Below are 57671 nucleotides of genomic sequence, written 5' to 3' on the forward strand. Positions count from 1 at the left end.
GCATTTTTCAATAACTGAATGCATTCATTCAGTTCATTAATTGGGAAATCAAGCATTTTCCTTTTCGCTTTTTCAATGCTTCCAATGCCTAAAAATAAACGATATTCTAAAAAATTAACGATATCGATCATTGTAATTTGAATATTTTGTACCATTGAGCCCTGGTTTTTAAAATGTTTAACGAAACCAGTTGTTTCCAATTTGACAAGCGCCCTTCGAATAGGAGTTCTACTCATGTTCAAATCATTTACAAGTGATGCTTCAGTTATATATGTTCCAGGAGAATATTTACCTTGTATTATAAATTTTTTGATTTCTTCATATGCTTTTTGTTCTAGTGTGATATTATTTGGCAAGTATTTCACCGTCCTACTTTCTAGTGTTATTTTAATGCGTAGCTAACCAAGAGTGGGATTTTTTATAAATTCACTCATTATACTAACAAATTAATAGAACCAATATTATACACAAAGTATACAATGAAATTGACTAAATAGTATAGAGAAATAATTGATTCAATTATGGTAATAAAGGGAATTATCTTATCGGATTAATCAAAGAGATAAATGAAGTAAGAGGATGTTTAAAGAATGCTGAAGTAAAATTTTAATAATATTGTATACAAAAAAAATATTAATTAATTCTCGATAATCAATAAAAAAACATCTAAAGCCTTAAAAGGTTTAGATGTTTTTTATTGAATTTGCATTAAAAGATTAAATCCATAAATGCTTCTTCTTTCAGTTGAGTTAATATTTCAGTCGCTTTATCAAATTCAGATTTTTCCACACAATCAACAAGAGAAGTATATAATTCTATTGTCTTTGGAATTCTATTTTTTCTTACATTAAATACATTAGATGACGTTGCTTCTTCAGTAAATCTCTTCCATAGTTGATCAAGCATTTCGATGATTAAATTGTTTTGAGAATTTAGTAAGAATGTTTTATAAAACTCTGTCAATGCTCGGTGATAATTGTGGGCATCATCTTGATTATATGCTTTTTCCATAGACGCAGTAATTTCTCTAAGTAGTTTGACATTAAATGGAGTATGCTTCCTTTGAGATTTTTCTATGCAAAATACAGCAAAGCACCATTGAATTTCAATCATATTAATAATTTCATTTAATGTGAAATGAGTATATGTAACAGTCGTTCCATGAAAGTTGTTGTGTGATAACAACCCTTCGGATACAAGTCTTCCAAGTGCTCTTCTAATCGGTGTTCTACTCATTTGTAATTCAGATACAAGTGCAGTTTCCTTCAAATGCATACCAGTTTGATACTCACCTGAATGAATCAAACTTTTTAATTTTTCATATGCAATTTGTTCTAACGTTTTCTCTTTTGCCATTTTATTCTCCTACTATAAATGTATTAACTGTTTCATAAAAGATCTTCTTATTTAATCCTTAATAGTATACATTAAAAATCCAATTGATAAGCTATAGAAAAAAATAATTCAATTTTTGATAAAGGAATATAGGTGGATTTTAGTATTAGTAGGTTGATTATTATCTGAATTTAAAAATGTTTAATTAATTAAACGATGTATTTTCTTCCATATATTAGAATAATTTCCATCTCGAATTCAAATGATAAAATAAAATCAAAATAGGGGAACGGTATGAGAACTTATAAAGATGGTATGAAAAAAGATTCCTCAAATGAAAATTGGATTGATGAATTATCGAAATCAAATGATTTTATAAAATTTAAAACTTCAAGTGATCTTGAGAATGATAGTTACTATAGTATTTATTTTTACCGAACGTTAATTAGGTCTGAGGTCATGCATGAACAAATACTTCCATATTTGACAAAGAATTATACGCTTGAAGATTTGATGTCTCAACTTCCAGTTCAACAACTTACGATTACTTCAGATAGTTCTAAAATCAAAAGTAAACTGCTAAAGGGCTATATGGCAATTCAGTATGGTGAGAATAAAACTGATAGTTTACTTGTAAATATATCGAATAATGTTTCAAGAACGATAGGTCCTCCTATAATGGAAGCTACTACTTTAGGTCCACAAGTTGGATTTGTAGAAGATATGGATGTAAACATCAATTTAATTCGAAATAAACTACCAATTTCTGATCTTCATGTCGAGGAATTGGTAGTTGGGAAGTTATCAAAAACGAGTGTTGCTGTTATCTATATAAGTGGTATTGCTGATGATGAAAATGTTAATACAGTTACTCAGAGGATAAAAGATATCCAATATGATCATATTCCGGATAGTTCATTTATATCGTCTATGATTGGTGATAACACGCATTCTATTTTTCCACAATCGATTCCAACTGAAAGACTTGATCGTACAGTCGGAGGTTTAACTGAAGGGAAAATCGCCATTGTTGTGGACGGTTCTCCAAATGTTCTTTTAACACCAGCTTTAATAGATGAGACTTTTATTTCGATGGAAGACTATTATGTCAATTGGGTTCTCGCTACATTTTTCCGTTTTCTTAGAATGTTTGGTTTTGCCCTTTCGATTTTCATAACGCCATTTTATGTTGCTGTTTTGACCTATCATTATGAGCTAATTCCACCTCGCTTACTTGAATCATTAGTCATATCTAGAGCATCTGTACCATTTCCTCCAATTTTTGAGGTGTTATTTTTAGAACTTACGATCGAGCTAGTAAAGGAAGCTGGACTTCGATTACCATCAAAAATTGGACAAACGCTTGGTATTGTTGGTGGTATTGTAATTGGGCAAGCTGTTGTAGAAGCTAAGCTTACGAGTAATATTCTATTAATCTTAGTAGGACTTGGTACACTTGCATCCTACACATCTGCAATCTATAAATTTAACAATACGATTCGATTTATAAAGTTTCCGGTAATCATAATGGCTCAGCTAATTGGGCTTTTAGGGATTTTTATGGGCTTTATCTATTTAATGACGCACTTGCTTCGATTAACCTCTTTAGGAAGACCATATATTGGATCATATCCATTTAGGAAAACGGCATTTAATGATTTGTGGATCAGATTACCATTTGCAAAGCAGAAAAAAAGACCTACGAATTTAAGACCGGCTACACTTTTTCGTGCAACAAATGATATAAAACGTCCAGGTCCACCGAGTGATTTTGATGAATAAAAAGGGGAGATTTATTAATGGCATCGTATAGAAGACAACAAGTTTCACCGTATCTCCTATTTTTTATTATTACAAGCTCTCAAATAGGCGTAGGTGTTTTAGGGTTTCAACGACTCATCGCACAAGATGCTGGTTATGATGCATGGATTAGTGTCATAATTGCTGGGTTTATTGTTAATGCAGTTGTATGGATTATGTATAAAATGTTAACAAAGGCACAAGGGGATATTATTGATGCGCATAAGCAATTTTTTGGTAATATTATCGGATCAATCTTAAGTTTAGTTATTCTAATCTATTATCTAATTTTAGCAATATCTGTTTTAAGATTATATATTGAAATCGTTCAAGTTTGGATGTTTCCGTCTATATCAACGTGGCTATTATCGAGTATCATTTTATTATTATGCTACTATATTGTATCAGGTGGGTTTCGTGTAGTAGTTGGGATTGCATTTCTATCTGGAATCTTTACGGCATTGCTTTGGGCTTTGCTATTTCATTTGCCACATAAATATATTCATATGGATAATATTTTACCTATTCTTGATCATTCGTTTAAAGATTTGTTATTGTCTGCAAAAAAATCAATCTATACAATGGCGGGGTTTGAAATATTACTAATGGTTTTTCCATTTATTCGTAATGGAAATTCTTCTCAAAAGTTTGCTCAATGGGGAATCGCTTTTTCAACTTTAATCTTCACTTTATCGGCTTTTACAACATTTTTACTTTTAAGTGAAAAACAAATTGGACATGTAATCTGGGCGAGACTCTATATCGCTAAATTAATTCATTTTCCATTTTTAGAAAGATTTGAATATATACTAATTTCCAGTTTTTTAATTAAAATTATTTCAATTTTAGCTCTATTATTATGGAGCTCAAGCAGAGGCTTAAAATTAATTTTTAAATGGAAGCAAAAGTATACATTAATATTGATTAGTGTAATTAGTTTTATCGTTTGTCAATTACTTGAAACTCGATATGAAATTAATGCATTTACAGATTATACAAGTAGAATTTCTCTATACATTTTTTATATTTATATACCACTTTTTTCAATCATATTTATGATAAAGAAGTCTGGGAAAGTAAAATGAAAAAATATCTTCTATTTTTTATTATTTGTATTGCATTAACTTTAAATGGCTGTGCACTTGTACCGTCTGCGAATGTTAATGAACTTAATATTATTGAAGCAGCTGGTTTCGACCTTCCAAAACCAGAACAACTGAAAGGGACTGTTGTTTTCCCTGTGTTTCGACCATCTGGACAGATCGAATATAAAGTGTCTTCTGCAAATGGAGAAACAATAAAAAAAGTAAGGGAAAGATTAGATAGTCAAATGAGGTATCGGTTAATGTCAGGTCAGATGCGAGTTGTTACATTCAGTCTGGACTTAGCCAAAAAAGGTTTTTTTCCAATTGTTGATACGTTTAATCGGGACCCGGCCGTAGGGAATATCATACAATTAGCGATTGTTGATGGTGAAACAAGTGATTTACTTTCATTAAAACAGTATAAAGATGAAAACATAGCTTTATATCTTTACGATCTCCTTGTACACAATTCAGAGACTGGACCTTTTCCCTATACTGATTTCTCAACGTTTGTCTATCAATATTTTGAAGTAGGGCAGGATCCGTATTTACCGGTGTTAAAAATAGTGAATGACAAGATTAAAATAAATGGCATTGCAACTTTCAAAAGAGATAAACTCATAACAATTATTCCTTGGAAATATGCTTTCATTTTTAAAGGGATGAAAGAAAATTATAAACAAGGATTACATCAGTTCAAAATTGATGGAGATTATGTAGCAATTGATAATATAAAATCTAAAAGTAAATATGACATCAAAATCAAAAAAGGAAAACCAGAGTTTACAATTCATTTAAAAATGAATGCCAGAATTCAAGAATATACTGGTGATAAACCAATAGTACTTCCTAAACATATTAAACAAATAAGTAAAGCAATTGAAAGGGATATTGAAAAAAATGCAAAGGAGCTTATGTCACTCCTTCAAAAAAATAATGTTGATCCAATTGGTTTCGGCTCAAAATTAGAAGCACATTACAGGGAATTTGATGGAAAAAAATGGAGGAAACAGTATTCGAGTGCAAAAATTAAAGTAAAGGTTAATTTAGATATACTTCATACAGGAATTGTTGAATAGATCATGTTTCGAATGAATAGAAGAACTATTAAAACGTGAATGGAACTAAAAAAGGACGTCTTAAGGTCATTGTTAGACAGATAGACGTCTTTTTTAATTAAGAACATTGTATAAAAATTGTATACAAACGATTGAATAAGTATGTTAAAATAATATTACGGAAAAGTTAAGTATAAGATAATTTAATCCATAGATCAGTTTCTTTAATAAATTAAAAATAATTGTATTTATTTTAAGGTAATTCCTGGAGGGGATTATGCTTTTTAAAAATATTTTCATAACCCATACAATCATCATTAGTTTTTTTTATCTAACTTCTTCCATCTTATGGGGAGAAGCAAGACAAAGGTTTGCAGGGAAATCAAAATTTCAAGAATTTTTTATCGGGATTCTATTGAGTATATTAACGATTGTATTAATAAATTTCCCGATTTTCACAGATCATGGAACAAATATTCAAATTAGAGCTCTTGGAATGGAAATTGCAGCGATCTTTTTTGGGAATATTACCTTAGTGACAATGTTTTTCTTCGATATTATTGCTTTTTATTTTATTAAAGGATTTAACTATGTTTACCTAATTGATTCACTTTTGTTATTAATTGTTTTATTTATTGGTTTTTATATGAATTATCAAAAATGGGATGAAAAGAAAAGAATTCTTATTTTGACTCCTATTATCATTTTGTTTAGATGTATCGGTTTTTATCTAATCGATAAATGGATGCTAAAACCAATTGGTGCGATTGTATCAGAAAGATTACTTCAAACGATTGGGTTTTGGATTTTAATGTTTGTTCCAGCATTATTATTAAGTTATTTTATAGCCTATCAAACACGTAATACAGAAATAAAATTAAAGAAAATGGAAAATATCGCAAATGTGGATAGTCTAACAGGACTTTATAACCGTAGATACTTTGAAAAACAACTTTTAAATGGATGTTCCAAATCCTATGATACATCCATACCAATGACATTATTAATGATTGATGTGGACTATTTTAAAAAATATAACGATCTTTATGGTCACCCAAAAGGTGATGAATGCTTAAGAAAAGTAGCAACTAGTTTGCAATTAGAGACGACAAGCGCATCAGGCATTGTTGCACGGTATGGTGGAGAAGAATTCTCAATCTTGTTACCGAAATCAGATCTGAATGATGCAATTAAAATAGGTAATCGATTATGTAAAAATATAAAAAAATTAAAGATTGAACATGAGCAATCAGAGAAAAAATTAGTTACATTAAGTATTGGTGTAGCTTCATTGATTGCTGAAACTGAACAAGATTACTTAAAGTTAGTAAAGCAAGCTGATCAGGCATTATACAAATCAAAGCATAATGGAAGAGATCAAGTGAGTTGCTAAAATATGGAATATGGTTAAATGAAAAAAACATCTATTAATCACTTCAGAAAAGGTGATTTAAGATGTTTTTTTATTTATTTAATTAATGGATTTAAATTAAAGTGGTTCAATGCTTCGTTGACTAAATCGATATCATAAATGTTTTTCTCTAAGAAAAATTTTATAACTAAATCAGTTAAATCGCTGTCTGATAATGTATAGCCAGCAGAACTTAAGAGTTCGCTCGTTTCAATTTTATCTAGTTCAAGTGCTAATGATAAAGCAATTATTGTATTTTTCTTAGGAAGGTAATTAGGAATAGAGCGGATTTTTGAAAAATGTTTTCGGTCAATTCCCGCCTTTTTATAGATTAATGGATCGCGGACATTTTTTTTTATCTATAAAGTTAAATAAGAGTTCTCTAAATGTTGGTTTCAGCTTGTTTTTAATAAATGCTTCAATCTCTATATTTTCTAAAGGCTCAGCAGCATATAGTTCATTCTGACTAAAATGTAATTCATCTATTATTAAATCATCTAAATGGCGTTTTACATATTGTTGTAATTCAATCAAAAATTCTTGGTTAAGCATTTTAATTCCCCCTTCCAAAATGTCTCTTTTAAGGCGACCTATCTACTAATTAATTCAGTTACTATTATAACATCAAGAATGAAGGGGCTGATTAAGAATGAATAGTAATAAAACAGAAATCATATTTTTAATCGATAGAAGTGGTTCTATGGGAGGACTTGAAAGTGATACGATCGGTGGATTTAACGCATTTATAAAAAAACAAAGTAGTTTTGATGGAGATACAAATGTAACAACAGTTCTTTTTGACGACCAGTATGAAGTTTTATGGAATGGGCGAAAAGCACAAGAAGTAAAATTAACGGATAAAGATTATTTTGTAAGGGGCACGACTGCACTTTTAGATGCTATAGGAAAAACCATCTTAAATGTAGGAGACAGATTGTCTTTATGTAATGAGATGGAAAGACCTGGTAAAGTCATATTTGTTATTACTACCGATGGGTTAGAGAATGCGAGTGTTGAATTCACGTATAGTAAAGTGAAACATCTGATCCATCACCAACAAGAAAAGTATAATTGGGAATTTATATTTATGGGGGGCAATATTGATGTAGCAAAAGAAGCGAGTAGCCTAGGAATATTAAAAGAAAATGCTTATACTTTTGAATCTTCTAATGAAGGTGTTGAAAAAATGTATAGTGTAATAAGCGAAGCAGTGTCTGAAAAAAGAATATAATTTACATTCAAATCTAGGAAGTCATTTTTTGACTTATTAGATTTTTTTATTGTAAATAAAAATTCTTTAATGATAAATAAGTAGTAAGATTAATAATGTTAGAATAGGGTACATAAAACATATTTAGAGGAGAGATGTACATATGAAACCGCAAAGCTTAGATCATCACGTTCGGTATCATCCAGTTTTCCACTTTTTTGGGGCACCACTAGCGTTAATCACAATCATTGGTTCAATCGTTAACTTGTGTATCGCGATAAAAAATAACGATCAAATTTGGTTAGCATTATTTATTTTAGTTACATCGTTTTTATTAGTTGTTTCGTTTTTTCTAACAAGAATTTATTCCAACAAAGTACAAGACCGTGTTATTCGAATGGAAGAAAATTTTCGTCACTTTACGCTAACAGGTAAACCGTTAAATCCTCAATTAACAATCGGGCAAATCATTGCATTACGATTTTCAAGTAATGAGGAATTTGTAGCGTTAAGTGAAAAAGCAGTAAATGAAAGACTGAGTTCGAAAGAGATTAAACAAACTATTAAAAATTGGCGAGCGGATGAGTATCGCGTTTAATTTTGTGTAGGGGCCTATTATTATAGGTCCTTTTTCTTTTTTAGAGGGGCTCTGTTTAATATAAACGTTGATTTTTGAAGCAAAATTAGTCTAAAGTTCGAGTAACAATTCCAGTTAAAAATTTGTTACTTATTAAATATGATAATTTCCCCTAATGCCGCTAACAATATAGATAGCAAGTTTAGATTTAAAACTATGTTGCTAAAGTTGTATTTAAATTTATTCTTTTTAATTTATTCATTAAAAAAATTTAACAAAATTTGTATTGTAGTATAACGACATAAATGTTTAAATTATTCTAGTCATTTTTCATCTTAAATATTCTGATTAAAAAATATAGACCATACAATTATCTCAAAAGGAGCTCAAATGGAAGAAAAGCGTAATAAAATCAAAAAAACAAAAAGAAAGCCTCTTAAAATATTGCTGTTGATCGTTCTAATTCTTATAGCATTTATTGGATATAAGGGAATAAGAACATATTATAAATTACAGAATGCTACCCAGGGTGAAATTCTTCACTCAAGTTTGCGTAAACAAGAAATAAAAGATACTCAACCTTTTTCCATTTTATTTCTTGGAATTGAAAACTACGCAACAAAGGGTAAAGGTGGTAGAACTGATTCCATCATTTTAGTAACTGTAAATCCCAAAGATAAAACAATACAAAAAATGAGTATTCCTCGTGATACGTACGTGGAAATTCCAGCTCAAAAAAGAAAATCTAAAATTAATGGTGCATATAACAGTGGTCTTCAATCAACTGTAAATACAGTAGAAAACTTTTTACATGTCCCAATCGACTATTATGTTACTGTAGACTTTGGTGGTTTTAAAAATATTGTCGATGAGATTGGTGGAATTGATGTTGATGTTCCATTTGATTTTTGGCAATATACAGATACTAAACCACGTTATAAGGTTTACTTCAAAAAAGGAAATCAACATCTAAATGGAACAGAAGCTTTAGCCTATGCTCGAATGAGAAAGCGCGATCCACGTGGTGATTTTGGACGTGAAGAACGTCAACAACAAGCTATGCTGGCAATTATCGATAAATTAAAGTCTCCGAAAACAATATTTAAAATAGATAATTATGCAAGTGTATTTAGTAAAAATGTCAAAACAAATATGAGCTTGTCTGAAGGATTATACTTATTCAATGACATGAAAGAAGCTAATCCTAAAAACATCACGACATTAAAATTGGAAGGAAAAGACGATTATATTAACAGAATTTACTATTATATGCCCGATCAATCTAGCGTAAATGCGATAACAAAAAGTTTGAGAAATCATCTTGAGCTTGATAAATTACCAGCTAATTCAATTGAATCAAAATAAGTACATGTATTTTTAATTTAAAAAAGAGGTAAATGAGTATGCATACTCAATTACCTTTTTTCTTTTTTAGACTCCTATAGCTGTGATTTAATGGGAATTATGGTATTTTTTAAGTGCATTGAGGTTTCAAATGCAATAAGCAGGGGTGTGTAGTAGAATAGAAAAGTACTGGAGGGGGATTGATGAAAGAATATATTTATGTGGAAAACGAAAAAAATGTGAAATTGAAATTTGGATTTATAAAAAAAGACATTGTATTTTCCATATCACTCTTGTTAGCAATCGTAAGCTGTTTATTCCATGCACCAAAACTAGATTATATAAATTTTGAAGTATTAGTCAGTTTATTTAATCTTATGCTAGTAGTTAAGGCCCTGGAAGATCTAAAACTATTGGATAAATTCGCCATTGCTATATTGAGTAAATGTCATAATAGTAAAAGTGTTTCAGCAATCCTTATTTTATTATGCTTTTTTAGTTCCATGCTTGTAACGAATGATGTGGCATTAATAACATTTGTACCATTAACACTTATAATAAGTAAGATCATACAAACTTCTATGTTAGATACGATTATACTAGAGACAATTGCGGCTAACATCGGAAGCAGCCTAACTCCAATGGGAAATCCACAAAATCTTTTCATCTTTACTTACTACGGAATAAAGCCTATACAATTTTTCACAACAATTGTTCTATTAGTGGTTTTGGGAATTGTTCTGTTATTGGTTTTTAATCAAAGATTGAATAGTAAAACATTGGAAATGGAACTTCCGAATATTCCTATAAAAAATAAAAAAAAGGCAACAGTATGGGGGATACTATTTGGCATCATATCTGTATCCATACTAGGGGTTTTAAGCTACAAACTTGCGTTTATGATCGCATTAGGAACCGCATGTATACTTGATATAAAATTATTGAAGAAAATTGATTATTTATTGCTTATTACTTTTATCTGTTTTTTTATTTTTATAGGAAACATATCGGAATTAAAGGTAATACACACATTTGCTAGCGAAAATCTCAAAAGTCCCACATCAATCTTTTTCAGTTCCATATTTTTAAGCCAACTGATAAGCAATGTACCTGCTGCGATTTTTTTATCAAAATTCTCAGTGAATTGGCAGCCTTTATTAGTTGGTGTAAACTTAGGTGGACTTGGTACAATTGTAGCTTCCCTCGCAAGTGTAATTTCATTTAAACTTTTTATTAAGAGAGATCCACAAAAAAGTAAAAAGTACCTTATAAGGTTTAGTTTTTATAACTTTTCAATTTTAGCTCTTTTAACTCTTGTTTATTATTTTACGATGAAATATCAAAATTTCTTTTAATACAAAGTAATAGGATTAAATTACTTTGGATCCTACCAATATATAAAAACACATACTTTCCATGATATTACAGAAAGAAAAGCCTTTTTGAATCTCCAACTATCACATGCTTAGTTGGTTAAAAATAAAAAAAGAGAATCCCATACTGGAGGATTCTCTTTTTTTGATTAATTTATGTATTGGGCAAAGGCAAACAAGCTTGTAAAAAGAGAGAAACTCAAAAGAGAAGTTTCTCTAAAAATAGGTGATATTGGTAAAAAAGTAAAACAAGAAATGTAAAATTATTATATAAAAACTAATATAAGTTGTTTTAGTAAAATGCCTATTAATTTGGGAAATTATGTAAATGAAAAGCCGTTGACTTGAATAAACAAATCAACAATCTACTCTAACAGAGCCTTCAAAGAAAAAAACTCATTGTAGAAATTGTTTATCTATTGTAATTTATGTAATTTCCATCGTCAGATTTTGAAATAGTTTTTAACGATAAAAAGGAAGGGCTAAATACCGAGTAATATGGGCAATTTACTTTGAGAAGAGTTTGAGGAAAAGCTCTTTTTTGCTGTTTGCTCAGTAATTTTAGTTAAATACCTGTAATAAACATGCGATGAAAGGAAATGATTTATCATCTCCCTGTTACTTTTTTTGAGAAAAATCTATGTTACGATTATTCAAAATTAGCAAATAAAGGAACATGGAGGGTAAAAAGAAATGATTAACAAAGTTAAAGTTACAACCATTTTAGCAGCTGCTGCACTCTCAGTATCTGTAAGTGCTAATGTACAGGCTGCTACCGTCAACGTTAAAAAAGGGGATACCTTGTGGGATCTATCACGTGCAAATAATGCCACCGTTGAAAATACTAAAATGTTAAACGGGATTACTTCAGACTTAATTCATCCTGGTGATAAACTGATCATTGCACCAGAAAAACATTATGAAGTTAAAAAAGGTGATACATTATGGGATATTGCACAAAATCATGATGTAACAGTATCGCAACTTCAAGAATGGAACAATATACATACAGATCTAATTCAACCTGGATTAAACCTAGTAATCTTTGAAGGTGTAAAAAATATAGCTCAATCAAAAATGACAAATACAAATCTTGCAACAAATTCTAAAACTACTTCAACAGTGAAGTCAGTACAAGAATCTTCAAAGACTGTATCGGCATCAAGAGAAGATGTTCCTAAAACAAAGGAAATTGTACCAGCAACAAAGGAAAGTGCATCAATAACAAAAGAAAGTGAACCAGCAGCAAAAGAAAGTGCACCAGCAATAAAAGAGAGTGTACCAACAACAAAAGAAAGTGCACCAGTAACAAAAGAGAGTGTACCAGCAGCAAAAGAAAGTGAATCTAAAACAAATGATTCGGCTGGTTTAAAAGTACTAACAATGGAAGCATCAGCGTATACAGCTTCTTGTAAAGGTTGTACTGGCATTACGGCTACCGGAATCAACTTAAAAGAGAATCCAAATACTAAAGTCATTTCCGTTGATCCAAGTGTAATCCCGCTTGGAAGTAAAGTGAATGTAGAAGGTTATGGAGTAGCAATCGCTGGAGATACTGGCGGTGCTATTAAAGGAAATCGAATTGATGTATTTATTCCAAATAAACAAGATGCGATTAATTTTGGAAGAAAACAAGTGAAAGTAACGATATTAAACTAATCATAAAAAAAACACTGAAACGTAATATGGGGTTTCAGTGTTTTTGATTATGCTATTTTTTAGTAGATGACTACCGGTTCGTATGTGCTGAGATTATCATATACGGTTTTCATAAGACTTGGTGGAGTGTTAACGCAGCCACCCGAGCCTGCAGTTTGATAGGCATTGCTTGACCAGTTGCTACGCCAGCTAGCATCGTGGAAACCTTGTCCGCTGTTTGTAAATGGTGCCCAATAATCGACCTTAACTTCATAAGAACCAAGACCTACATGTGAGCCCCTTAGGATTGATGGTGTTCGTTTATAAAGGATATACCAAACTCCTTTTGAAGTATCTTCACCAGTGATGTGTTTACCAGTAACGACATTCGTTGTGATAACCAATTTGCCATTTTTATAAAGCCAAATACGCTGTTCGGCAATCGACACTTCAGCATATGTATCGCCAATTCCATTGTTTGTGGTCGTATTATATCCATAACCTTCATTGTTCCAGCCATTTCCGATAATATGAGTAGGAATAATCGATTTTTTACCTGTTTCAAAAGCCTGCTGAACTAGTGATGATTCTTTATCAACATCTAATGCCCAGCCATAGCCTTCTCCTTTAACTGAAATAACAGATCCTGAATGTGTCTTAAAGGTGAAATTTTTATTTAATGTAGATTGAGAATTATTTATTTCAGCAATCTTGTTTTTAAGATTACTAGAGTCGATTGTAACGTTCATATCTTTTGACACAGAAGCATTTTGAATGTATTCACTCGCATTTAAAGAATAAACTTTATCCTGAACCTTATATTGAACTGTTCTCCCTAGTAGTTCTTGAAGTTTTTTCTTTTCATTTTTCACAATTTGATTGTCTTCTTTGATTGGTTGTATGTATACAGGTTTTAGACGGATTATACTAGTATACTCTTGTCCTTTATAATCATTTAATAGACGATCGACATCATATTGCTCACCGCTAATGCTTTTCGAAACAATAATTTTACCTTGTTTCAATTGAACAGTCGCATCTTTTGGAGCTTTTAAGTTCTTATTAAGAGTGAGAAGCTTATCTTCAATCTGTTTTTTCATTGTGTCAATTTGATCTTCATCTCGTTTACTTGGAATTAAAGAATAATTTTTCTCTTTTGAAGAAGGAAAAAACGTGCGCTGGTTTTTTACTATTTTTTTAATAGCCGGCAGATCATTTTCCGTAAAGTTCATTTTTGTATCTTTTCCATCCAAGATTTTTTGGTCGTCAACATAAACGATATTTTTAAGTTCGCTAGTTTTTAATTTTTTTAGTGCTTGTTCAGCATTTAGTCCACCTAAATTTATGCCGTTTACTTTGATTTGAGCATTAAAATGGTTAGCCCGATAGCTGAACACGATGATGAGTGTCATAATAATAATGATGCCAATCATAATGAAATGCCAAGGGAAAGAGCGTTTAAACGATCTTCTCCGTTGAATATTATTTCCTTTAACATTTAAAGTGCTTTCCAAAACAATTCCTCCCATAACCAAGTAGTCCATCTATCAATGTTTACTGAAATTTAGATCAGAATATTACAATTATATTACATTATTTACTTATATGTGACTATTCTACAATTTTCTTCGGTCGAACTCTGTCACAATTTGTTTAGATGAAGAAATTTTTTCCTTTTTTTATTTTGAACAGGCTAAGAGAAAGTATAGGACTAAAAAGTGTAAATTAATTATATAATGGTTCACTGTCATTCTAATAATATTTTTCTATCTACTATTGAAGTAAAAGATTATTAAATTTACGAATCTATTAGAGTATTTAGTATATAAGTTCCTTTTTTATTATTCACTATATTATATTTGTATATCAAGTTAAGTAAATTAGCTATTTCGTATAGCCTTCAAGAAGCATTTTTGCAGAGATAGAGTTGAAAAGAATAGTTTACTAATGTATCATTATTAATAATCTGAATATTCCGTAAAGAAAAGAGGGACATGTAAATGAGTAAACAAATTCCTAAAAAATGGTGGAGTCAACTGAGGGTGCCAGCTATTTCTGCACCGATGTTTTTAGTTTCTGGTCCTGAGCTAGTAGAGGCAGCCTGTTTAAATGGTGTAATTGGATCATTTCCAGCACCGAATGCTCGCCCGATTGAGGTACTTGATCAATGGATGGGTCAATTAAATGATCATCTTGCTTTAGCGCGCGCAAATGAGCCTGAGCGTAAAATTGCACCATGGGCAATGAATATGGTGGTTCATAGCTCTTATAGTAGATTACAAGAAGAGCTTGAGCTGTTGAAAAAACATAAGCCTGAGCTTGTCATTACTTCATTAGGTTCTCCAAAAGTAGTAGTTGATATTGTACATAGTTATGGTGGACTAGTATTCGCTGATGTTAGTGATATGAAGTTTGCTAAAAAAGCAGCAGAGGCTGGTGTAGATGGACTAATTTTAGTTGCATCAGGTGCTGGTGGACATGCTGGAAATTTAAATGGATTTGCGTTCGTTGATAGTGTTCGTACGTTCTGGGACGGCATTATTGTGTTAGCAGGTGGGATTTCAACTGGTAAAAGTATATTGGCTGCACAAGCTGCAGGCGCTGATTTAGCTTATATGGGAACACGTTTCATTGTTGCGAAGGAAAGCTTAGCAAATGATGAATACCGTCAAATGTTAGTTGATGCAACACAAGATGATATCGTCCTAACTGATGCATTCTCTGGTGTGAAAGCGAATATGTTAATTCCTAGCATTGTGAAGGCTGGTCTTGATCCAGAAACATTGAAAAAGAAAGATAAAGTCGATTTCGATGGTATGAAAAATGAGTCAAATGCAAAGGCTTGGAAAGAAATATGGTCTGCTGGCCATGGTGTTGGGGCAATTACAAAAATCAGTTCAATTGCCGACATTATTGATGAGTTGGAAGAAGAGTACAGTGAAGCAGTTAATAAACTAAATAAAAATGCTGAGAAATTAAAATCAACGGTAAGTAAATAAACAAGATTGTAAGCGTTTTACTTTCATATCGTGAATCTATTGTTTAATTAGCATTTTAAGATTATAATAAACTTATTGAGATGGAATCATAGTATGGGAGATGTTATGACTCTATCAATTTAGTAAACAAAAAAATGGATTGGTATGTTGGTACGATTTGCTAATAAACTATTCCACCATGAAGACATAAAACCTATTTATCGGGTATGTGTATTCATGGTGGATTTTTTTATGTGAAAAAAGGGGAGGAAAACCGTGAAAAATAACATGGTTACAATCACGATTGACGGAAAAGAAGTAATCGCAAAGCAAGGTTCTACAATCTTACAAATCATCAATCAAAATGAAATTAGTCATCCACAAATTTGTTATGTTCCTGAAGTCGATCCAATTCAAACTTGTGATACTTGTATTGTCGAAATTAATGGTGAACTAAAACGTTCATGTTCAACTGAAGCAATGAGCGGAATGAATATTCAATTGACTTCACCTAGAGCGAAGGAAGCTCAAACTGAAGCAATGGATCGTTTATTAGAAAATCATTTATTATATTGCACAGTTTGTGATAATAACAATGGAAATTGTAAGCTACATAATACGGTAGAAGAAATGGGCATTGAACACCAAAAGTATCCTTATCAGCCAAAGGTTGCTTCTTGTGAAGTAGACTTGACACATCCTTTTTATCGATATGATCCAAATCAATGTATTGCTTGTGGACAGTGTGTGGAAGTATGTCAAAATCTTCAAGTAAATGAGACATTATCAATCGATTGGGAAGCCGAGCGTCCACGTGTTATTTGGGACAAGGGTGTTTCGATTAATGATTCTTCATGTGTAAGTTGTGGTCAATGTGTAACGATTTGTCCTTGTAATGCATTAATGGAAAAATCAATGCTTGGTGAAGCTGGCTTTATGACAGGATTAAACGACGAGTTACTTGATCCGATGATCGATTTAGTCAAAAAAGTAGAGCCTGGATATAGTGGTATTTTCGCAGTTTCAGAAGTTGAAGCAGCAATGCGAGAAACACGTACGAAAAAGACAAAAACAGTTTGTACTTTCTGTGGTGTTGGCTGTACATTCGAGGTTTGGACGAAGGATCGAAAAATCTTAAAAGTTCAACCAAGCTCTGATGCACCAGTTAATGCAATTTCAACTTGTGTAAAAGGTAAATTTGGTTGGGATTTTGTCAATTCAGAAGAGCGAATAACAAAGCCATTAATTCGAAAAAATGGCGTATTTGTTGAAGCGAGTTGGAATGAAGCCCTTGATTTAGTTTCAAGTAAACTTGGTTCCATTAAACAAGAATATGGAAAAGGCTCTGTAGGATTTATTTCATCTTCGAAAATTACGAATGAAGAAAACTATTTAATTCAGAAGTTAGCACGTCAAGTATTCGAAACAAATAATGTAGATAATTGCTCACGTTATTGTCAATCACCAGCAACAGATGGATTATTCCGTACAGTTGGTATGGGTGGAGATGCAGGAACAATAAAGGATATCGCAAAAGCTGGCCTAGTTATAATCGTAGGTGCGAATCCAGCAGAAGGTCATCCTGTACTTGCGACAAGAGTTAAGCGAGCACATAAGTTACATGGTCAAAAACTGATTGTTGCCGATCTTCGTAAAAATGAAATGGCAGAACGCTCTGACATCTTTATTAGACCAAAACAAGGTACAGACCAAGTATGGTTGATGGCTGTAACGAAATATATCATTGACCAAGGCTGGCATGACTTGAAATTCATTTATGAGAATGTTCATTTCTTTGAAGATTTTAAAGTGGTACTTGAGAAATATACGCTTGAATATGCCGAAAGTGTAACTGGCATTTCAAAGGAAACATTAATTCAAATAGCTGAAATGATTCATGAAGCGGATGGAACTTGTATTTTATGGGGCATGGGCGTTACACAAAACACTGGTGGCTCTGATACATCTGCTGCGATCTCGAACTTATTGCTTGCAACAGGAAACTACAGACGCCCTGGTGCTGGCGCTTATCCGCTTCGTGGTCATAATAATGTACAAGGTGCTTGTGATATGGGTACTCTTCCTGGCTGGCTTCCTGGTTACCAACATGTAACGGATGATACGGCACGCATGAAGTTTGAAAAAGCGTGGGGCGTTGAAATCGGAGGAAAACCTGGTTTAGATAATATCCAAATGCTTCAATCGATCGAAAAAGGCGAAATGAAAGCTATGTACTTAGTTGGTGAAGATATGGCGCTTGTCGATTGTAATGCAAACCACGTACATGAAGTGTTATCAGATTTGGACTTCTTTGTCGTACAAGATCTCTTCTTCTCAAAAACAGCACAGTATGCGGATGTTATTTTACCTGCTGCGCCATCACTTGAAAAAGAAGGAACATTTACAAATACTGAGCGTCGAGTACAAAGATTATATCAAGCATTACCGACTCTTGGTGAATCAAAGGCTGACTGGTGGATTGTCCAAGAAATTGCAAACCGATTAGGTGCAAACTGGAACTATCAGCATCCAGGTGATATTTTCGCTGAAATGGCAAGTTTAGCACCACTATTCTCACAAGCAAGCTACGATGTAATGGAAGGCTGGGATAGTTTCCTTTGGGGTAGCTTAGACGGAGCAAGTACGCCACTTCTTTATGAGAATGGTTTTAATTTCCCTGATAAAAAGGCAAGATTTGCTTTAGCTGATTGGATGGAACCTGTTGAGTTTGCAGAAGAGTTTGACCTATTAATAAATAATGGTCGAATGCTTGAGCATTTCCATGAAGGGAATATGACGAATAAATCATACGGTATTCAATTAAAAGTACCTGAGATTTTTGTAGAGGTTTCACCAGAGCTTGCGAGTGAACGTGGTATTAAAGATGGCTCATTAGTTCGATTAGTATCACCATATGGAGCGCTGAAATTACCAGCACTAGTTACGGACCGAGTTCAAAAAAATGAGTTGTTCTTACCGATGAATTCAACAAGTAAAGAATCTGCCATCAATTTCTTAACAGGTCCAGCTAAAGATCACCGTACAAATACACCAGCTTATAAACAAACGAAAGTACGGATGGAAGTATTACGTGTAGAAGGTGAAAGTCCGTTGCCAAAATCGAACCCACGTAATAAAAAGCGCAACCCTCAAAATGGAGTTGAGGTACAGCGTAAATGGGAACGAAAAGGATACGTCCACTTAACGACAAAATAAAGGGGAAAAAAGATGGCACAACCAATCACGACGATTCAAAAATACGTACCAACTAAAGAAGAGCAAAACCAACAAAAACTAGAGGATTTGAAGCTATTATTAGCAGAAAATGAAGATTCGTTAAATAAAATTTTAAACATCGTTTCTGAATTAAATGATACGGGTGTCCTTGAAGCTGCAAATTCAATGCTACAATCGAAAGAGAAGATTACAAAAATTGCTTTAGGACAAATGAACCGTGAGCCAGTCACGAATATTATCAATAATATTATGGGAGCTGCTGGTGCACTTTCAAGTGTGGACCCAGAGTTAACAACAAAGCTGATCAATTCGGTAACAAAAGGAATGGATGAAGGAAATAAACATCTTGAAAAGGATGAAAAAGTAGGGATTCTTGATTTAGTAAAAGTTTTAAAAGATCCTGATGTAAATCGTGCAGTTGGTTTTGGTATTAATTTTCTAAAAGGTATGGGAAAAGGTCTAAAAGAATAATAGAAAAAACAATTTGTATTTCATAGAAAAGAGTTTAATAATAAGAGATGAACCTTTTAATCAAAAAAAATTGAAAGGTTTGTCTCTTAATGAATATTTTTTTGAAAAACACGATATGAAAATAGTTTAAGAAGAGGGGAATCTTTAACGATGCTACCAACTGAAGTGAGAAGAAGAATTCTCCGCTTTGAAAATGGTGAAACAAACGATATTGAAGACAGCGTTGTCACAGAATTTCCCGTTACGGTAAAAATTAATGGACAAGAATTGGTTACGATGGTCTGTACCCCAGAATATATCGAGGATATGGTCGTAGGATTTTTAGCATCCGAAGGGGTTATCCGTAAATACGAGGATATTGAAAACATATGGTTCCAAGAAAAAGAAGGCTTTGCCCATGTAAAAACAAAGAATATTAACCCATTTTATAAAGATATTCAAAGTAAAAGATATATTACATCATGCTGTGGAATGAGTAGACAAGGGTTTGTTTTTGTAAATGATGCATTAACTGCAAAAAAAATGAAAGAAGTGAATGTCCAACTATCATTTCAGGATTGTTTTCGATTAATGAAAGAAATGCAACAGTCCGCATTTTTATTTCATGAAACAGGTGGAGTGCATAATGCTGCTTTATGTGATTTAAATGGGATTGTTTTGAATAGAATGGATATTGGTAGGCATAATGCATTAGATAAAATTTATGGATATTGTCTAAAAAATAATATTCGTATTTCAGATAAAATAATTGTTTTTAGTGGGCGATTATCTTCTGAAATTTTACTAAAAGTAGCTAAAATTGGTTGTGAGGTCATTCTAACTAAATCAGCTCCAACAGAATTAGCTCTTCAATTAGCTGAAGAATTAGGTATTACGACAGTTGGATTTATTCGAAATCAGTCACTTAATGTATATACTCATTCAAAGCGTATTGTGAAATAGAAACTAAAAACAGATCATTTATGAAATAAAAAGAAGTGAGGCAATGGTTATGAAAAATGTTGCATTGGATAAACATCATCGACCTTTACAGGATTTACGTATATCTGTTACCGATCGCTGCAATTTTCGTTGCCGTTATTGTATGCCGGAAGAAATTTTTGGTCAGGACTATTCTTTTTTATCACAAGATAAAATTCTATCCTTTGATGAAATTGAAAGATTAACGCGTATTTTTGTATCTTTAGGGGTAAGAAAAATTAGAATTACTGGTGGAGAACCTTTATTACGTAAAAATTTACCTAAACTGATTGAACGATTAAATAAAATAGATGGTGTTGAAGATATAGCTTTAACAACAAACGGTACTTTACTTAAAAAGTTTGCAAAAGATTTATATGAAGCTGGTTTAAGAAGAGTGACCGTAAGCATAGATTCTTTAGATGAAGAACGATTTTCATATATGACTGGTAATCGAGGAAATGTAAAGTCTGTGCTTGAAGGGATTCAAGCTGCTTCTGATGTCGGAATGAAGGTTAAAATTAATATGGTTGTTCAAAAAGGTAAGAATGAACAGGATATTATCCCGATGGCACAATATTTTAAAGAGAAAAAACATATTCTTCGTTTTATTGAATATATGGATGTTGGAAATTATAATGGCTGGAGGCTCGATGAAGTAGTAGGAAAGCAAACAATCATCGATACGATCAATAAAGTCATGCCATTAGAATTTACAGAAGCTAATTATGTAGGAGAAGTTGCTAATCGATATCGTTACAAAGATAGTGATGAGGAAATTGGCATTATTTCATCAGTGACCGATTCATTTTGTTCAACTTGCACAAGAGCACGTATATCTGCAGAAGGAAAATTATATACTTGTTTATTTGCAACAAAAGGTTATGATTTAAAAGAATTGGTAAGATCTAACCAAGATGATGAACAAATAAAAGAAACGATTCTTTCGATATGGAGCAATCGAACTGATCGTTATTCAGATGAACGATTAAGTAATACGAAAAAAATGAATGATAAATCATCACATAAAATTGAAATGTCCCATATAGGTGGTTAATCATTACCAATAATAGAAGGTTTGGAGTTTATGCAATTTCTGTATAATGCTCTTACTAAAATTAGAAAGTGATGATTGGTATCTCTGTTCGTTTAGCAGAGAAATTAAGCAGCATTCAGAACTCCTTATATGATGAGGATTTCTTAATGCTGCTTTATTTATTAGAGAGAAAACAAGAAAAGCAAAAAAATTGGTGAGGATACCCGGAGAAAACTTTTTATCTCTTTCGCTAGGTCCTGCTCTTTAATGGAGGATATCTTATGTCAGAACGTTATTCACGTCAGCAGCTTTTTACCCCGATTGGTGAAAATGGACAAGAATTAATTAGAAAGAAACATGTTTTAATTGTTGGAGCAGGTGCGTTAGGAAGTGCTAGCGCGGAGGCACTTGTTAGAGCTGGAATTGGAAAGTTAACTTTAATTGACCGAGATTATGTTGAAATGAGTAACTTACAAAGGCAACAGCTTTATACCGAAGAAGATGCATTTGAGAAATTGCCGAAAGTAATTGCCGCTAAAGGGCGTCTCCAAAAAATAAATTTAGATGTGTTCATCAATGCACTAGTAATGGATGCAAGTGCAGATAATATGGAAGTCCATTTGAAGGACACTGATGTTATGATTGATGCAACAGATAATTTTGATATTCGCTTTATCATAAATGATTTATCACAGAAATATGACATTCCGTGGGTGTATGGCTCTTGTGTTGGGAGCTTTGGTATGTGTTGCACGATTCTACCTAGTAAAACTCCTTGTTTAAACTGTATATTAAAAAGTTTACCAGTACCTGGTGTGACATGTGACACAGCCGGAGTCATTAGTCCTGCGGTACAATTAGTAGCGGCATACCAGGTTGCTGAAGTATTAAAACTATTAGTTGAGGATTATTCAGCGATTAATTCAAAATTCCTTACATTTGATTTGTGGAATAATCAACATTATTCATTTAAGTTAACGAAACTCAAATCAGATGATTGTCCTTCATGTGGAACCAATAGGACGTATCCTTATTTAGCCTTTGAAAATCAGACGAAAACAAGTACACTTTGTGGGCGAAACACGGTTCAAATTAGACCTTCAACGACTAAAAATTACGACTTTAATGAACTAGAAATTCAACTAAATCAATACGGAAAAGTTCAACGAAATCCTTATTTGATCTCTTGTCAAATAGAAGACTATCGATTTGTTATTTTTCAGGATGGAAGGGTTTTTGTTCACGGAACAAATGATATACAAGAAGCTAAAAAACTATATTATCGTTTATTAGGTTAATAGAGAGGATGAAAAGAATGGTTGAAAAACGCGTACCACTACCGATCGAAGAATCAGTTCGTAAAGTGATGGATTTTGCCAAACACGGATCACAAGAAATGGTCTCAATCGATTTAGCATATGGCCGAGTATTAGCTGATGATCTAAAAGCTGATCAGGATATACCTGCTTTTGACCGTTCTCCATATGATGGCTTTGCGATTCGAGCTGAAGATACTATTCTTACAAGCAATGAAAATCCAACAATCTTTGAAGTAGTTGGCGAAATTGGAGCCGGTTCAGTTTTTCCAAATGAAGTAGAACCATTGCAGGCTGTTCGTATTATGACAGGAGCACAAATACCTCAAGGTTGTTCAGCAGTTGTTATGCTTGAATTAGCGAAAGAGATAAAAACTGAAGGTAAAACGTTTATTGAAATTAAACGTTCTTATCAAAAAGGCGATAATATTTCATTCCAAGGGGAAGAAACGCTTAAAGGTGATATTCTTGTTAAAAAGGGAACTGAAATCAACCCGGGAGTGATCGCTTTACTTGCTACATTTGGATATAGTCAAGTTCCTGTAGCGAAAAAGCCAGTCATCGGAGTCATTGCAACAGGGAGTGAACTTCTAGATGTGGGTGAACCGCTTGAACCTGGTAAAATTCGCAATAGTAATTCTTATATGGTTCTCGCTCAAATTCAAAAAGCAGGTGCAATCCCTAAATATTTAGGAAAGTTTAGCGATGATTTGGATACTTGTTTTTCAGAAGTTCAAAATGCCCTAGAGCAAGTTGATATGCTAATTACAACTGGTGGAGTATCTGTCGGTGATTATGACTATTTACCAGATATTTATGCAAGATTAGGTGCTACAGTTTTATTTAATAAAATTGCCATGCGTCCAGGAAGTGTAACAACAGTAGCGCATTTTGAAAATAAATTATTATTCGGTTTATCTGGAAATCCTTCTGCTTGTTTTGTTGGATTTGAGCTATTTGTTAGACCAATCGTCCAAACTTATTTATTTAACGAAACACCACATTTAAAAAGAGTCAGTGCAATTTTAGGAGAAAACTTTCCAAAACCAAATCCTTTTACAAGATTTGTAAGAGGTAAAATTGTTTATCATGAAGGTCAATTAACAGCTATTCCAGCAGGTTTTGATAAGTCTAGCGCCGTATCTTCATTAGCATATACGGATGCTTTTATTGTTTTACCTGGAGGAACTAGAAAATATGAAAAAGGTATGTCGGTCGACTTATTATTATTAGAAGACCATGAAGGAAGTAAATGGCCTTGGTATGACTTCATACCTGCTTATAAGTAAATAAATAGAACACTATTAATTTAAGAAAAGTGAAGTGATTTACTTGGAACAAACATTATTTAATATTGTCGATACACCGATTGTTGTTGAAGAAGTTTCAGATAAAGTAAAAAGTAGAAATGCAGGAGCCATTACTGTTTTTATTGGTACAGTTAGAGAGTTAACTAAAGGAAAAAAGACTTTGTCGCTAGAGTATCAAGCATATGAATCAATGGCCGTAAAAAAACTTGCCCAAATTGGTGATGAAATCAACGGGAAATGGCCAGAAGCGATTGTTGCGATTACTCATAGAATTGGAAGATTAGAGATTAGCGATATTGCCGTTGTGATTGCAGTTTCCTCTCCTCACCGTAAAGTTGCATACGAAGCAAATGAATACGCAATCGAACGAATTAAACAAATCGTTCCGATCTGGAAAAAAGAATTTTGGGAAGATGGTACGATGTGGATCGGTGATCAATTAGAAAATACACCATACCAAGAAGGAAAACCAAGTGTGGAGGAATCAAAATGATTAAAGTATTATTATTTGCTCATTTACGAGAGAAAGCTGGAACTGATGAATTAACAGTGACCGATAAAAATGGAATCAACGTTAAAGAGTTAAAAAACTGGCTTATGGCTAACTATGATCTACCACAATTGAATCAGATTATGACTGCAGTAAATGAAGAGTTTGTAACGGATGACGAAATTGTAAATGATGGAGATACTGTCGCTTTTATTCCGCCAGTAAGTGGGGGCTAATGGATTTTATCAAGCTTGAAAGTAGGTAGAATGATGCATAATCATAATAAAAAAGCGGTTGTTAACGCTGCCGTTTTAACAGTTAGTGATACTAGAACTGTTGAAAATGATGAGAGCGGTAAACTAATTAAAGCTTTATTAGAAGAGCAAAAACATATCGTCCATGATTATAAAATCACAAAAGATGAAATAGCATTGATCGATTCAATTGTTAGATCATGGAGTGAAGATGAAACGATTCAAGTTATGATTATAACAGGTGGTACTGGTTTTACGAAAAGAGATGTTACATATGAAGCAATTTCAAAAATACTTGATAAAGAAATGCAAGGATTTGGAGAATTGTTCCGTTTATTAAGTTATACAGAAATTGGTCCAAAGGCTATGTTTAGTAGAGCAATCGCAGGTAGCTTTCACGATAAAGCGATCTACGTAATTCCAGGTTCAAAAAACGCAGTAAATCTAGCAATGACAAAACTTATTTTACCGACTTGCCAACATTTTGTGGAAGAATTAAACAGGCAATGAATATAGCTGGCGTCGTTTTAGCAGGTGGAAAGTCATCCCGTTACGGTAAACCAAAAATGTTTGAAACGTATAAAGACAAATTATTGTATGAATATAGTGTAGAAGCATTAAAGGAAAATTCAATTTCACCGATTATCATTTCAACGAACGAAAAACTAGTTCCTTATTTTAGTAAAAATGATCATCTAGAGTTTGTCACAGAGGAAGAAGCTAAAGAATACCAAGGACCTTTGTATGCGATATACAATGCATTTTCCAACATACCAAACAAAGACTGGTATTTTGTCCTAGCATGCGACACACCTTTTATTACAGCTGACTTTGTAAAAAATATGATCGAAAGGGCAGAAAATACAAATGTTGATGCAATCGTTCCAATCCAGTCCGATAAACTTCAACCACTATTTGCGCTCTATCATCGAAATTGCATCGAAAAAATGAAAGAGATTTTAGATAAAAACAATCGAAAAGTTCAGTTGTTATTCAGTGAAGTAAATGTAATGACTGTACAATTTTCAAATGACGATCTCATTTTTAAGAATATAAATAGTCCGAGTGACTGGATTTAATTTGTCAAATTTAAGACTTACCTGGAGGTACTCGCATGAGTGAATTTTCACATTGGAATGAAGAAGGAAGACCTAAAATGGTCGATATATCAGAAAAAGACATCACTACTAGAATTGCGATTGCACAAAGTACAATTTCGATTTCAACGGAATTATATGAAGCAATTCAAAATGGATCAATTAAAAAAGGTGATCCACTAAATGTTGCACAAATTGCTGGAATTATGGGAGCTAAAAAAACTTCTGACATTATTCCAATGTGTCACCCAATCGCACTTTCAGGAACTGACTTTACATTCGAATATGTAGAGGTACCTAATGGATATGATTTAATCATTCGTGCGACAGTGAAATGTAGTGGGAAAACTGGAGTTGAAATGGAGGCACTTACAGCTGTAAGTGTAGCTGGCCTTACATTTTACGATATGTGTAAAGCCGTTGATAAAAGTATGGTCATAAAAGAAACGTTTTTAGTTCAAAAAAAAGGTGGTAAAAGCGGCGACTTTTTCCATAAATAAGATTGGAACCTAATCTTAATTGATTAGTAGCATCGACGATCTAATCAATTAAGTTTTCTAATTTTTTATCAAATACAAAAACTGAAATCGCAATATCTTCTTCAACTTTCATATCCGAGAAAAGATTGATAAACTTTGCATCAACGATTTCTTCTAACTTAACTGGATGATTTTTCGCATAAACATCTTGAATCATCTTAGTTCTAGCATTATGTACGATATCACGCCCTTCAGAAGTTTGAGCGATAAATAGCTCAGTAGGTGTTAGATTTCCATACAAAGTTGAAACAGCCATATTTTCAACAAAAACAGTATGGATTCTTTCAGGGCCTTTACCAAATAATTCTTTACGCAGTTTTCGTATATAGTCATTAAATTCATGGATGACTTTAGACATTACATATACCCCTTAACTTAATTCTCGTTTATCTTATCATAAAACAATGATTAGAAATATTAAAGAAAAAAACTTTTAGTGAACATCTTCTTTAAGACTTTACCAAACTGCTCCACCATCAATACAAGAATCGATTAAATTGATTTTTGTATTAATGGTGTTTTTTCAGTAGGCTCCTTATAATAAAAGTATTTAATAAAAAGGAATTGAGAGCGATGAAAAAGAACTATTCCATTTTGCAAATTGTAGGCTATCAAAATAGTGGGAAAACAACACTTACTGAAAAACTCATTAAAAAGGCCAATCACCAAGGATTATTAGCTGCTACTATAAAACATCATGGTCATGGCGGTGCGCCTGATTTAGAAATAGAACGTAAAGACAGTAGTCGTCACTTGGATGCAGGAGCAATCGTTTCTAGTGTTGAAGGTGATGGTGTCTTGCAATTAAGAACAAATTTTATCAATTGGGATTTAAAGAAAACAATTGAATTATATCGCTTTTTTTCAACAGATATTATTTTTATTGAAGGTTATAAAAGGGAAAGTTACCCAAAAGTAGTATTAATAAGAAGTGAGGATGATCTGAATTTACTCGATTCATTAACGAATATTATCTGTGTGATCAGCCATTTTGAGATTGAAGAGGGTAGATTGAAAGATTATCAATATTTCCATCTTTATGATGAAGAAAATTATTTAGATTACTTGATGAATGAAATGTAAAAAGGTAATTTCATAGAAGATAAAAAAAATAGATGAAAATTTGGTTTATTTTGAAATGAGGAATTTAAATTGTTTGAAGAGTTTTTAATTCCCCTTAAGATTTCCATTAAGGTTACAATCGTGGCAGGATTTATCGTTATTATTTTAGGGACTATAGCTGGAAGAATTCTCTCTATGAAATCATTTAAAGGTAAAACACTTCTAGAAACAATTTTAATGTTACCTTTAGTTCTTCCTCCTACAGTTGTAGGGTTTTTACTATTAGTCATTTTCGGAAGACAAAGCTTCGTTGGAAAAATGATTCAATGGGTATTTAACCAACCCATTGTTTTTACATGGTGGGCCGCTGTAATTGCATCCATTATTGTAGCGTTTCCACTTATGTATCAATCTGCAAAAACTGGATTTCAAAGTGTAGACAATGAGATTGAAGAGGCAGCAAGAGTTTGTGGTGCAAATGAATGGAATGTTTTTTTCTTGATTTCAATTCCACTTTCAATAAAAGCCATTATCTCGGGAAGTATATTAAGCGTTGCAAGAGTACTAGGGGAATTCGGAGCTACACTTATGTTTGCTGGAAACATACCAGGAAAAACACAAACTGTCCCGACAGCAATATATTTAGCAATTGATGCTGGAAATATGAAAATGGCATGGCTATGGGTGCTTTCAATGGTCGCAATTTCTTTTATTATGCTGTTCGTCGTACAGTTGAAACAAAAATGATTTTGGAGATTGGTATTGTCTCAAATTAGTATATAATGCTGTATGTAGGGCGTTTTTCCTTTTTATTCCAAAAATTTAATTTACATAAAATAAAACCCAGTTTTACAATTAGAAGTTTAAAAATGAGAGGGTGGAAGGTATGGCAAATAAAGTTGAGTTAATTAATCTTGCAGTAGGATTACCGAGTAAAATGGAATATGGCGAAAACAAAGAAATGTTAACAGGTATTTGTAAAGAAGGAATAGAGGAAGTTTACTTATCAAAAGAAGGCTTTAAAGGTGATGGAGTAGCTGACTTAAAACATCACGGTGGGCCAGACCGAGCTGTATGTGTGTATCCATATGAACATTACGAACTTTGGGAAAAAGAGTTTAATCTAAATTTACCATTTTCAGCATTCGGAGAAAATATTACTGTCACAAATATGTTAGAAAAAGAAGTATGCATTGGCGATATCTACCAAATTGGCGATGCGATTATACAAATTACTCAAAGCAGAATACCTTGTGACACAATTACAAGAAGAACGAATGTAGCACTTAAGAGAATCGTAGAAACAGGTTTTACAGGCTACTTATGCCGTGTATTAAAAGAGGGAACAATCAGAAAAGATTCGAATATTGAATTAATCGAAACTCAAAAAAATAAAGTTTCCGTTCTTTATTGTAACGAGATTTATTTCCATGATCCAAAAAATGTTGAAGGAATAAAAGCGATATTGGAAGTTCCTGAGTTAGCCGAGGATTGGAGAATTCGGTTAAATAGGCGTTTGGAGAGTTTAGTTTAAATATTATTAGTATACGGGAAGTCGCTTTCAGATAGAGCGGCTTCTTTTTCTATTAACATGCTTTTATATATTAAGACTCCTCCTAAAAATAACTTCTAATACAATCTCATTTTCTATTATAAGGAAAATTGACATCATTCCATTTTTGCGAGAATTAAGCATTTCAAATTTATTTTTGAAATGCAAAAGAACATCTATCCTATTAAAGGCAGAGATAGATGTTCTCATAAAAGAAATTGAAGATGATCCTATCATTCAATTAATTCCTAGTAGCGGAAAAAATCGATTTTCCTATTTTTTGTTTTATGAACCTAAAAGTTCCACCATCTGTCACTACGACGACCGGAATTATCGCGTCTTTCATCGTCGCAACGATCTACTGCACGACAGAAGTCTTCTTGATCAACTGTGATTCTCGCATTAAACGTAACCTCGTTATTTCTTCTATTATTTCTATTATTATTTCTATCATTAAATCTTTCGTTATTTCTATCACTAAATCTCTCGTTATTTCTCTCATTATTTCTTCCATTGTTACAGTTGCAACTCATTATAACACTACCTTTTCCTTTAAATTTCATCTCGATATCTTATGATTGGACAAGCAAAATGAAATGGACAAGTGTTTGATTTTAATAAATATGTTAGCAATTCCATGGATTTATTTAGCTTAGGATTGCAAAAATTGTTAAATAGGCGTTTGTAGTTTAGTTTTAAATTTACGAAAAAGGAAGTCGCTCGAGGGAGAGGGGCCTCTTTTTTTTGTACATGAAAAGAGTCTTCTTTTTATATAGCTTTCATAAGTATATATGGATTAAAAAATATATTTCGTCCAATAAATCATGTGGAATTAATCGCATGATTTTCTTTAAAAATGTTTCTATATACAAAAAAAGTAAGGCGAGCTTACAACCGCTTTAAATAATGTAAGGTTTAATTAGTTTATTTTAATTGGAGGTAATGGCAAATGTTAGGTGCAATCGAAGCAGGTGGAACAAAGTTTGTATGTTCGATTGGAGATGAAAATGGCAACTTAATTAAGCGTATTCAATTCCCGACAACTGTGCCAGAAGAAACGATTTCACAAGTAGTTGAATTTTTTAAGAACTATCCTATAAAAGCAATTGGTATTGGATCATTCGGTCCGATTGATGTAAACGAGAAGAGCTCTACTTACGGATCGATTACATCAACTCCTAAAATGGCATGGCAAGGCTTTCCTTTTGTACAAGCAATAAAGCAGCATTTTTCTGTTCCGATTGGTTTTAATACGGATGTGAATGTAGCGGCACTAGGTGAAGCTACTTTTGGTGCAGCAAAAGGGTTAGATAGCTGTTTATATATAACAATTGGTACGGGTATAGGAGCTGGAGCTGTCGTAAATAGTAATTTACTTCAAGGAATCACACACCCTGAAATGGGACATATATTAGTGAGACGTCATCCAAATGATGAGTTTGTAGGGAACTGTCCATACCATCGTGATTGCTTAGAAGGCTTAGCTTCTGGACCTGCAATTGAAGCACGTTGGGGACAAACAGGTTCAAATCTGATCAATCGAAAAGAGGTTTGGGATTTAGAAGGATATTATATTGCCCAAGCACTTATGCAATACATATTAATTCTTTCGCCTAAGAAAATCATTCTTGGTGGGGGCGTAATGAATCAAATGCAAGTTTTTGAAAGTGTTTACAAATATTTAAAAGAGCTAGTTTGCGATTATGTTAGTTTACCAGAATTGAATGAGTATATTGTACCACCTAGTTTAGGAAATAACGCTGGAATTACCGGAGCTCTTATGCTTGCACATCATGCTTTAAATAAAAATGCACTAGTTTAAATAGCCTATAGGAGGAAATTAGCATGCAACCATTATTTTTAAAACCAGTATTTAAAGAACGAATTTGGGGTGGAACAGCCTTAAAATCAGATTTTAACTATAATATACCAAATGAAAATACAGGTGAATGCTGGGCAATTTCGGCTCATCCTAATGGTACTTCCATTATTGAAAATGGCCCATTTGCAGGAATTGCATTAAATGAATTATGGAAAAAGCAACCCGAATTATTTGGTCACCCAAAGGAAGAGGTTTTTCCACTTTTAACGAAAATATTAGACGCAAATATGGATTTATCAGTTCAAGTACATCCTGAAGATTCTTATGCTAAGGTTAATGAAAATGGTGATCTCGGTAAAACAGAATGCTGGTATATTCTTGACTGTAAAGAAGATGCACATATGATATTTGGCCATAATGCCAAAACAAAAGAAGAACTAATTAACCAAATTAAAGAAGGCGAATGGTCAGGTTTACTTCGTCGAGTAAAAATCAAGCCAGGTGATTTTTTCTATGTCCCAAGCGGAACTATCCATGCTTTATGTGAAGGAACTCTCGTATTAGAAACACAACAAAGCTCTGATACAACTTATCGAGTATACGATTATGATCGAAAAGACCATGAAGGAAATTTAAGAGAGCTTCATTTGAATAAAGCAATCGATGTAACAACAGTTCCTCATCAAGAAACAGAAGTGGAATTTAAGACAGAGGAAAAAGAAAATATAAAGATTAATACATTTGTAGATTCGGAATTTTTCACCGTATATAAATGGGATATTACTGGTAAAGCTTATTTAACTTATAATGATCAATATTTACTTTTAAGTGTAATAAACGGTAATGGAAAACTGATCCATAGTGGAGAAGAATATAGTTTATCAAAAGGCTCGAACTTCATCATTCCTGTTGGATTTGGGGAATTTGTTTTAGATGGAGATTGTGAGATAATTGTTTCGCATACTTAAGAATTAAGGGAAAACAAAGACATCTCTTCAGAAGATTTCCAGACTGAATGCAAGCGTTTGCTTTACGAGATGTGAATTTACCTAAGGCGTAAACGAGCACCACGGATAGGCGAAGTATAGAAGAAAGCGAGCGTTTGTTAAGAAAAAAGGCAGCTTATTAGCTGCCTTTTTAAAATTTAACTTCACTAGTAGTTTTAGGATCAGCTAGCCAGCGCAAAGTCTGATTATGGTGTTTAATAATTTGCTCAGCCGTTAGCTCATCTGAATCCCATGTACTATGAGCATCCGTAACAAGAGTAACTTCATAGCCATTTCCAAAGGCGTTTCTAGTCGTTGTATCGACACAGATTTCTGTTTGAATTCCCGCCATGACTAAGTGATTAATATCTTGTTTTACCAGCTCTTCTTTTAAATTCGTCTTAAAAAAAGAGTCTGGTGTTGTTTTATGTATGATGATCTCTCCATCAATTGGAGCGATATCTGACTGAATTTCCCAACCAGGTGTACCGTATTCAAGTGGAGAGCCCTCTTCAGAATGCTGTATATAAAATATTGGCGTATTCGTAGCTCTTGCTTTATCGATCAATTTGTTTAGATTATTTAATAATGTTTCCCCGTTATATACCGGATTAGTTTCGGAGAACATAAAAGCCTGTACATCAATTATTAAAAGAGCTGTTTTTTTCATTTATAAATCTCCCCTTAGAAAATTGGCTATTTTTTACACCTTATAGAAGAAAATATATCATTATTAACAGTAGAGGAGAAGAGGTACTTTCAGAAAATTTTGCTAAAACTATTTTGAAGTTAGTTGGATACCTTGCCAGCTACTTACATCACATTGGCCAAATTCATTACTACCTACAGCTACAACTGTGCCATCTACTTTAAGTCCGATAGTATGTGTGCAACCCGCCGAAATCGCTACAATATCGCACCAGTCACTTACATTACATTCGCCATGTCTCTTCAACCCGGTAGCCATAACTGAGCCGTCCGATTTAAGTCCAATTGTATGATTACTACCCGCCGAAATCGCTACAATGTCGTGCCATTCGCTTACATCGCATTGACCATCCTTATTTAATCCAACAGCAACAACCGTGCCGTTCGATTTTAGCCCGACGGTATGAAGATAACCCGCCGATACCGCCACAATATCATGCCATCCACTCACTTTACATTGGCCATACCGATTATTACCTACAGTTGTAACTGTGCCATCCGATTTAAGTCCGACTGTATGCCAGTCACCTGCCGCAATCCCCACAATGTTGTGCCAATCACTTACATTGCACTGACCATCGTTGTTTCGACCTACAGCTACAACCGTACCATCTGATTTAAGTCCAACGGAACGACGCCAACCAGCCGCAATTGCCACAATATCGCACCATTCGCTTACATTGCATTGTTCATGTTTATTCCATCCTACAGCCACAACAGTTCCGTCGGATGTAAGCCCAATCGTATGAGAATTACCCGTGTGAGCGTTACCCGCAGCAACCGCAACAATATCACGCCAATCGTTTACCTCTAATTTGCCATATTTATGATCACCCACAGCTGAAACCGTAACATCTGATTTAAGCCCGACAGAATGACGATAACCTGCTGCTATAGTATCTTTAGGCCAGATTTTCGCTTTTAACTCCGCTTCGTTCGGTGAAGGATAATCCATGTTTTTACCTCCAATTACTAACAGGATTTAAATCGTAATTCTAACTAAAAATCTTTAGATTTAATCAAATACTTAACTTTTAATCTACAACCTTTAGTCCCATCAATGCTGCAAATTGAACGGCTTGAGTTGATGAAACCTTACAGCCGTTTAAATTACTAATTGAAACAGTTAATTCATGAAAAGTAGAACTACTAATATCTATACCTTTGAGAGATGTTTGTTCAAAATTTGCTCCATCAAGATCACATCTATTAAAATCAACTTTCTTGAATTTACAATCATAAAAATCAGTGCTTTTTAGAACAGAGTCACGAAAAATTACTTTTTCTAGTTTTGAATCTCCGAATAGTGACAAATTTAAAACAGAATTTTCAAACTGTACATTTCCGATGCTAGATTCCGTAAAATTTGCGCCTAATAATTTACAATTTTTAAAGATAACTTTGTGGATGGAAGAGTTTTTCATATTGCAATTTGATAAATCACAGTCTTCAAAATATACATCAGTCATACTGATATTTTTAAAATCTGTATTCGTAAATTTACAATTTTTGATGACCGCTTTATATAAATATACTCGATCGATAACTTCATTTTCAAAAACAGATCCAGAAATCTCACACATTCCTAATTCTGGGTCCTCTTCATAAAAAATATCATAAAAATTTCTAGCTATTAATTCTTTGGGGATAGTAGGTGTATCGATTTTCATAGTGATTCCTCTCTTTAAATAAGTTGGATGAAACTAAAATCCATTAGATTTGATACTCATTACTATAAAGAACTTTGAGTTCTAAAAAAAGACTTTTAATTTTATTTGGTCTGTGTACAAACAGCTTATTTTTTCTCTATTTATATACTGCTTTTTACTAAGGTATTTTTAATTGCTGTCATCTTAAATTCAGTATGAGGAGCGAATCGTAATATATTTAGTTAGTTAAAAGCTTATTCCAAAATTGGGTGCATAAGTGGAGTAACAAAAATCCCAATTTCTCAATTTAACATGAGAAATTGGGATTTTATATTATTTGCTACTTTGAATTGTTTTGTTGTGTGAGACATTCAGGCAATTTTAATCCTTTATAAATATGAGCGCTGAGTTGGCCATGAACCTTGGAGTTTGCGGAGTTGTACAATTTGTCCAGTATGATAAGCATCGTGCAAAAGGATATTCTGATATTGTTGCCAAATTGGTAGAGAAGGGCATGGTTGATCTAGTTCTGCTTCTTGAAGGGAGGCTAATGTAGATTGCAAGGCATCATGTACTTGAAGTGTTCGCTTCACTGTTTGTCGCCAAGCATCATCATCATTAGGTCCGCCTTGGATAAATGTGTCATCGTTATTTTGTGGAGCCACAAATGTATTATCTTGATGTATGCGGGAAAGTAAGCGCTCTTTAAAGATGAGTAAATGGTTTACATTTTCCCAAATCGTATTACTGGCCTTTCCTTCTGGTTGCCAGCATGCTTGTGCAGCGGTTAGATTCTTTAACGCTTCTGAAATCGGTGGGTACCATTCTTCTTCGTAAAAAACTTGCTTGACTCCATTTTGCAAGATTTCTTTTTTACTCAATTGTATAGCCTCCTTTTTTGAAATTTCCAGAAAAAAGAACAGTGTAGATATACTTAGCCTTTATCTCTAAGGAGCACAATCCTTAATCTACGATAGGGAGGGGTGCGTAAAATTTAACAACAGTTCTTTATTAACTACTATGCTATTTACTGGAATAAAAAAACTGTATATTTTTTTCTCATGTTGTTCAACTAAGGCATGCATTAGTTGATAGGAGCACAAATCCTCTTTCTCTTCTTATTGTCGAAACCTTTGTTTTGTCTTGCCGATCGGCTAGGGAGCTCCTCAAAATTGGAAAACCCATTAATTTGTGAAATATCCGTTAATAATTGAATCCACAGTTTCTAAAATTGAAGTAATAGCTGTTTTTTTTTGTTCATTCACTATCAATAAAGCATCGTACTTATTATTTAATTCATTAAGTTGTACACTTAATGGTGTAACAAATTCTTGTGAGATTGTTTCGTTACGATATTGTATAAATGCTTTCTCAGCTGCTGAATATCTTGTCCTAACATTATCTATTTCTTTAGTTAGATCGACTAACTCTTTATCTAGTCTTTTGATTTCTGCGTTTAATTCTTTCTTCCATCTAAGTAATCCATGTACATTCGTATTACTCAATGTATATTCCTCCCTAACATCGAATACTACATCGTACTCCATGGAATACTTGTTTGTTCCTAATCTGCCATTTACTTACATAAGAAAATCAGTAATCTAATGAACATCCAGAAAAATAAAAAACAAAGTATCGCTTCACGCTACACAATCTTTGTTTTAAACTAGTAGAAATGATCTGAATTTTAAAAAGGAGATTTGTAGATGAATATAAGAACAACAAAAGCTAACGGACATATAATTGCAATCGCCAATGCAGATTCTGTAATACTTATGGATGAACAAAGTGCTTTAGATCTTATTATGACAATAAGCTATGATCATCAAAGTAATCGAATAGCTCTTAACAAAGAAGCAATTTCAGCAGATTTTTTTAATCTTAGTACGAAACTTGCAGGTGCGGCGCTTCAAAAGTTCGTTAACTACAATATTAAGTTTGCGATTATAGGTGACTTTTCTAGTTATACAAGTAAGGCACTAAAAGATTTTATTTATGAGTGTAATAAAGGGAATAATGTATTTTTTGTTTCAACAGAACAAGAAGCAATTGATCGATTATCTAAAGCAAACTAATCACTATTTTTGACAAAAGATAAAATGATCATCGTTGTTCCAAACGTGTAGATGATCGGCACGGTATCCGCGAAGCCATAGTACACCATTAATTCGTCTAATGTAAAAACCTTTCGGAAAATCTTCATCTTCAGATAGTGACTCAGATGCAATTGTGATTGAACCGGATGGAGCTTGATATTGCTTTTTAGAATTCCCTATAAAACCTTCTGGTTGATCTAAATACGATAGTCTTATGTAAGGTCCTAGTTCAAGTGGGCACAATTCCAAATTTAGTTCCTTTGCTTTTTGATAAATTTGAGGTGTTGTAGCTCCTTCTAAAAATCCATGATCGCTAACTGTTAGTTCAACAGTTTGAAGGCTGTACTTTGTATTTGATACTGTAAAGTGATCATCTTTTAATAGCATCTCACCATATTCATTTATCGAGATAGAGGCTTGTTGTAGTTTCTCGATTAACTGTGATTTCGTATGGCCACCAATTTCTACTATTCTAGTAATAAATGGACAATTAGGGTATATTTTTTCTTTTTCAATATGCATTTTGTTCTCTCCTACGTCATAATATTGTGCTTAAACTATTCTATAGTTCTAAATAAATTTCCTTGTTAAACTAAGAGATAATAATATGTCTTGAATTTTTTTGATGTACAGATGAGTATAAATTTAAAGAGAAATTGGAGTTGAATGTTGATGAAAACAATCGGACTGATCGGTGGTATGAGTTGGGAGTCTTCGTTACTGTATTATCAAATTATGAACGAACGTGTGAATGAAAAGCTTGGTGGTCATCACTCCGCAAAAAGCTTACTGTATTCAGTCGATTTTCAAGAAATTAAAACGCTTCAGTTTGAGGATCGATGGGAAGAGTTAACGAAAATTATGATTGAAATTGCTAAAAAGCTGGAGACAAGTGGGGCAGATTGTCTTGTTATTTGTACGAATACAATGCATAAGATGGCCAAGGAAGTTGAAGAATCAGTCAAAATTCCTTTATTACATATTGCTGATGCAACTGCTAAAGACATTGTTAATAATGGGATTAAAAAAGTTGCTTTGTTAGGCACAGCATTTACAATGGAGCATGATTTTTATAAAGGAAGATTAATTGAGCAGTTTGGTTTAGATGTGATTGTCCCAAATGAGGCTGAAAGAAAACGAATACATACTATTATTTATGAGGAACTTTGTCTTGGAATTATAAAAGAGGAATCTAAGCAAGTTTATTTAAACATAATCGATCATTTAATTGAACACGGAGCGGAAGCGGTTATTTTGGGATGTACTGAAATAACGATGTTAATCTCTCAGGAAAATTGCAGGATCCCTTTCTTTGATACAACAAGAATTCATGCAGAAAGTGCTGTGGATTTTGCTTTAGGTATTCAATAATAAAAGAAACCCACAAGGTATAAAAAATTTCCTTGTGGGTTTTCGTATTTCACGATTTAGAACAATTAACCTTCAATAGGGAAATCGTTGTTTGCTTGAGCAAGTGTTTTCTCTTTTCGTATCATATATAAATTGAAGACAATATAATAGGCAAACATGATTAGCATTAGCCCAGCAGACCATCCAGAAGCCATGCTTTGTAATCTATTAGTTAAAACATCATTTTGTAATCCATTTAGTTTTTCAATTGAATAAATATCATAAATTCGATAAACTAAGCGACCGAAGAATAGTAGTGTAACAGTACCGCTAATCCAAATATTAGTATGATAGAACCATGCACCATTTCGATTTTCAAAATTTGTTTTGATTGAAGCGAAATAAGCAAGCCCAATTCCGATTAAAATACCTGCAACATCTGAAGTTAAAATAATTGGTTTTAAACCACCTTGAAATAGTATTAATGCTCCAATTATAAAGAAAATCACTGTACTTGTGAGTATTCTCTTCTTATTCAATTGCTGCCATCCGATACTTCGGCGGAACCTTTTAAAGATGCGATAAACTAAAAGTAAAAGAATAATGCCAATAAAAATATATTGTTGATTCATTGTTTTTCTCCTTAATTTGTATTGTATGTTCATATGATATTCTTTTATTAATTTTGAATCGACTTCTATTAGATAGAAATTTATTCATAAAGTCTATAACTAGAGATAGAGGAAAACAGGAAGAATATTGATTAAAATTAAAAGTGAATTTTTTAAAGGGTAAATGAGAGGAGTAAGTTTATTTTGAAGGAGAACAAAGTCTTCTTATTAAGACCAATCTTAGGTGCTACTATTATTTTAATTTTCATGAGCACCGGGAAGTTATTTAGTGGACCACCTGTTAAAACAGCACTTTATTTAACTATTTGGGTTACTTTAACATGTATTTTATTGATTCCTAAAGATAAATGGTCAAATGTTCATTTAGTTCTTGCTTTTAGTATTATGGTGATTGAAGCGTTGGTAGGATTAATACTATTTAAAGAAGTAAATGTGCTGTATTTTTTAGCATTTATGTTTCACGTAACGATTATTCGGTCCTCTTTATCGAGGACTCCAATTACATCAATGATCGTAATGATTGTCATTGCCTTAATCTATACGAGATTCGGACATCAAGATTTATTAAACGTTTTAACCTATATTTTGATTTCAATTATTATTTATTTAAATATTAGAAGTAGAATGCAGCGAAATGAAATGTATGAATTGAATAAACAACATGTCGTTAATTTAGAAAAAGCGTATAGTCAATTACAAGAAGCGTCTTCGACTGTTATGCAAAATGCAATTTTAGAAGAGCGAAATCGAATTGCAAGAGATATTCATGATGCCGTGGGACATAGTTTGACTTCAATCATCGTTCAAATTCAAGCCGTACAATATATGATAAAAAAGGATCCAAATCAAGCCGAACAAAGTTTAAAGGATATGTTAGTAGTTGCTCGAAAGGGCTTAGATGATATACGAAAATCTGTTCATTCTCTTGCTGATGATCTTCCTCACTCTGCAATTGGCACATTAGAAACATTACTGACACATATGGAGTCCTCATCAACTATTCAATATTCCTTTAAAGCGGAGATTGGTGATGTTGAATTAGACGTCGAGGTATACAAAATACTGTTTAGAATTTTACAAGAATCAATTACGAATGTTATACGTCATTCTCAAGCTACAAAACTAGATGTTGTACTGAAAAAGGAAGCTGATGTCATCAATATGACCATAAGGGATAATGGGGATTTAGAAAATGCTCAAAAAATTAGTGAAGGATTTGGTTTAAAATCAATGAGAGAAAGACTAGAGAAAATGAATGGTAGTCTTTCCTATTCAATTATTTTTCCACATGGCTTTGAAATCGTTGCAAAAATACCATTGTGACGAAGGAAAGGGTGAAAAATATGTCAAATGAAAAAATAAAGGTCTTACTAGTTGATGACCAAACGATGATTAGGCAAGGCTTTAGTTATGTAATCAATCTACAAGATGATCTGAACTTAATTGGTGAGGCATCCGACGGAATAGAAGCAATTAAGCTAGCAAAAGAAAAACTCCCAGATGTCATTCTGATGGATATACAAATGCCAAATCTTTCAGGAATAGATGCTACAAAAGAAATAATGAACCAATTACCTACAACGAAAATAGTTATTTTAACTACATTTGATGATCAAGAATATATTTACCAAGGAATTCGCTCAGGAGCTGTAGGATTTTTATTAAAGGATGCTGAAGTTGAAGAAATGCTTGATGCGATTCGCTTAGCCTATCGGGGTGAAGCTATTTTTAAAACAACCCTTGCAGCAAATGCACTTTCTAGAGCGATTGTTTCTGGATTTGCCGTTCCAAGTAAAAAAGGTGAATCAATACTAATCGAAAAACTAACGGATCGCGAACAAGAAATCCTCCAAGAAATGGCCTATGGACTTCGAAATGATCAAATCGGTAAGAAATTATTTATAACGGAAGGTACTGTAAAATCTCATGTCCATCGTATATTACAAAAATTTGGCTGTGAGGACCGAACACAAGTAGTCGTAACTGCACTTAGGAATGGAATGGTGAAGTAAGAAGGAAGTTTAGGAAAGTAAATAAAAAGTAGATGTTATTTCTATCTGAAATAACACCTACCTTATTTGGACCGAGATCTACATAAATGAAATTTTTCATAATAGCTTGTATTACTTTTAAAATCAATTCGGGGAATAAGTGGAAAGGAAAGTTTAGGAGAAGAAGTTTCGAATTGAAAAGTGCTAATTTTAGTTTAAATTTAAGGTTAGAAGAAGTAATTATAGGGATGACTTTATAATCAGTAATAAAATGTTGTAGAAAATCTTCGTTACATAGACTCGGTAATAAATGTGATCATAAAATACATCTAATGAAATAGATATTATATTAAATGGTCGAAAGCAAGAGTTTGTTCTAGACACTGAACTATTTTGTACAAGTTTTTTTATGAAAAAAAGAGGAAAAAATAAAAAAACTACGAACTATTATAATTACTAATTCATTCGTTAATCGAAGTACTTTTTTCATTGAAAATAGGATATGTATTTTATTAAGTAAGTTTGTTAACAATACGAAAATTAAATAAAATTTACTAAAGAGGTGTAGTCAATGAGCTTCCATGATCCAAACGAATTTGATGAATTGATACCAAATGATACCGATTTAAATTTTATTAAGAAATTTCCAGAAGTTGAAGAAGCGATTGGAATTGATGAAATTCTGAAGTGGTTAGAAGATTAACGAAATAAGAATATTTAAAAATAAAAAAGTACTTTCTAGATTTTTAGAAAGTGCTTTTTTTCATGATCGATTAAGATAAAAGAATCAACCTTGTTAAAGAGGATGATTCTTTTTTTGATAATTTCTGTCTGAGTATTTCGGAATATTAATAGGGAAAAAGTCAGGTAGGGAATTTCAGTGAATAAATAGTAAGGACCAATGCATATTTGATTATTTTGATACTTTCTATTTTGAATTAAAGTCTTATTTTGGATTAAGAGCATGTAATTTCACCTATAGTATGACCTCTTAAAAGGTATTACTTTCCTATATATAGAAGTAGTCTAAGTGAATATTTTGTAAGGGCTTTCATTTTAGTTTTTTGCTTTAATTAACGTTTGATCAACATGCACTTAATTAAGGAGGCTAATTAGAAATGAAGAAAAATCAGTTTGATACAAAGTTGATTCACGAAGGCTACAAAACTAGTGAGTTTAACGGGAGTTTAACTCCTCCATTATTTCATACGTCTACCTATACATTTCCTACTGCACAACATGGAGAACAGTCCTTTGCTGGAGAAAGAGATGACTTTATTTATTCAAGGTTAGGAAATCCAACCGTTCAGATTTTGGAAGAACGAATGGCTGCCTTAGAAGAAGGGGAAGTAGCGTTAGCATTTGGTTCTGGTATGGCTGCTGTGTCTGCTACAATTTTCTCTTTAATTAGCACCGGAGACCATATTTTATGTTCAAAAGGCATATACGGATGTACGTATGGTTTTTTAGAAATGCTAGAGAGCAAATTTGGAATTGAACATAACTTTTGTGAAATGGATACGGAGGAAGAAATTCAAAACTTAATCCAAGAAAACACGAAAGTTATCTTTATCGAAACTCCGATCAACCCTACAATGAAAGTCATTGATATTGAAATGGTTGTCGAAGTTGCAAAGAAAAATAATATTAAAGTAGTAGTTGATAATACATTTTGTTCACCTTATTTACAAAAGCCATTAACACTAGGCTGTGACATTGTGCTACATAGTGCAACGAAATATATTAGTGGTCATGGTGATGTAGTTGCAGGAATTGTTGTTTGTAAAACAAAAGAGCTAGCTGATCGAATGATCCCCATCCGAAAAGATATAGGAGCAATTATGTCACCATTTGATGCATGGCTTCTGCTTCGAGGATTAAAGACATTAGCAGTTCGAATGGACCGTCAATGTGAAAATGCAAAAAAGATTGTTTCATTTTTACAATCGCATCCAATGGTAAAGAATGTATTTTACCCTGGAGATTTTAAAAGTCAAAATTATTTTATTGCAAGTAAGCAAATGAAAAAAGGTGGAGGAGTCTTCGCATTTACTATTGACGGGACAAAGGAAGAAACACAGGAATTTATTAACCATTTAGAAATGATAAAAATAGCAGTAAGTCTAGGTGATACAGAGACATTAGTACAGCATCCGGCGACGATGACACATGCAGTCGTTCCAAAAGAGTTACGAGAAAAAATGGGTATAACAGAAAATATGCTACGCATGTCAGTTGGTTTAGAAGCATGGGAAGATATCGTAGCCGACTTACAACAGGCTTTACTTAAATCTAATAGCAATACAGTTTGTTAATCTAGAGTTGATAAAAAAGTACTTTCTAAAATTTTCTTAGAAAGTACTTTTTATTTTAGCTAATTGGAAAATCAACAATTTCATAAATAATATTTTTATCAATCCTAAACTCAATGGCAAAATGCGGATCAAAATCGATGAGTTGATGGACTGTTATATATGAATCATGAATTTCATTAATACATACTACATAATGATAAATTAGTGTTTTTACGATGACTACTTCACCTTTAAACTCTTTTGCAAGACGATTAATCCTTTTTTGTGTTTGAGGAGACGTACTTTCAGATACAGTTAGATAATGTCTCTTCGCCTGCCATGACTCATCACTTGTAAAACCGCCTTGCTCGTTTCTTAAAGAAACACTTTTACAAGATAATTTACCAATTTCAATCACCAACGCTAAATCAATTCTAATTTGTCTGAACACCTCATCAGATGCCAATATGATCATATTTAATGAATGGTCTTCATTAATTGAAACTAATCTTCCTCTATAATTAAATAAAAACGTCTCCAAAAAAACCTTTTTCCCAATTAATTTCTTAGCTCTTTTTAAAATATGACTTCTATTCTCTGGTGAAGTGCCTTTAGAGATGCTACTTCCATGTTGTTCCGACAATAGTAGTTAACCTCCATAAATTTGATACTACATTTTATGAAACGAATCCTACAGATCGAAACGGTCAATTTCATTAGTTAAAAAAATTAATAGGACGAGCAGTCTTCAAAGGAAAGATTTTTAAGATTTTTGCCATAAATAGGGGGTATATCTAGTCAAAATCGTAATATTTTATAATAATGTCGTTGTGAAATTGAATGTTTGATTTGATTTTTTTGCTCAATAGACGGTTTCACTTGAAAATTTAATTAAAGGCACCAGCTTATGATGAAAAGAAGCACGATATACGGATCGTAGTATGGGTATATTTTTAGTTTAATTGCGTTTTTCATCCTTTTAATTGCATTTCTAAAATTTTTAATTGCGATTCTGAAATTTTAATAGTATATTTGCCATTTATAATTGGATTCCGGAAATTTATTTGCACTGGCTTGAGTAATTCCGAACGAATACCTAATCAATAAAAAAATCCAGCAAGCCCTCATAAAAATGGGCCACTAGATTTTTTAACAAAACCTACTTATTCAAAGAATCAATAATCGGATAAAGCTCTTCTAAATGAGTAATTTCATATGTAGGTACAACTTCATTTCGTTCTTTATGATGCCTATTAATCCAAACGTTTTTCATTCCAATTCTGCTTGAGCCTAAAATATCAGTCATAAGATTATCTCCAACCATAATGACCTCTTCTTTTGATAGTTCCATTAATGATAAGGCATGTTCAAAAATACTTGGATCAGGTTTGCCTTTTCCGAAGTCTCCAGAAATTAGGATTTGATCAAAATACTCTTTAATCTTTGGTGTAATTGAAAGCTTCGTATGTTGCAAATCAGGGGAGCCGTTTGTTAGTAAGAGTAGTTTATACTGTCCATTTAATCGATCAAGCACATCAAATGTTTCATCGTATACAAAAGGGTTTCCTTTGCGTTCTTCAGGGAATGTTTCAGCTAATAAATGACCAAATTCTGGATCATCTATTCCAAATGCTTTTAATCCAAGCGTCCATGCATTTTTTCGATAGGTAGGAGAATTCGCCTTCATTTTTGGAAATTGATCATGATCATCTAAAAAATTCCCCCAAAGTCCTTCGAATGGATTGATGCCAATTAATTTTGTGAATTCGTATGTATCGTATGATTCATAAAGCTTTCTAGCCTCATTACGAACGGCATTTTCAAATTCAGCTGAATCAATACCGTATTTTTCCGTAGCAAGCTTACATGTATTTTCAAATGCAACTTGAACGCTTTTTTGGTCCCAAAGTAATGTGTCATCCAAATCAAAAATGATACCTTTAATCATAAAAAAAGCCCCTCCTAATGAACTGTATAAATTATCCACTATCGTACTAGGAAAATATGAATTAGTAAATAGGAAGCTACTAAAATTTCACTTTTTTTTAGTTACAATGCAAGGTTTATTTATTTTAAATTAATAATATAGTACAAATGACGATTAAATGGAATATAATACCTTGTTGATTTTGTTTTAATTAATGATGAAAAGAGTGAGTATATGTCATTTGAAGATTTTGTAAACTGTCATTCAATGCAAATTAATACGAAGGCGGTCTTCGATAAACAAAATAAATTAATGCGATATTCGCTTACAAGAACTTGGGATGAATCAAAAAAGAAAGCTACTCTTGTATTACTTAATCCTTGTCGAGCAAATCATCTAAAGAGTGATTATATATTGGCGAGATGTCTTAACTTTTTTATAGATTATAAGAAAGGTAACTTCGGATCGCTAGAACTAGTAAATCTTTTTGCATTAATGGAACCGGATTCAACAAAGCTAAAAGGAAAAGAATGCGAAGTTGGCGAACATAACGATGAAGCAATTAAATTAGCGATTAGTAACGCAGACATTATTATAGTAGGTTGGGGTTCAAGTAAACGATTTAAATGGCGAATAAAAGAAGTTCTAGATCTGCTAGAACCTTATAAAGATAAATTATATAATTTTTGTGATGATTCAAATCGGAAGGATATATTGATTCACCCAGTTATTTTAGCGGAACGACATTGGTTAGAAAAATTAAATTTTGAAGCACTTTACGAATGGACTACAAAAGATTAATCATAATGATATTTCTAAAGGCAACTCATTTTGGGTTGTTTTTTTATTGATTGAAAATTCAAACTTATATTTATAAAAATTGTTATAATAAATTGAGCATTAAGTTAAGTCATGGCAGAAAGCTACACTTTAAATTAATAAACTTTATTTAAATTGCCGCGGCTTTCTAGAAACTCAAGTATTACTTGAATCAGATTGTTGAAATATAAAATTGTCAATAGGGAAAACGGACTTTAAGTAAACATTTAATATTGATAAAATTAGCATTTTTTGTATGATCTTTTAATGGTTTTAAATTTTAATAGGTTTGAGCAATTTCATTATTCTAATAACACTAGTTATGATTTTTTTAGAAGAAGTTAAACATATTATGAGCTATTATTAGAAAAACAAATTCGATTGTTTAGTTTAATAAATGTTCGGTATTAATTGATCTAAAAGCTGATTAATATACAACAGTTACATTACCCTAAGTAAAAGGCTATTTGATTAGGGTCTATGGCAGACTTTTTTTGATGAATAATTTGATTGTAACGGAGGGGGGCTCGACTCCTATGGGATAAGCGGGAAGGCTGAGACCCCGCAGGCTTGCCGAGGAGGCNNCATGGAAAGCGAGCACCCCGCAGTGGAAATCAACATCACTCTACTCCTTTTACGAAAATTTGGTAATTTAATTGACAAGGTTGTTTTTCAACAGCGGGACTCAAGTATTACTTGAGTCCATTTTTTCTCAATTCAAGTAACACTTGATTTTAACTATTCCATTAACTAGATACAATGAAATTAACTTTTAAATAGAGGTGATATAAATGTTTGATATGAAAAAAGTAGGTAGACAAATCGCTCAATTAAGAAAGGCAAACAAGATTACACAGATGAAGCTTGCTGATCAATTAGGTGTTAGCTTTCAAGCAATTAGTAATTGGGAACGTGGAGAGACAATGCCTGATATTTCAAAATTACCTGAGCTTGCTGAAATATTTAATGTAAGCATTGATGAAATTTTAGGAAATGAAAAAGGTGTTAAGTTGATTAATAATTTAATTGAAAAAGAAAATCCTGATTCTTCAATTGAGTTAGAAGTTGAAAAAGAAGAATTTATAAATGTTGCTCCGATTCTTAATATCGATCAAGCAGACTTAGTATTTAGAAACGTTGAGAACGACCTTACGATTATTGATACAGCGGATATTGCTCCATTTGTTAGTGAAGAACTAATCGATGAATGTGCAAAGAAAGAATTTGATTCGAATGGAATCAAAGAATTATCAATGATCGCACCTTATATTAGTAACGATGTAATTGATGAATTTGCGAAGAAAGAGTTTGAGTCTAATGGAATTGAAGAATTAACACGAGTTGCACCATTTATATCTCAAGAGTTAATTGATGAATTAGCGAAAAAAGAGTTTGAAACGAATGGAATAAAAGGATTAACTCAGGTTGCACCATTTATTAGCGACGAGATCATCGATGAGTGTGCAAGGAAAGAGTTTGAGTTGAATGGCATAAAAGAAATAACATCAATGGCAGCATTTATCAGTGACGAAATAATTGATGAATGTGCAAAGAAAGAGTTTGAAATAAATGGTATAAATGGACTAGCTCGGGTGGCACCATTTATTAGTGGTGAAATAATTGATGAATGCACAAGAAAGAGTTATGAATTAAACGGGATCAAGTCATTAACACCAATCTGTCCATTTATTGAAGGTGACCTACTTAATGAACTTGCTTTAGATGCTATATCAAAACATGGCATTAATGAAATTTTTTCAGTGATTCCATTTTTAGATTCAAAAATTGTAAAAAATGCAGTAATTAAATAAGTTTCAAAATGAACTTGTTTTTACTTTCAGGGGTCGCAATTAGGACCCTTTTTTATTTTTTCTAGACATTTTATTAATAAAAAAGGATATTTTCTGGACAATTCAGTAATATCCTTTATCATATAATTAGTAAAAATAATGAAAAGGTGACTTTATGAAAAAATTACTTGTTATCGGGGCTTTCGCAATCTGTCTAATTATTTCTGCACAAACAAATCCGTCTAAGGGAGAGTTTGTCACTTGGGCAAAGGATCAACTTAAATTAGAATCAAAAAATAAATATCTTGATTTCGGGATTGACTTATTGGGGGAAAAACTTATTAGTAAGTTTACAACTAAAAAAGATTATGTCTTTTTTTCAGTTTACGAGGTGAAGGCTTTAGACAAGGATATAAAAGTTGTCGGTTTATTTAATCACTTTATTCCAATTTCAAAAAAATAAATTCGAAGTGCTAGTGGAAAACTTTGATTGCTTGTATATAATAGAAGAATATAGTTAAAAGAGGTGGAAAAAATGAGCAAATCAAAAGCAAGAAAATTACGAGAAAAACTAGTTAGAGAAGGTAAACGAAATCCAGAATTAAGTAGAAGTTCATTTGCGATGTTAGATTTAAATACGCGTAGAACAAAAACGAAACAAGAAAAATTAAATCAAGTTAAACATAAAAAACAGTCCTTTGGAAAAGATGATTTTCAAACAAAGGACTGTTTTTATTTAGATGCTGTTCTTATTGTTGTGTAGCAGGCGCTTTTTTTACTTTATTAGCGAATTTAACTGTTAGATTTGTTTTATATACGTCAGCCGCAGCTTCAAATTGATTGTAAGTATTATTAAATTTTTTAAAAACGTTAGTTGCATTTACAAGAGCAATTTTTGCTTTTGCTACATCTCTTTTTTCAATTGCATTATCTAAGCTTTCATTATCTTCTATATCATAGAGTTCATCAAAACCATCTTTAAAATACTGATCAAACATAGAATCTAGATCTTTTTCGATTTGACGATGTGTTGGGTAATCCATATCAAGAACATCGTATGCATAGCTAATAATTTCTTGTTCTTTAGATGTCATCCCATAAAAGTGTTGATTTACTAAAGCATATTCAGTTTCATAGTTTTTATATTCAGCAGGTAATTGCTTACGAATATAAATTTCATTTTCCGTAAAAATTTGATCCTCGATAGCGTATACATATGACTCAATCGTATCATATGTGTGGTTTTGGTAATTTCTAATTGTCATCAATTTATTTTTTTGAGTTGTAAAGTATGTTTTAGCACCCTTTGAATCTACTTTTTTAATATATGTATTAAACTGTGCTGTTACTTTTTTCATGTCTACTGCTGCATTGTCTTTTCGCGCTTTATCAATTCTTGTTTTAAAGCTCGCCGTTTTTTTCACTAGTTCATCTTTACCTGTATATCCGTACTTATTAAATAAAGTAACATCAGTTTGAAGTTCTTTATAATAATCATAAACATCTTGATCTGTATAATAGATTTCACTTTTTAAGTTGTTCAGTACTTTAATATAAGAGCTTACTTGTTTTTTTAAATCATTTTGAGCTTGGACAACTTTAGTATTAGTTGCTGCTTGGGTTTCTGTTGGTAGCATACCTAATAGAATACCTGCTGATAGAGTTGTTGCAGTTGCTATAGTTGCGATTTTCTTAAACTTATTCATTTTGGTCTCCTAATAATATAATATTAAAATTTTTCATACGATTAGTATATTACATGTTACAAAAATATTAAATATATATTAATAGGATTAAATCTAATTTAAATTACCTTTAAATGAAGTTAAAAAAATCCACTTCACTTAAAGGTAAATAAATTAAGTGGTACAATCATAAACTAGCAAAGTCCATTTTTAGTCTCGTGAGGCATTTACAATTAATTGTGCCATTCTTCTTGGGTATATTTTTGCAGTTGACATATGATCGCCACTTCCTTGTATAAAACGATAAACTCCTAATCTACTAGCCATATGAGGATACCAACCCGAATTTTCGCCTGCAGGTACTACTGTATCTTCTTGTAAATTAATAAAGCTTCTTGGAATAGATAATTGGTAAAAGGTTTTTAAATCTAGCTTTTCTACAAGGGGCGTTGACGGTTCAGGTGTTGTCGCATTATAAATTTGCCGTGCCGTTTGTATATCAGCCAAATTAACAAACACATCTCGGAAGTATTGAAATGGTAGTTTGATTGTATTATCAGACGATTGTTTTGCTAAGTCTAAAAGGAATTTTTGTGCTTGAGGTGGAAATTGATCTGCCAGGCTTTCGCCGTCATTTAAAACAAAAGCATTCCAAAAAACTAACCGTTTAATTCGGTCGTGAAGCTGTTCAGCGACTTTTTGAATGACAGTACCACCAAAGCTGTGACCTATTAAAATAATATTATTAAGCTTATTAGACGTTATATAATGAACAACTTGTTTTGTAATCATCTCATGATTTACATTTTTATCTTTATCTGTACCATGCCCAGGTAACTGTGGTGTGTGAACAATATGTCCCATTTTTTGTAGTTCTCGTGTTATACCGTGCCAAAAGAATGGATCAACCCATGAGCCGTGAACCAAAACGAAAGTAGCTTGAGCATGCTGGCGATAAAAAATGTCAGATTGGTCAATTGAATGATGCTGTTGATGAATAGGATATGATTGATATTCGTTATACCAATATTGGTGATAATCATAGTAAGGATTATTCTGATTTGGATTCATATTTTGATTTCTGTAGTTTATAGGTTGAATCATTTCATGGGATTTTTTACTGGTCATGCTAATTAGTCCCTCCTCGTTAATCTTTCTCATCGTATGCACCAATTCGTTAGAAGGTGCCCACTTAACTAATGGAAATATAAGTAAGTAAAGAGGGGAAAATAATATTTAAGGAGGAGAATATTATCAAAAAAGCTATTTTTTTATTAATACTATTGTTAATTGTTTGTACAAGTGTTTACTTTGCTGTGAAAGATAAAGTTTTCCAAGATTCATCAAAATCGAATCCAAATAAAAATACACATCATCAAACGGAGACGGAGACGGAGACTAATCAATCGAGTCAACTTTCAACGGAAGAAATTTTAAATAATATCCTTTCAAGTGCTAAACAAGGCAAAATTCCAGACCAAAAAAATATAGAAGTAGGAAAGACTTCTTTAAAAGATTTAACGGAGCAGTTTGGGGAATCTACCCAAAAAGATCAGGTGGCTAATGGTACGTACTTAACTTATCAAAAACAAGGATTTGCAGTAGGATATGATCATCAAAATCGAATTTACGAAGTTAGATCATATGATGCTAATTTACAAAAAATTCACTATGACGATATTATGAAACAATTAAAAAAGCCAAGTAAGGTTAAATATTATAAAGATCAACAAGTTGATCAAATTATTTTAGTTTATGAACTGCCAAATCATATGGAACTGAAGTTTATCTTACCAAGACCAACTAGTGAAAATAATAATCCAACATTGCATCATACGTCAGTATCAATGATTGAGCAGCTTAATCCTAGTACTGGCTCTAATCTAGAACAGCTTTTAAGTACGATGACACTTCAAGAAAAAATAGGTCAAATGATTTTCTCAGGTTTTTACGGAACGAATTACTCAAATAGTTTAAAAGAACTAGTTGAACAATATCATATTGGTGGATTTATTTTTTACAATGAAAATCTAACGAATAACAGTCAAACGGTTAAACTTGTAAATTCAATAAAGGCTGCTAATCGAAATAATCATTTACCGATCTTATTCGGAGTTGATCAAGAAGGTGGAAGGGTATCACGTTTACCAGGAAATCTTGGTCAGATACCGTCAAACGGAATAATTGGAAAGAAAAATAATGGACGGTTCTCATTTGAAATTGGTCAAATACTAGGGGAACAGCTACAAGCTTTTGGGTTAAATATGGACTTTGCTCCTGTTTTAGATGTAAATAGTAATCCTAAAAACCCGGTCATTGGTGATCGTTCATTTAGTAATAATCCAAAAACTGTAAGTAATTTAGGAATCCAAACAATGAAAGGGATTCAATCAGAGAAAATCATCCCAGTTATTAAGCATTTTCCGGGGCATGGTGATACTTCAGTTGATTCCCATTTAGAATTACCAGTTGTAAACAAATCGTATACTGATTTAAAATCATTGGAATTAATCCCGTTTAAGGACGCGATCAATCAAAACGCAGATGCTGTTATGGTTGCTCATATTTTATTACCAAAAATTGATCCTAAATACCCTGCTTCGATGTCTAAAATAATCATTACTTCAATGTTAAGGGATGATTTAAAATATGATGGAGTGGTTATGACGGATGATATGACGATGGATGCAATTGGAAAAAATTATAATTTAGAAAAAGCAGCAGTTACTTCCATTTTAGCTGGAAGTGATATCATTATGGTTGCTCATGATCCTAACAAAGTAAAAGCTGTTTATAAAGAAATTGAAACAGCCGTGAAAAACAAAACAATTTCTGAAGAACGTATAAACGAGAGTGTAAAACGAATCATTTTACTAAAACAAAAATATAAACTAGATAATCATCAAGTAAAGCCAATGGATCTCCAAAAGCTCGTTGAAAAAACAAATCAATTATTAAATAAGTAGAAAAATTAGCAAAAAAAGGAAATTACCACCTTTTGTCGAATAAATAGTCTAAAAAGGTGGTGTTCTTTCTGGGTAGTAAGATTTCAGATGCAGGATTAATGCTATTGGCTATTTTTAATGAACTTCAAGAAAAGGAGCCAGACTTTGAAAAAGGGCTTCATAATGAAGTAGGAGTAGAAATTGATGATGTCGAACCTGCATTAATAGAATTGGAAATGCAAGGATTTATAAACGGTTTAACTTGGATTAAGAGTGATATAGATCAAAAAGAAATTGCTTCATTATTTAATATTTCAATAACACCTACAGGATTAGCTAGAGTAATAGAATTATTAAGATGATATGTATACATAGAAAATGACTACCTCAAATGTTTATGACATTTGAGGTTTTTTGAAAGAAAAAAGGAGGAAATAAAAATGATAATTAAAAAAGTAAATCCCGATTCTGTTGCTGCACCTGTTAGACAATATAGTCATGTCACAATTGTCCCAAGACATGCAGAGCTAGTTGTTTTATCAGGTCTAGTTTGTCCGGAACTTAGGGACTACATAAAAATCCCTAGTTTTACTAAGGATTAAAAATAATTTTAATTATGATAAACGCACGCTTGATTTAGAATAGACAAGTTCATAGTATTCAGACATTTTTTCTTCTGTTATATTGTATCTTTTTTGAATTTCATTGTGTTCTTCCAATAATTTTTTTGACCATTCCATTGATTGTCTATCTGTTATCCTACCACTCTTTAATAACATTTTATTTTTTGCAAATTCTGACCTGAATTTAAGTTCGATTTCTGCAATTTCTACGATTTCTTCAGGAGAATGTTTTTCTTCGTTATGGCTAGAAGTGCTATTCATTTTAAGTATTATACCAATGATTACAATTACAATTACAATAAACCATACCACAATATCACCACCTTTCATTTTCATAATATCATGTATAAATAACTAATAGGTAAACAATTCCAAAATTTATACGCCTTAAATTTATGTATTTTCCCCAATCTGTTGGTCCTGTACTTTGGTAGGTACAAAACTGTTGGAGCCAATTTCATTCTGGTAACCCACATACAACAACTTATGCTTATGTATAAGCGCTTTATCAAATCCAGCAATTAAAAAAGAAGTTGAAGCATAGGTAGTAGCAAGATAACCAACTCAGTTCGTTACGTACCATCAATTGTTATCGAAAAAACCAAGTATGGTAATGATTGGTATAACATAGCCAACTTTGGGAACCTTAAGTGGAGGTAATTCGGTTCGAAAGCGAGATGAAAAATTGAAATGGATGAATTCGAGTCTCAATTAAATCCCACTGTAAGAAAAAATATAACAAAAACACTAACTCAACTTAATTTAAAAATCGAAGGCATGATTGGAAGAATTGAAAATAAAGGATGCGGCATCTTAACTGAATTTGAAAATATTCATCGTGTCTTTAATAATTTACAAATGGATGCAGCCTCATTTTATTTAAATTCATATCTTTCGCCGTATACTGATATCTTTGATGAATTGACAATCACAGTTCAACACTTATCCAAACGTAAACATGGCGGATTAATTGTTGTAAAAAGAGATGACTCACTTGAAGAATTGATGAGTTCCGGGATCCACGTCGGTGCAAAACTATCTCCAGCATTGCTAGAATCAATTTTTTATCCAGGAAGCCCGTTACATGACGGAGCGGTACTGGTTGAAAATAACATGATCATTTCAGCAGGTAATGTACTTCCTCTTTCTAAAATTACATACGATAATAAAAAACTTGGAACAAGGCACCGTGCAGCAGTTGGAATTTCAGAACAAAGCGATGCACTTGCCCTAGTTGTATCAGAAGAAACAGGAAATATATCTTTCGCTTATAAAGGAAGCTTATATCCTGTTAAATATGGGGCACCGATCAATTAAAACTGAAACGATCATTTTGATCGTTTTTTTGTTTGGCTCTGTTAATTGGCAATTTAGTTGCATTAGAAGGTTTAAAATAAATCAATTTTTTTTGATTATTATATTGCATTTATTTGGTAAATTAACATATACTAAATTCATCAAGAAAATTTGATGAAGGAGTAAGCATATGACTGAGATGATACAACAGTTCCTGAAATATGAGCAGAAATTTAAAGCGTTAGCTGATCAGAAGCGTCTAGAAATCATGTATGAGCTTTGCCAAAGAGGTAGTACATGTGTATGTGATTTAATGGAAGCGTTCGATATGACACAATCAAAGCTTTCTTATCATTTGAAAATCTTACTGGATGCTGGACTAATAGTAAAAGAGACCAAAGGTACGTGGAGCTATTACGATTTAAACGATACAGAAGTTAACAACTTGCTTTCAGAAGAGCTTTGTTGTATTTTCCGAAAATCAGATAGCGGTAAACGTAACAGTAATTGTTGTTAATTTTTTTAATTATTAAATCAAATTTTTTTGATTTAATAAATTAAGGGAGGAATTCTGTATGAAATATGTTCATGTAGGAGTTAACGTAACAAATTTAGAGGCATCAATCGCTTTTTATCAAAAGGTATTCGGTTTAGCACCTGTCAAAGTGAAAGAAGGATATGCGAAGTTTCTGTTAGAAAATCCAGGTCTTAATTTCACTCTAAATGTTCGTGATCAAGTTGAGGGTAATCAAGTAAATCACTTTGGTTTTCAAGTTGAAACATCTGAAGAAATATTATTCCATAAGGAAAGACTAGAAAAAGAAGGTTTCTTTGCACGTGAAGAAATGGATACAACTTGTTGTTATGCAGTTCAAGATAAGTTTTGGGTAACGGATCCAGACGGAAATGAGTGGGAATTCTTCTATACAAAATCAGATAGTGAAGTTCAAAAAATAGAAAATACGTCTTGTTGTTAGTGTGTAAAAGGAGAAGAGAATGAAACGATTATCATTTTTAGACAGATATTTAACCCTTTGGATATTCGTAGCAATGGCAATTGGGATAATTCTTGGCATATCAACCCATGGATTTGTAGATAGCCTAAACAAATTACAAGTTGGAACGACTTCAATACCTTTAGCTATCGGTTTGATTTTAATGATGTATCCGCCACTTGCTAAAGTTCGTTATGAAGAAATTGGAAGAGTATTTAAAGATGTAAAAGTATTATTTCTATCATTAATTCAAAACTGGTTAATTGGACCAGTATTAATGTTTTTATTAGCAATTATCTTTTTGAGAGATTATCCAGAGTATATGGTTGGTTTAATCATGATTGGTTTAGCACGATGCATTGCGATGGTTATCGTATGGAATGATTTAGCTGATGGTGACCGTGAATATGCAGCTGGATTAGTAGCCTTCAACTCTATTTTCCAAATGATCTTCTTCTCAGTTTACGCATATTTCTTCGTAACTGTATTACCAAAAATTTTTGGTTTAGAAGGTATGTCAATCGATATTACAATGCCAGAAGTTGCAAAATCGGTTTTCATCTATTTAGGAATCCCATTTTTAGCAGGACTATTTACAAGATTAATTCTTGTAAAAGCGAAAGGGAGAGATTGGTATGAAAAAGAATTTATTCCTAAAATCAGTCCAATTACGTTAATTGCATTATTGTTTACAATTGTTGTGATGTTCTCATTGAAGGGAGAAGTAATTGTAGAACTTCCTTTAGATGTTGTTCGTATCGCAATTCCTTTATTAATCTATTTCATCATTATGTTCTTTGTTTCTTTCTTCTTAGGGAAGAAATCGGGAGCAAGTTATGGAGTTTCAACAACTTTAGCTTTCACAGCTGGAAGTAATAACTTTGAATTAGCAATTGCAGTTGCAGTTGGAGTGTTTGGAATTAATTCAGGGGCAGCATTTGCTGCAGTAATTGGTCCATTGGTTGAAGTACCCGTAATGATTGCATTGGTTAACGCAGCGTTGTGGATGAGAAGAAAATATTTTGCAAAAGAAACAACAATCTAAATTTAAACAGAGGTGGAATACTCATGGCAGATAACAAAAAAACAATTTACTTCTTATGTACTGGAAACTCCTGCCGTAGCCAAATGGCAGAAGCTTGGGGGAAACAATATTTAGGAAATGAATGGAATGTCTTATCAGCTGGGATCGAAGCACACGGTGTGAATCCAAATGCAATTAAAGCAATGGATGAAGTTAACATCGATATCCGAAATCAAACTTCAGATGTAATCAATACTAACATCTTAAACAATGCAGATTTAGTGGTGACTTTATGTGGTCATGCGAATGATGTATGTCCAGTAACACCACCGCATGTGAAACGTGTTCATTGGGGATTCGATGACCCAGCAGGTCAAGAATGGAGTGTATTCCAAAGAGTTCGTGATCAAATTGGACTTCGTATTAAACAGTTTGCTGAAACTGGAGAATAGAAAAAGAACCTTCTATCATAGAAGGTTTTTTTCAGAGTGTTGAAATATAAAAGCGTCAATAGGGAAAACGGTCAATTTTCTTTTTGATGACCTCTTTTTACAGCCTCTTCTGATCGTGCTGTGAAAATTTGAAAGGTAATACCGAATTTGTCAGTTACAATAGCGTAGGCAGGACTAAAATGAACTTGTTTCAGTGGCATTACCACTTGACCATCTTGTTTCAACAATTCGTAAAACTTATTTGTTTTATCTATTTCATTAGTAGTAATACAGATGTTAACATTGTTCCCGTTTCGATATTGTAAACCTGGAAACAGATCAGCAATCATGATATTGGTCTCGCCGATTTTTAATATTGCGTGTGCTACTAAATCCTTCAAATTTTCTGGTAGAGGGGATTTAGGATCTTCTGGTACATCCCCAAATGATTGACAAAATAAAAGATTTGCATCGAGTGATTCCTTGTAAAATTCAATAGCTTCCTTTGCATTCCCATCCATCATCAAAAATGAATTCAATTGTACTGTCAAATTAAACAACTCCTTAGATTTTAGTGTAATATGCCTGTTTAAATCTTTGGTCAAGTTAGTAATCCAATATAAAATGAGACTGTATTGTTTCCTACATCAATATTGATTACACTTACTAGTGTAGTGCCTAAAGGTGACAAATCTAGGCACCATTAAGAGGTGTTTTTATGAAAAAATCAGAACGAATAAATCAAATACTTCGGTTCATCAATCAAAAACAGCATTTTACACTTCAAGATTTAATGCAGGAATTTCAGATTTCAAAAAGGACAGCACTTAGAGATGTAGCTTCCTTAGAAGAAATAGGAGCTCCAATTTACGCAGAATATGGTCGTTATGGGGGATATCGCTTACTTAATCAAATGAAGCTTCCACCAATTTATTTTAATAATCAAGAAATCCTTGCTCTTTACTTTGCAATGCAAGCACTCCAAAGCTTTTCAAATTTACCTTTTCAAGTATCCTATCGTACAATTCATGAAAAGTTCATAAATGTACTGTCGGAATGGCAAAAAAAAGAAATTGAGCTGATGCAAAATCGCGTATCCTTTCAACACACTGTTCAAATCAAAGAAAGCATACATTTAGAAATATTATTAATGGCAGCTGTTCAAAATATTGTATTAAAAATAACATATCAAAACAGCTTTCGGACAATTCACCCGATTGCTATATACGTAATGAAGGGTTATTGGTATTGTCAAGCATATGATATAGATAAAACAGCTTACCGTGTTTTTCGCTGTGATCGAATCACTTCAGCTGAAATAACAACCATACAACCTTTGGAGGAATTAAAGGAAATTACTAAGCAAAATTCGCATTCACTTTGGAAGCCGTCAGAAAATGCAATACAATTTAAATGGTTGATTAATCAAGCAGGAATAGAATTATTTCAACAGGAACATTATCCATCCATGGAAT

Annotated in this window: 64 protein-coding genes (2 of these 64 cut by a window edge); 45 read left to right on the forward strand and 19 right to left on the reverse strand. The window is 32.6% G+C overall.

Translation table 11 applies throughout. From position 1 onward, the window contains the following. Together COJ46_RS10025 and COJ46_RS10030 are read right to left on the reverse strand one after the other, a co-directional pair. On the reverse strand, nucleotides 1–356 hold the 5' portion of the coding sequence (locus COJ46_RS10025; protein ID WP_141437758.1) for a GntR family transcriptional regulator. The gene continues 283 nt to the left of window position 1, outside the view; 356 of the gene's 639 nt are visible here — the first part of the coding sequence; it begins with the start codon at nucleotides 354–356; the stop codon falls past the left edge of the window. 352 nt (nucleotides 357–708) lie between these two features. After that, entirely contained in the window at nucleotides 709–1356 is a 648-nt protein-coding gene (locus COJ46_RS10030; protein ID WP_097974103.1) for a GntR family transcriptional regulator, read from the reverse strand. Between the two features lie 273 nt (nucleotides 1357–1629). On the opposite strand from COJ46_RS10030, the gene COJ46_RS10035 reads away from it, so the two are divergent. The 4 genes from COJ46_RS10035 (at nucleotide 1630) to COJ46_RS10050 (ending at nucleotide 6671) form a co-directional block, all read left to right on the forward strand. Beyond that, nucleotides 1630–3117: a spore germination protein gene (locus tag COJ46_RS10035; protein ID WP_097974105.1), complete on the forward strand. Its 1488-nt coding sequence runs from the start codon at nucleotides 1630–1632 to the stop codon at nucleotides 3115–3117. A 17-nt stretch (nucleotides 3118–3134) separates the two neighbouring features. Next, nucleotides 3135–4220 carry a GerAB/ArcD/ProY family transporter gene (locus COJ46_RS10040; RefSeq protein WP_097974107.1) on the forward strand — a complete coding sequence of 362 codons (1086 nt, stop codon included), beginning with the start codon at nucleotides 3135–3137 and terminating at the stop codon, nucleotides 4218–4220. Beyond that, nucleotides 4217–5299, forward strand: coding sequence for a Ger(x)C family spore germination protein (locus tag COJ46_RS10045; RefSeq protein ID WP_097974109.1), 1083 nt, complete (start codon nucleotides 4217–4219; stop codon nucleotides 5297–5299). The genes COJ46_RS10040 and COJ46_RS10045 overlap by 4 nt, the downstream gene beginning before the upstream one ends. Nucleotides 5300–5555: 256 nt before the next feature. Then, the gene (locus tag COJ46_RS10050) at nucleotides 5556–6671 is read left to right on the forward strand and encodes a GGDEF domain-containing protein (RefSeq protein WP_097974111.1); all 1116 of its coding nucleotides are present in this window, start codon (nucleotides 5556–5558) and stop codon (nucleotides 6669–6671) included. A 342-nt stretch (nucleotides 6672–7013) separates the two neighbouring features. Here COJ46_RS10050 and COJ46_RS24980 read toward each other — a convergent pair whose 3' ends face one another. Continuing rightward, nucleotides 7014–7241 (reverse strand): hypothetical protein, encoded by a 228-nt coding sequence (locus COJ46_RS24980; protein ID WP_286133444.1) that lies wholly within the window; start codon nucleotides 7239–7241, stop codon nucleotides 7014–7016. Nucleotides 7242–7338: 97 nt separating this feature from the next. Between COJ46_RS24980 and COJ46_RS10060 the strand changes: the two genes are divergently transcribed. The 5 genes from COJ46_RS10060 to COJ46_RS10080 all read left to right on the forward strand — a co-directional run bounded on the left by COJ46_RS10060 (nucleotide 7339) and on the right by COJ46_RS10080 (nucleotide 12852). Then, complete coding sequence (locus COJ46_RS10060) at nucleotides 7339–7920, forward strand: vWA domain-containing protein (protein WP_097974112.1); 582 nt, start codon at nucleotides 7339–7341, stop codon at nucleotides 7918–7920. A 142-nt stretch (nucleotides 7921–8062) separates the two neighbouring features. Further along, nucleotides 8063–8497 carry a DUF6526 family protein gene (locus COJ46_RS10065; protein WP_097974114.1) on the forward strand — a complete coding sequence of 145 codons (435 nt, stop codon included), beginning with the start codon at nucleotides 8063–8065 and terminating at the stop codon, nucleotides 8495–8497. A 369-nt stretch (nucleotides 8498–8866) separates the two neighbouring features. Continuing rightward, entirely contained in the window at nucleotides 8867–9841 is a 975-nt protein-coding gene (locus COJ46_RS10070) for an LCP family protein (RefSeq protein WP_097974116.1), read from the forward strand. A 182-nt stretch (nucleotides 9842–10023) separates the two neighbouring features. Beyond that, complete coding sequence (locus COJ46_RS10075; protein ID WP_097974118.1) at nucleotides 10024–11175, forward strand: SLC13 family permease; 1152 nt, start codon at nucleotides 10024–10026, stop codon at nucleotides 11173–11175. A gap of 711 nt (nucleotides 11176–11886) precedes the next feature. Beyond that, a complete protein-coding gene (locus COJ46_RS10080) occupies nucleotides 11887–12852 on the forward strand; it encodes a LysM peptidoglycan-binding domain-containing protein (protein WP_097974120.1) in 966 nt (321 codons plus the stop codon). A 59-nt stretch (nucleotides 12853–12911) separates the two neighbouring features. Here the strand turns inward: COJ46_RS10080 and COJ46_RS10085 are convergent, their stop codons facing one another. Further along, the gene (locus COJ46_RS10085; protein ID WP_097974122.1) at nucleotides 12912–14360 is read right to left on the reverse strand and encodes a L,D-transpeptidase family protein; all 1449 of its coding nucleotides are present in this window, start codon (nucleotides 14358–14360) and stop codon (nucleotides 12912–12914) included. A gap of 471 nt (nucleotides 14361–14831) precedes the next feature. On the opposite strand from COJ46_RS10085, the gene COJ46_RS10090 reads away from it, so the two are divergent. The 12 genes from COJ46_RS10090 to moaC all read left to right on the forward strand — a co-directional run bounded on the left by COJ46_RS10090 (nucleotide 14832) and on the right by moaC (nucleotide 26480). Continuing rightward, nucleotides 14832–15830 (forward strand): NAD(P)H-dependent flavin oxidoreductase, encoded by a 999-nt coding sequence (locus tag COJ46_RS10090; RefSeq protein ID WP_097974123.1) that lies wholly within the window; start codon nucleotides 14832–14834, stop codon nucleotides 15828–15830. Nucleotides 15831–16097: 267 nt separating this feature from the next. Then, nucleotides 16098–19025, forward strand: coding sequence for a formate dehydrogenase subunit alpha (gene fdhF / locus COJ46_RS10095; protein ID WP_141437761.1), 2928 nt, complete (start codon nucleotides 16098–16100; stop codon nucleotides 19023–19025). 12 nt (nucleotides 19026–19037) lie between these two features. Next, nucleotides 19038–19517, forward strand: coding sequence for a helical membrane plugin domain-containing protein (locus tag COJ46_RS10100; protein ID WP_097974127.1), 480 nt, complete (start codon nucleotides 19038–19040; stop codon nucleotides 19515–19517). Nucleotides 19518–19667: 150 nt separating this feature from the next. Continuing rightward, complete coding sequence (gene fdhD, locus COJ46_RS10105) at nucleotides 19668–20459, forward strand: formate dehydrogenase accessory sulfurtransferase FdhD (protein ID WP_097974128.1); 792 nt, start codon at nucleotides 19668–19670, stop codon at nucleotides 20457–20459. 49 nt (nucleotides 20460–20508) lie between these two features. Further along, nucleotides 20509–21534: a GTP 3',8-cyclase MoaA gene (moaA, locus tag COJ46_RS10110; protein WP_097974130.1), complete on the forward strand. Its 1026-nt coding sequence runs from the start codon at nucleotides 20509–20511 to the stop codon at nucleotides 21532–21534. A 260-nt stretch (nucleotides 21535–21794) separates the two neighbouring features. After that, entirely contained in the window at nucleotides 21795–22811 is a 1017-nt protein-coding gene (locus tag COJ46_RS10115) for a molybdopterin-synthase adenylyltransferase MoeB (RefSeq protein ID WP_097974131.1), read from the forward strand. Between the two features lie 17 nt (nucleotides 22812–22828). Then, nucleotides 22829–24118 (forward strand): molybdopterin molybdotransferase MoeA, encoded by a 1290-nt coding sequence (locus COJ46_RS10120; RefSeq protein WP_097974133.1) that lies wholly within the window; start codon nucleotides 22829–22831, stop codon nucleotides 24116–24118. A gap of 43 nt (nucleotides 24119–24161) precedes the next feature. After that, complete coding sequence (locus COJ46_RS10125) at nucleotides 24162–24632, forward strand: molybdenum cofactor biosynthesis protein MoaE (protein WP_097974134.1); 471 nt, start codon at nucleotides 24162–24164, stop codon at nucleotides 24630–24632. Next, nucleotides 24629–24865 carry a molybdopterin converting factor subunit 1 gene (gene moaD, locus COJ46_RS10130; RefSeq protein ID WP_097974136.1) on the forward strand — a complete coding sequence of 79 codons (237 nt, stop codon included), beginning with the start codon at nucleotides 24629–24631 and terminating at the stop codon, nucleotides 24863–24865. Before COJ46_RS10125 ends, moaD begins: the two co-directional genes overlap by 4 nt. A gap of 33 nt (nucleotides 24866–24898) precedes the next feature. Beyond that, a complete protein-coding gene (locus tag COJ46_RS10135) occupies nucleotides 24899–25393 on the forward strand; it encodes a MogA/MoaB family molybdenum cofactor biosynthesis protein (RefSeq protein ID WP_097974138.1) in 495 nt (164 codons plus the stop codon). Then, entirely contained in the window at nucleotides 25390–25962 is a 573-nt protein-coding gene (locus COJ46_RS10140) for a molybdenum cofactor guanylyltransferase (protein WP_097974140.1), read from the forward strand. Before COJ46_RS10135 ends, COJ46_RS10140 begins: the two co-directional genes overlap by 4 nt. 35 nt (nucleotides 25963–25997) lie before the next feature. Next, entirely contained in the window at nucleotides 25998–26480 is a 483-nt protein-coding gene (gene moaC, locus COJ46_RS10145) for a cyclic pyranopterin monophosphate synthase MoaC (RefSeq protein WP_097974142.1), read from the forward strand. 40 nt (nucleotides 26481–26520) lie between these two features. Here moaC and COJ46_RS10150 read toward each other — a convergent pair whose 3' ends face one another. Continuing rightward, a complete protein-coding gene (locus COJ46_RS10150; RefSeq protein WP_097974143.1) occupies nucleotides 26521–26877 on the reverse strand; it encodes a Na-translocating system protein MpsC family protein in 357 nt (118 codons plus the stop codon). A 215-nt stretch (nucleotides 26878–27092) separates the two neighbouring features. On the opposite strand from COJ46_RS10150, the gene mobB reads away from it, so the two are divergent. From mobB to COJ46_RS10165, 3 genes are all read left to right on the forward strand, one after another. Continuing rightward, the gene (mobB, locus tag COJ46_RS10155) at nucleotides 27093–27602 is read left to right on the forward strand and encodes a molybdopterin-guanine dinucleotide biosynthesis protein B (protein ID WP_097974145.1); all 510 of its coding nucleotides are present in this window, start codon (nucleotides 27093–27095) and stop codon (nucleotides 27600–27602) included. A 69-nt stretch (nucleotides 27603–27671) separates the two neighbouring features. Continuing rightward, a complete protein-coding gene (gene modB / locus COJ46_RS10160) occupies nucleotides 27672–28328 on the forward strand; it encodes a molybdate ABC transporter permease subunit (protein ID WP_097974147.1) in 657 nt (218 codons plus the stop codon). 139 nt (nucleotides 28329–28467) lie between these two features. Continuing rightward, nucleotides 28468–29115 (forward strand): MOSC domain-containing protein, encoded by a 648-nt coding sequence (locus COJ46_RS10165; RefSeq protein ID WP_097974148.1) that lies wholly within the window; start codon nucleotides 28468–28470, stop codon nucleotides 29113–29115. Nucleotides 29116–29426: 311 nt separating this feature from the next. On the opposite strand, the gene COJ46_RS10170 is transcribed toward COJ46_RS10165, so the two are convergent. Beyond that, on the reverse strand, nucleotides 29427–29666 hold the full coding sequence (locus tag COJ46_RS10170; protein WP_097974150.1) for a hypothetical protein: 240 nt from the start codon (nucleotides 29664–29666) through the stop codon (nucleotides 29427–29429). A 416-nt stretch (nucleotides 29667–30082) separates the two neighbouring features. Between COJ46_RS10170 and COJ46_RS10175 the strand changes: the two genes are divergently transcribed. Then, a complete protein-coding gene (locus tag COJ46_RS10175) occupies nucleotides 30083–30955 on the forward strand; it encodes an ROK family protein (RefSeq protein ID WP_097974152.1) in 873 nt (290 codons plus the stop codon). A gap of 23 nt (nucleotides 30956–30978) precedes the next feature. Then, nucleotides 30979–31923, forward strand: a complete 945-nt coding sequence (manA, locus tag COJ46_RS10180) for a mannose-6-phosphate isomerase, class I (RefSeq protein ID WP_097974154.1) — start codon at nucleotides 30979–30981, stop codon at nucleotides 31921–31923. Nucleotides 31924–32092: 169 nt separating this feature from the next. Here manA and COJ46_RS10185 read toward each other — a convergent pair whose 3' ends face one another. From COJ46_RS10185 to COJ46_RS10205, 5 genes are all read right to left on the reverse strand, one after another. Beyond that, nucleotides 32093–32611: a cysteine hydrolase family protein gene (locus COJ46_RS10185; RefSeq protein ID WP_097974156.1), complete on the reverse strand. Its 519-nt coding sequence runs from the start codon at nucleotides 32609–32611 to the stop codon at nucleotides 32093–32095. Nucleotides 32612–32719: 108 nt separating this feature from the next. Next, nucleotides 32720–33604 carry an RCC1 domain-containing protein gene (locus tag COJ46_RS10190; protein WP_097974158.1) on the reverse strand — a complete coding sequence of 295 codons (885 nt, stop codon included), beginning with the start codon at nucleotides 33602–33604 and terminating at the stop codon, nucleotides 32720–32722. A gap of 79 nt (nucleotides 33605–33683) precedes the next feature. Beyond that, complete coding sequence (locus COJ46_RS10195; RefSeq protein ID WP_097974159.1) at nucleotides 33684–34319, reverse strand: pentapeptide repeat-containing protein; 636 nt, start codon at nucleotides 34317–34319, stop codon at nucleotides 33684–33686. Nucleotides 34320–34687: 368 nt separating this feature from the next. Continuing rightward, complete coding sequence (locus tag COJ46_RS10200) at nucleotides 34688–35179, reverse strand: DinB family protein (RefSeq protein ID WP_097974161.1); 492 nt, start codon at nucleotides 35177–35179, stop codon at nucleotides 34688–34690. A 303-nt stretch (nucleotides 35180–35482) separates the two neighbouring features. Next, nucleotides 35483–35803 (reverse strand): hypothetical protein, encoded by a 321-nt coding sequence (locus COJ46_RS10205; protein ID WP_097974163.1) that lies wholly within the window; start codon nucleotides 35801–35803, stop codon nucleotides 35483–35485. A gap of 201 nt (nucleotides 35804–36004) precedes the next feature. On the opposite strand from COJ46_RS10205, the gene COJ46_RS10210 reads away from it, so the two are divergent. After that, the gene (locus COJ46_RS10210; protein ID WP_097974164.1) at nucleotides 36005–36373 is read left to right on the forward strand and encodes a DUF4180 domain-containing protein; all 369 of its coding nucleotides are present in this window, start codon (nucleotides 36005–36007) and stop codon (nucleotides 36371–36373) included. 3 nt (nucleotides 36374–36376) lie between these two features. On the opposite strand, the gene COJ46_RS10215 is transcribed toward COJ46_RS10210, so the two are convergent. Further along, complete coding sequence (locus COJ46_RS10215) at nucleotides 36377–36916, reverse strand: helicase (RefSeq protein ID WP_097974166.1); 540 nt, start codon at nucleotides 36914–36916, stop codon at nucleotides 36377–36379. A 150-nt stretch (nucleotides 36917–37066) separates the two neighbouring features. Between COJ46_RS10215 and COJ46_RS10220 the strand changes: the two genes are divergently transcribed. Then, complete coding sequence (locus tag COJ46_RS10220) at nucleotides 37067–37765, forward strand: aspartate/glutamate racemase family protein (RefSeq protein ID WP_097974168.1); 699 nt, start codon at nucleotides 37067–37069, stop codon at nucleotides 37763–37765. A gap of 65 nt (nucleotides 37766–37830) precedes the next feature. On the opposite strand, the gene COJ46_RS10225 is transcribed toward COJ46_RS10220, so the two are convergent. Further along, nucleotides 37831–38376: a CcdC protein domain-containing protein gene (locus COJ46_RS10225; protein WP_097974170.1), complete on the reverse strand. Its 546-nt coding sequence runs from the start codon at nucleotides 38374–38376 to the stop codon at nucleotides 37831–37833. A gap of 183 nt (nucleotides 38377–38559) precedes the next feature. On the opposite strand from COJ46_RS10225, the gene COJ46_RS10230 reads away from it, so the two are divergent. The 4 genes from COJ46_RS10230 to megL all read left to right on the forward strand — a co-directional run bounded on the left by COJ46_RS10230 (nucleotide 38560) and on the right by megL (nucleotide 42682). Continuing rightward, nucleotides 38560–39699, forward strand: a complete 1140-nt coding sequence (locus COJ46_RS10230) for a sensor histidine kinase (RefSeq protein WP_097974171.1) — start codon at nucleotides 38560–38562, stop codon at nucleotides 39697–39699. Between the two features lie 20 nt (nucleotides 39700–39719). Then, nucleotides 39720–40388, forward strand: a complete 669-nt coding sequence (locus tag COJ46_RS10235) for a response regulator (protein WP_097974173.1) — start codon at nucleotides 39720–39722, stop codon at nucleotides 40386–40388. Nucleotides 40389–40938: 550 nt separating this feature from the next. Next, on the forward strand, nucleotides 40939–41070 hold the full coding sequence (locus COJ46_RS24985; protein ID WP_282439847.1) for a hypothetical protein: 132 nt from the start codon (nucleotides 40939–40941) through the stop codon (nucleotides 41068–41070). A 415-nt stretch (nucleotides 41071–41485) separates the two neighbouring features. Then, complete coding sequence (gene megL / locus COJ46_RS10245) at nucleotides 41486–42682, forward strand: methionine gamma-lyase (RefSeq protein ID WP_098565894.1); 1197 nt, start codon at nucleotides 41486–41488, stop codon at nucleotides 42680–42682. A 55-nt stretch (nucleotides 42683–42737) separates the two neighbouring features. On the opposite strand, the gene COJ46_RS10250 is transcribed toward megL, so the two are convergent. Together COJ46_RS10250 and COJ46_RS10255 are read right to left on the reverse strand one after the other, a co-directional pair. Further along, on the reverse strand, nucleotides 42738–43304 hold the full coding sequence (locus COJ46_RS10250; protein ID WP_097974178.1) for a hypothetical protein: 567 nt from the start codon (nucleotides 43302–43304) through the stop codon (nucleotides 42738–42740). A 516-nt stretch (nucleotides 43305–43820) separates the two neighbouring features. Continuing rightward, nucleotides 43821–44609, reverse strand: a complete 789-nt coding sequence (locus COJ46_RS10255) for an HAD family hydrolase (protein WP_097974180.1) — start codon at nucleotides 44607–44609, stop codon at nucleotides 43821–43823. 213 nt (nucleotides 44610–44822) lie between these two features. Between COJ46_RS10255 and COJ46_RS10260 the strand changes: the two genes are divergently transcribed. The 4 genes from COJ46_RS10260 to COJ46_RS10275 all read left to right on the forward strand — a co-directional run bounded on the left by COJ46_RS10260 (nucleotide 44823) and on the right by COJ46_RS10275 (nucleotide 47960). Further along, complete coding sequence (locus COJ46_RS10260; RefSeq protein ID WP_097974182.1) at nucleotides 44823–45389, forward strand: DUF1643 domain-containing protein; 567 nt, start codon at nucleotides 44823–44825, stop codon at nucleotides 45387–45389. Nucleotides 45390–46198: 809 nt separating this feature from the next. Beyond that, a complete protein-coding gene (locus tag COJ46_RS10265; RefSeq protein ID WP_097974184.1) occupies nucleotides 46199–47218 on the forward strand; it encodes a helix-turn-helix domain-containing protein in 1020 nt (339 codons plus the stop codon). 154 nt (nucleotides 47219–47372) lie between these two features. Next, nucleotides 47373–47660: a hypothetical protein gene (locus tag COJ46_RS10270; RefSeq protein ID WP_097974186.1), complete on the forward strand. Its 288-nt coding sequence runs from the start codon at nucleotides 47373–47375 to the stop codon at nucleotides 47658–47660. 72 nt (nucleotides 47661–47732) lie between these two features. Then, nucleotides 47733–47960: a hypothetical protein gene (locus COJ46_RS10275; RefSeq protein WP_097974188.1), complete on the forward strand. Its 228-nt coding sequence runs from the start codon at nucleotides 47733–47735 to the stop codon at nucleotides 47958–47960. On the opposite strand, the gene COJ46_RS10280 is transcribed toward COJ46_RS10275, so the two are convergent. Further along, nucleotides 47947–48903 carry a hypothetical protein gene (locus COJ46_RS10280; RefSeq protein WP_097974190.1) on the reverse strand — a complete coding sequence of 319 codons (957 nt, stop codon included), beginning with the start codon at nucleotides 48901–48903 and terminating at the stop codon, nucleotides 47947–47949. The two genes, COJ46_RS10275 and COJ46_RS10280, sit on opposite strands and share 14 nt — an antisense overlap. Before the next feature lie 189 nt (nucleotides 48904–49092). After that, complete coding sequence (locus COJ46_RS10285) at nucleotides 49093–50010, reverse strand: alpha/beta hydrolase (RefSeq protein WP_286133446.1); 918 nt, start codon at nucleotides 50008–50010, stop codon at nucleotides 49093–49095. A gap of 188 nt (nucleotides 50011–50198) precedes the next feature. On the opposite strand from COJ46_RS10285, the gene nagZ reads away from it, so the two are divergent. The 3 genes from nagZ to COJ46_RS24460 all read left to right on the forward strand — a co-directional run bounded on the left by nagZ (nucleotide 50199) and on the right by COJ46_RS24460 (nucleotide 52429). After that, nucleotides 50199–51848, forward strand: coding sequence for a beta-N-acetylhexosaminidase (nagZ, locus tag COJ46_RS10290; RefSeq protein WP_141437759.1), 1650 nt, complete (start codon nucleotides 50199–50201; stop codon nucleotides 51846–51848). A gap of 104 nt (nucleotides 51849–51952) precedes the next feature. Next, the gene (locus COJ46_RS10295) at nucleotides 51953–52189 is read left to right on the forward strand and encodes a hypothetical protein (protein ID WP_097974194.1); all 237 of its coding nucleotides are present in this window, start codon (nucleotides 51953–51955) and stop codon (nucleotides 52187–52189) included. 78 nt (nucleotides 52190–52267) lie between these two features. After that, the gene (locus COJ46_RS24460; protein ID WP_176522452.1) at nucleotides 52268–52429 is read left to right on the forward strand and encodes a hypothetical protein; all 162 of its coding nucleotides are present in this window, start codon (nucleotides 52268–52270) and stop codon (nucleotides 52427–52429) included. Between the two features lie 12 nt (nucleotides 52430–52441). Here the strand turns inward: COJ46_RS24460 and COJ46_RS10300 are convergent, their stop codons facing one another. Then, nucleotides 52442–52762: a hypothetical protein gene (locus tag COJ46_RS10300; protein ID WP_097974196.1), complete on the reverse strand. Its 321-nt coding sequence runs from the start codon at nucleotides 52760–52762 to the stop codon at nucleotides 52442–52444. Nucleotides 52763–53140: 378 nt separating this feature from the next. On the opposite strand from COJ46_RS10300, the gene cdaS reads away from it, so the two are divergent. From cdaS to arsC, 5 genes are all read left to right on the forward strand, one after another. After that, nucleotides 53141–53767 (forward strand): sporulation-specific diadenylate cyclase CdaS, encoded by a 627-nt coding sequence (cdaS, locus tag COJ46_RS10305; RefSeq protein ID WP_097974198.1) that lies wholly within the window; start codon nucleotides 53141–53143, stop codon nucleotides 53765–53767. Nucleotides 53768–53945: 178 nt separating this feature from the next. Next, a complete protein-coding gene (locus tag COJ46_RS10310) occupies nucleotides 53946–54263 on the forward strand; it encodes an ArsR/SmtB family transcription factor (RefSeq protein ID WP_097974317.1) in 318 nt (105 codons plus the stop codon). 58 nt (nucleotides 54264–54321) lie between these two features. Further along, nucleotides 54322–54723 carry an ArsI/CadI family heavy metal resistance metalloenzyme gene (locus tag COJ46_RS10315; RefSeq protein WP_097974200.1) on the forward strand — a complete coding sequence of 134 codons (402 nt, stop codon included), beginning with the start codon at nucleotides 54322–54324 and terminating at the stop codon, nucleotides 54721–54723. A gap of 19 nt (nucleotides 54724–54742) precedes the next feature. After that, entirely contained in the window at nucleotides 54743–55786 is a 1044-nt protein-coding gene (arsB, locus tag COJ46_RS10320) for an ACR3 family arsenite efflux transporter (RefSeq protein ID WP_097974201.1), read from the forward strand. Between the two features lie 23 nt (nucleotides 55787–55809). Further along, on the forward strand, nucleotides 55810–56217 hold the full coding sequence (gene arsC, locus COJ46_RS10325) for an arsenate reductase (thioredoxin) (protein ID WP_097974203.1): 408 nt from the start codon (nucleotides 55810–55812) through the stop codon (nucleotides 56215–56217). Between the two features lie 71 nt (nucleotides 56218–56288). On the opposite strand, the gene COJ46_RS10330 is transcribed toward arsC, so the two are convergent. Continuing rightward, on the reverse strand, nucleotides 56289–56747 hold the full coding sequence (locus COJ46_RS10330) for a VOC family protein (protein ID WP_097974205.1): 459 nt from the start codon (nucleotides 56745–56747) through the stop codon (nucleotides 56289–56291). A 167-nt stretch (nucleotides 56748–56914) separates the two neighbouring features. Between COJ46_RS10330 and COJ46_RS10335 the strand changes: the two genes are divergently transcribed. Next, nucleotides 56915–57671 carry the 5' portion of a helix-turn-helix transcriptional regulator gene (locus tag COJ46_RS10335; RefSeq protein WP_097974207.1) on the forward strand. Its footprint extends 170 nt past the window's final position, so 757 of the gene's 927 nt are visible here — the first part of the coding sequence; the start codon lies at nucleotides 56915–56917; its stop codon lies beyond the right edge, outside the window.

Source organism: Bacillus sp. AFS077874 (assembly GCF_002566505.1).
Lineage (GTDB): Bacteria > Bacillota > Bacilli > Bacillales > Bacillaceae_G > Gottfriedia.

Coding starts and splice junctions, on each gene's coding strand:
- COJ46_RS10100 (WP_097974127.1), top strand. CDS start 19,038: ATGGCACAACCAATCACGACGATTCAAAAATACGTACCAACTAAAGAA.
- COJ46_RS10170 (WP_097974150.1), bottom strand. CDS start 29,666: ATGAGTTGCAACTGTAACAATGGAAGAAATAATGAGAGAAATAACGAG.
- COJ46_RS10065 (WP_097974114.1), top strand. CDS start 8,063: ATGAAACCGCAAAGCTTAGATCATCACGTTCGGTATCATCCAGTTTTC.
- COJ46_RS10260 (WP_097974182.1), top strand. CDS start 44,823: ATGTCATTTGAAGATTTTGTAAACTGTCATTCAATGCAAATTAATACG.
- COJ46_RS10275 (WP_097974188.1), top strand. CDS start 47,733: ATGAGCAAATCAAAAGCAAGAAAATTACGAGAAAAACTAGTTAGAGAA.
- COJ46_RS10045 (WP_097974109.1), top strand. CDS start 4,217: ATGAAAAAATATCTTCTATTTTTTATTATTTGTATTGCATTAACTTTA.
- COJ46_RS10090 (WP_097974123.1), top strand. CDS start 14,832: ATGAGTAAACAAATTCCTAAAAAATGGTGGAGTCAACTGAGGGTGCCA.
- COJ46_RS10040 (WP_097974107.1), top strand. CDS start 3,135: ATGGCATCGTATAGAAGACAACAAGTTTCACCGTATCTCCTATTTTTT.
- COJ46_RS10195 (WP_097974159.1), bottom strand. CDS start 34,319: ATGAAAATCGATACACCTACTATCCCCAAAGAATTAATAGCTAGAAAT.
- COJ46_RS10175 (WP_097974152.1), top strand. CDS start 30,083: ATGTTAGGTGCAATCGAAGCAGGTGGAACAAAGTTTGTATGTTCGATT.
- COJ46_RS10060 (WP_097974112.1), top strand. CDS start 7,339: ATGAATAGTAATAAAACAGAAATCATATTTTTAATCGATAGAAGTGGT.
- fdhF (WP_141437761.1), top strand. CDS start 16,098: ATGGTTACAATCACGATTGACGGAAAAGAAGTAATCGCAAAGCAAGGT.
- manA (WP_097974154.1), top strand. CDS start 30,979: ATGCAACCATTATTTTTAAAACCAGTATTTAAAGAACGAATTTGGGGT.
- COJ46_RS10220 (WP_097974168.1), top strand. CDS start 37,067: ATGAAAACAATCGGACTGATCGGTGGTATGAGTTGGGAGTCTTCGTTA.
- COJ46_RS10265 (WP_097974184.1), top strand. CDS start 46,199: ATGTTTGATATGAAAAAAGTAGGTAGACAAATCGCTCAATTAAGAAAG.
- COJ46_RS10215 (WP_097974166.1), bottom strand. CDS start 36,916: ATGCATATTGAAAAAGAAAAAATATACCCTAATTGTCCATTTATTACT.
- arsB (WP_097974201.1), top strand. CDS start 54,743: ATGAAACGATTATCATTTTTAGACAGATATTTAACCCTTTGGATATTC.
- COJ46_RS10280 (WP_097974190.1), bottom strand. CDS start 48,903: ATGAATAAGTTTAAGAAAATCGCAACTATAGCAACTGCAACAACTCTA.
- COJ46_RS10285 (WP_286133446.1), bottom strand. CDS start 50,010: ATGACCAGTAAAAAATCCCATGAAATGATTCAACCTATAAACTACAGA.
- mobB (WP_097974145.1), top strand. CDS start 27,093: ATGAAAAAGAACTATTCCATTTTGCAAATTGTAGGCTATCAAAATAGT.
- COJ46_RS10070 (WP_097974116.1), top strand. CDS start 8,867: ATGGAAGAAAAGCGTAATAAAATCAAAAAAACAAAAAGAAAGCCTCTT.
- moaA (WP_097974130.1), top strand. CDS start 20,509: ATGAAAAATGTTGCATTGGATAAACATCATCGACCTTTACAGGATTTA.
- COJ46_RS10185 (WP_097974156.1), bottom strand. CDS start 32,611: ATGAAAAAAACAGCTCTTTTAATAATTGATGTACAGGCTTTTATGTTC.
- COJ46_RS10270 (WP_097974186.1), top strand. CDS start 47,373: ATGAAAAAATTACTTGTTATCGGGGCTTTCGCAATCTGTCTAATTATT.
- COJ46_RS10080 (WP_097974120.1), top strand. CDS start 11,887: ATGATTAACAAAGTTAAAGTTACAACCATTTTAGCAGCTGCTGCACTC.
- COJ46_RS10165 (WP_097974148.1), top strand. CDS start 28,468: ATGGCAAATAAAGTTGAGTTAATTAATCTTGCAGTAGGATTACCGAGT.
- COJ46_RS24460 (WP_176522452.1), top strand. CDS start 52,268: ATGATAATTAAAAAAGTAAATCCCGATTCTGTTGCTGCACCTGTTAGA.
- COJ46_RS24985 (WP_282439847.1), top strand. CDS start 40,939: ATGAGCTTCCATGATCCAAACGAATTTGATGAATTGATACCAAATGAT.
- COJ46_RS10150 (WP_097974143.1), bottom strand. CDS start 26,877: ATGTCTAAAGTCATCCATGAATTTAATGACTATATACGAAAACTGCGT.
- cdaS (WP_097974198.1), top strand. CDS start 53,141: ATGGATGAATTCGAGTCTCAATTAAATCCCACTGTAAGAAAAAATATA.
- COJ46_RS10225 (WP_097974170.1), bottom strand. CDS start 38,376: ATGAATCAACAATATATTTTTATTGGCATTATTCTTTTACTTTTAGTT.
- COJ46_RS10310 (WP_097974317.1), top strand. CDS start 53,946: ATGATACAACAGTTCCTGAAATATGAGCAGAAATTTAAAGCGTTAGCT.
- fdhD (WP_097974128.1), top strand. CDS start 19,668: ATGCTACCAACTGAAGTGAGAAGAAGAATTCTCCGCTTTGAAAATGGT.
- COJ46_RS10255 (WP_097974180.1), bottom strand. CDS start 44,609: ATGATTAAAGGTATCATTTTTGATTTGGATGACACATTACTTTGGGAC.
- COJ46_RS24980 (WP_286133444.1), bottom strand. CDS start 7,241: ATGCTTAACCAAGAATTTTTGATTGAATTACAACAATATGTAAAACGC.
- COJ46_RS10030 (WP_097974103.1), bottom strand. CDS start 1,356: ATGGCAAAAGAGAAAACGTTAGAACAAATTGCATATGAAAAATTAAAA.
- COJ46_RS10115 (WP_097974131.1), top strand. CDS start 21,795: ATGTCAGAACGTTATTCACGTCAGCAGCTTTTTACCCCGATTGGTGAA.
- moaC (WP_097974142.1), top strand. CDS start 25,998: ATGAGTGAATTTTCACATTGGAATGAAGAAGGAAGACCTAAAATGGTC.
- COJ46_RS10120 (WP_097974133.1), top strand. CDS start 22,829: ATGGTTGAAAAACGCGTACCACTACCGATCGAAGAATCAGTTCGTAAA.
- COJ46_RS10190 (WP_097974158.1), bottom strand. CDS start 33,604: ATGGATTATCCTTCACCGAACGAAGCGGAGTTAAAAGCGAAAATCTGG.
- arsC (WP_097974203.1), top strand. CDS start 55,810: ATGGCAGATAACAAAAAAACAATTTACTTCTTATGTACTGGAAACTCC.
- COJ46_RS10140 (WP_097974140.1), top strand. CDS start 25,390: ATGAATATAGCTGGCGTCGTTTTAGCAGGTGGAAAGTCATCCCGTTAC.
- COJ46_RS10050 (WP_097974111.1), top strand. CDS start 5,556: ATGCTTTTTAAAAATATTTTCATAACCCATACAATCATCATTAGTTTT.
- megL (WP_098565894.1), top strand. CDS start 41,486: ATGAAGAAAAATCAGTTTGATACAAAGTTGATTCACGAAGGCTACAAA.
- moaD (WP_097974136.1), top strand. CDS start 24,629: ATGATTAAAGTATTATTATTTGCTCATTTACGAGAGAAAGCTGGAACT.
- COJ46_RS10210 (WP_097974164.1), top strand. CDS start 36,005: ATGAATATAAGAACAACAAAAGCTAACGGACATATAATTGCAATCGCC.
- COJ46_RS10235 (WP_097974173.1), top strand. CDS start 39,720: ATGTCAAATGAAAAAATAAAGGTCTTACTAGTTGATGACCAAACGATG.
- COJ46_RS10075 (WP_097974118.1), top strand. CDS start 10,024: ATGAAAGAATATATTTATGTGGAAAACGAAAAAAATGTGAAATTGAAA.
- COJ46_RS10085 (WP_097974122.1), bottom strand. CDS start 14,360: ATGGGAGGAATTGTTTTGGAAAGCACTTTAAATGTTAAAGGAAATAAT.
- COJ46_RS10315 (WP_097974200.1), top strand. CDS start 54,322: ATGAAATATGTTCATGTAGGAGTTAACGTAACAAATTTAGAGGCATCA.
- COJ46_RS10135 (WP_097974138.1), top strand. CDS start 24,899: ATGCATAATCATAATAAAAAAGCGGTTGTTAACGCTGCCGTTTTAACA.
- COJ46_RS10035 (WP_097974105.1), top strand. CDS start 1,630: ATGAGAACTTATAAAGATGGTATGAAAAAAGATTCCTCAAATGAAAAT.